Source organism: Sorangiineae bacterium MSr11954 (genome assembly GCA_037157815.1).
Taxonomy (GTDB): Bacteria; Myxococcota_A; Polyangia; order Polyangiales; family Polyangiaceae; genus Pendulispora; species Pendulispora albinea.
Genome location: CP089984.1, coordinates 11,868,694 through 11,926,364 on the forward strand (window position 1 = coordinate 11,868,694; position 57,671 = coordinate 11,926,364).

At 64.3% G+C, this 57,671-nt stretch carries 52 protein-coding genes (2 of these 52 only partly in view); 37 read left to right on the plus strand and 15 right to left on the minus strand.

The genetic code is table 11. The annotated features are described in order from the left end of the window. Window positions 1-390, minus strand: partial view of a DUF899 domain-containing protein gene (locus LZC94_46805; GenBank protein WXB15320.1) — the 5' portion only. Its footprint begins 387 nt before the window's first position; 390 of the gene's 777 nt are visible here — the first part of the coding sequence; the start codon lies at window positions 388-390; its stop codon lies beyond the left edge, outside the window. A gap of 750 nt (window positions 391-1,140) precedes the next feature. Between LZC94_46805 and LZC94_46810 the strand changes: the two genes are divergently transcribed. The 16 genes from LZC94_46810 (at window position 1,141) to LZC94_46885 (ending at window position 14,770) form a co-directional block, all read left to right on the plus strand. After that, window positions 1,141-1,443, plus strand: a complete 303-nt coding sequence (locus LZC94_46810) for a TcmI family type II polyketide cyclase (protein WXB20329.1) — start codon at window positions 1,141-1,143, stop codon at window positions 1,441-1,443. Further along, window positions 1,443-2,711 carry a beta-ketoacyl-[acyl-carrier-protein] synthase family protein gene (locus LZC94_46815; protein ID WXB15321.1) on the plus strand — a complete coding sequence of 423 codons (1,269 nt, stop codon included), beginning with the start codon at window positions 1,443-1,445 and terminating at the stop codon, window positions 2,709-2,711. Before LZC94_46810 ends, LZC94_46815 begins: the two co-directional genes overlap by 1 nt. Beyond that, the gene (locus LZC94_46820) at window positions 2,708-3,922 is read left to right on the plus strand and encodes a ketosynthase chain-length factor (GenBank protein ID WXB15322.1); all 1,215 of its coding nucleotides are present in this window, start codon (window positions 2,708-2,710) and stop codon (window positions 3,920-3,922) included. The genes LZC94_46815 and LZC94_46820 overlap by 4 nt, the downstream gene beginning before the upstream one ends. 34 nt (window positions 3,923-3,956) lie before the next feature. Further along, window positions 3,957-4,268 (plus strand): phosphopantetheine-binding protein, encoded by a 312-nt coding sequence (locus LZC94_46825; GenBank protein WXB15323.1) that lies wholly within the window; start codon window positions 3,957-3,959, stop codon window positions 4,266-4,268. Further along, entirely contained in the window at window positions 4,265-5,050 is a 786-nt protein-coding gene (gene fabG, locus LZC94_46830) for a 3-oxoacyl-ACP reductase FabG (protein ID WXB15324.1), read from the plus strand. Before LZC94_46825 ends, fabG begins: the two co-directional genes overlap by 4 nt. Before the next feature lie 13 nt (window positions 5,051-5,063). Next, window positions 5,064-6,008, plus strand: a complete 945-nt coding sequence (locus LZC94_46835) for an aromatase/cyclase (GenBank protein WXB15325.1) — start codon at window positions 5,064-5,066, stop codon at window positions 6,006-6,008. Next, window positions 6,008-7,561 carry an FAD-dependent monooxygenase gene (locus tag LZC94_46840; protein WXB15326.1) on the plus strand — a complete coding sequence of 518 codons (1,554 nt, stop codon included), beginning with the start codon at window positions 6,008-6,010 and terminating at the stop codon, window positions 7,559-7,561. Before LZC94_46835 ends, LZC94_46840 begins: the two co-directional genes overlap by 1 nt. Beyond that, window positions 7,558-7,758, plus strand: coding sequence for a hypothetical protein (locus tag LZC94_46845; protein WXB15327.1), 201 nt, complete (start codon window positions 7,558-7,560; stop codon window positions 7,756-7,758). Before LZC94_46840 ends, LZC94_46845 begins: the two co-directional genes overlap by 4 nt. After that, window positions 7,755-8,573 (plus strand): NAD(P)H-binding protein, encoded by an 819-nt coding sequence (locus tag LZC94_46850; protein WXB15328.1) that lies wholly within the window; start codon window positions 7,755-7,757, stop codon window positions 8,571-8,573. The genes LZC94_46845 and LZC94_46850 overlap by 4 nt, the downstream gene beginning before the upstream one ends. A gap of 25 nt (window positions 8,574-8,598) precedes the next feature. Further along, on the plus strand, window positions 8,599-8,982 hold the full coding sequence (locus LZC94_46855; GenBank protein ID WXB15329.1) for an antibiotic biosynthesis monooxygenase: 384 nt from the start codon (window positions 8,599-8,601) through the stop codon (window positions 8,980-8,982). Between the two features lie 8 nt (window positions 8,983-8,990). After that, on the plus strand, window positions 8,991-9,788 hold the full coding sequence (locus LZC94_46860; GenBank protein ID WXB15330.1) for an SDR family oxidoreductase: 798 nt from the start codon (window positions 8,991-8,993) through the stop codon (window positions 9,786-9,788). 63 nt (window positions 9,789-9,851) lie between these two features. Beyond that, window positions 9,852-10,853 (plus strand): squalene/phytoene synthase family protein, encoded by a 1,002-nt coding sequence (locus tag LZC94_46865; GenBank protein WXB15331.1) that lies wholly within the window; start codon window positions 9,852-9,854, stop codon window positions 10,851-10,853. A 5-nt stretch (window positions 10,854-10,858) separates the two neighbouring features. Further along, window positions 10,859-12,364, plus strand: a complete 1,506-nt coding sequence (locus LZC94_46870; protein ID WXB15332.1) for an FAD-dependent monooxygenase — start codon at window positions 10,859-10,861, stop codon at window positions 12,362-12,364. Window positions 12,365-12,570: 206 nt separating this feature from the next. Next, window positions 12,571-13,353 carry an ankyrin repeat domain-containing protein gene (locus LZC94_46875; GenBank protein ID WXB15333.1) on the plus strand — a complete coding sequence of 261 codons (783 nt, stop codon included), beginning with the start codon at window positions 12,571-12,573 and terminating at the stop codon, window positions 13,351-13,353. Window positions 13,354-13,523: 170 nt separating this feature from the next. Continuing rightward, window positions 13,524-14,066 carry a DUF3558 family protein gene (locus tag LZC94_46880; GenBank protein ID WXB15334.1) on the plus strand — a complete coding sequence of 181 codons (543 nt, stop codon included), beginning with the start codon at window positions 13,524-13,526 and terminating at the stop codon, window positions 14,064-14,066. A 251-nt stretch (window positions 14,067-14,317) separates the two neighbouring features. Further along, complete coding sequence (locus LZC94_46885) at window positions 14,318-14,770, plus strand: hypothetical protein (GenBank protein WXB15335.1); 453 nt, start codon at window positions 14,318-14,320, stop codon at window positions 14,768-14,770. A gap of 34 nt (window positions 14,771-14,804) precedes the next feature. Here the strand turns inward: LZC94_46885 and LZC94_46890 are convergent, their stop codons facing one another. Both LZC94_46890 and LZC94_46895 read right to left on the minus strand, forming a co-directional pair. After that, a complete protein-coding gene (locus tag LZC94_46890) occupies window positions 14,805-16,802 on the minus strand; it encodes a dipeptidyl peptidase 3 (protein WXB15336.1) in 1,998 nt (665 codons plus the stop codon). Between the two features lie 234 nt (window positions 16,803-17,036). Continuing rightward, complete coding sequence (locus tag LZC94_46895; protein WXB15337.1) at window positions 17,037-18,194, minus strand: lipase family protein; 1,158 nt, start codon at window positions 18,192-18,194, stop codon at window positions 17,037-17,039. A gap of 557 nt (window positions 18,195-18,751) precedes the next feature. Between LZC94_46895 and LZC94_46900 the strand changes: the two genes are divergently transcribed. Next, window positions 18,752-19,090 carry a hypothetical protein gene (locus LZC94_46900; protein ID WXB15338.1) on the plus strand — a complete coding sequence of 113 codons (339 nt, stop codon included), beginning with the start codon at window positions 18,752-18,754 and terminating at the stop codon, window positions 19,088-19,090. A 56-nt stretch (window positions 19,091-19,146) separates the two neighbouring features. Here the strand turns inward: LZC94_46900 and LZC94_46905 are convergent, their stop codons facing one another. Beyond that, on the minus strand, window positions 19,147-20,589 hold the full coding sequence (locus tag LZC94_46905) for a GuaB1 family IMP dehydrogenase-related protein (protein WXB15339.1): 1,443 nt from the start codon (window positions 20,587-20,589) through the stop codon (window positions 19,147-19,149). A 272-nt stretch (window positions 20,590-20,861) separates the two neighbouring features. Between LZC94_46905 and LZC94_46910 the strand changes: the two genes are divergently transcribed. Then, window positions 20,862-21,890, plus strand: coding sequence for an AraC family transcriptional regulator (locus LZC94_46910; protein WXB15340.1), 1,029 nt, complete (start codon window positions 20,862-20,864; stop codon window positions 21,888-21,890). Between the two features lie 107 nt (window positions 21,891-21,997). Continuing rightward, window positions 21,998-24,847 carry a hypothetical protein gene (locus tag LZC94_46915; GenBank protein ID WXB15341.1) on the plus strand — a complete coding sequence of 950 codons (2,850 nt, stop codon included), beginning with the start codon at window positions 21,998-22,000 and terminating at the stop codon, window positions 24,845-24,847. Here LZC94_46915 and LZC94_46920 read toward each other — a convergent pair. Next, window positions 24,798-25,814 carry an RNA polymerase subunit sigma-70 gene (locus LZC94_46920; protein WXB15342.1) on the minus strand — a complete coding sequence of 339 codons (1,017 nt, stop codon included), beginning with the start codon at window positions 25,812-25,814 and terminating at the stop codon, window positions 24,798-24,800. The two genes, LZC94_46915 and LZC94_46920, sit on opposite strands and share 50 nt — an antisense overlap. Window positions 25,815-25,918: 104 nt before the next feature. On the opposite strand from LZC94_46920, the gene LZC94_46925 reads away from it, so the two are divergent. Further along, window positions 25,919-26,245: an antibiotic biosynthesis monooxygenase gene (locus LZC94_46925; GenBank protein WXB15343.1), complete on the plus strand. Its 327-nt coding sequence runs from the start codon at window positions 25,919-25,921 to the stop codon at window positions 26,243-26,245. Between the two features lie 82 nt (window positions 26,246-26,327). On the opposite strand, the gene LZC94_46930 is transcribed toward LZC94_46925, so the two are convergent. Beyond that, entirely contained in the window at window positions 26,328-28,565 is a 2,238-nt protein-coding gene (locus LZC94_46930; GenBank protein ID WXB15344.1) for a hypothetical protein, read from the minus strand. A gap of 2,975 nt (window positions 28,566-31,540) precedes the next feature. Then, a complete protein-coding gene (locus LZC94_46935) occupies window positions 31,541-32,500 on the minus strand; it encodes a M48 family metalloprotease (protein ID WXB15345.1) in 960 nt (319 codons plus the stop codon). A gap of 622 nt (window positions 32,501-33,122) precedes the next feature. Here LZC94_46935 and LZC94_46940 point away from each other — a divergent pair. From LZC94_46940 to LZC94_46955, 4 genes are all read left to right on the plus strand, one after another. Further along, window positions 33,123-33,446, plus strand: a complete 324-nt coding sequence (locus LZC94_46940) for a hypothetical protein (GenBank protein WXB15346.1) — start codon at window positions 33,123-33,125, stop codon at window positions 33,444-33,446. 126 nt (window positions 33,447-33,572) lie between these two features. Further along, entirely contained in the window at window positions 33,573-34,916 is a 1,344-nt protein-coding gene (locus LZC94_46945) for a DDE-type integrase/transposase/recombinase (GenBank protein WXB15347.1), read from the plus strand. Next, the gene (locus tag LZC94_46950) at window positions 34,913-35,725 is read left to right on the plus strand and encodes an AAA family ATPase (GenBank protein WXB15348.1); all 813 of its coding nucleotides are present in this window, start codon (window positions 34,913-34,915) and stop codon (window positions 35,723-35,725) included. The genes LZC94_46945 and LZC94_46950 overlap by 4 nt, the downstream gene beginning before the upstream one ends. Next, the gene (locus LZC94_46955; protein WXB15349.1) at window positions 35,722-35,937 is read left to right on the plus strand and encodes a hypothetical protein; all 216 of its coding nucleotides are present in this window, start codon (window positions 35,722-35,724) and stop codon (window positions 35,935-35,937) included. The genes LZC94_46950 and LZC94_46955 overlap by 4 nt, the downstream gene beginning before the upstream one ends. A gap of 356 nt (window positions 35,938-36,293) precedes the next feature. Here the strand turns inward: LZC94_46955 and LZC94_46960 are convergent, their stop codons facing one another. Further along, a complete protein-coding gene (locus LZC94_46960; protein WXB15350.1) occupies window positions 36,294-36,833 on the minus strand; it encodes a hemerythrin domain-containing protein in 540 nt (179 codons plus the stop codon). A gap of 891 nt (window positions 36,834-37,724) precedes the next feature. Further along, window positions 37,725-37,940: a hypothetical protein gene (locus LZC94_46965; protein ID WXB15351.1), complete on the minus strand. Its 216-nt coding sequence runs from the start codon at window positions 37,938-37,940 to the stop codon at window positions 37,725-37,727. Window positions 37,941-38,194: 254 nt separating this feature from the next. On the opposite strand from LZC94_46965, the gene LZC94_46970 reads away from it, so the two are divergent. After that, entirely contained in the window at window positions 38,195-38,458 is a 264-nt protein-coding gene (locus LZC94_46970; GenBank protein WXB15352.1) for a hypothetical protein, read from the plus strand. 583 nt (window positions 38,459-39,041) lie between these two features. Continuing rightward, window positions 39,042-39,461 (plus strand): hypothetical protein, encoded by a 420-nt coding sequence (locus tag LZC94_46975; protein ID WXB15353.1) that lies wholly within the window; start codon window positions 39,042-39,044, stop codon window positions 39,459-39,461. A 15-nt stretch (window positions 39,462-39,476) separates the two neighbouring features. On the opposite strand, the gene LZC94_46980 is transcribed toward LZC94_46975, so the two are convergent. Both LZC94_46980 and LZC94_46985 read right to left on the minus strand, forming a co-directional pair. Then, complete coding sequence (locus LZC94_46980; protein ID WXB15354.1) at window positions 39,477-40,877, minus strand: serine/threonine protein kinase; 1,401 nt, start codon at window positions 40,875-40,877, stop codon at window positions 39,477-39,479. Between the two features lie 167 nt (window positions 40,878-41,044). Then, the gene (locus tag LZC94_46985) at window positions 41,045-41,188 is read right to left on the minus strand and encodes a hypothetical protein (protein WXB15355.1); all 144 of its coding nucleotides are present in this window, start codon (window positions 41,186-41,188) and stop codon (window positions 41,045-41,047) included. A 368-nt stretch (window positions 41,189-41,556) separates the two neighbouring features. Between LZC94_46985 and LZC94_46990 the strand changes: the two genes are divergently transcribed. Together LZC94_46990 and LZC94_46995 are read left to right on the plus strand one after the other, a co-directional pair. Further along, window positions 41,557-42,612, plus strand: coding sequence for a hypothetical protein (locus LZC94_46990; protein WXB15356.1), 1,056 nt, complete (start codon window positions 41,557-41,559; stop codon window positions 42,610-42,612). A gap of 1,143 nt (window positions 42,613-43,755) precedes the next feature. Further along, window positions 43,756-43,953 (plus strand): hypothetical protein, encoded by a 198-nt coding sequence (locus tag LZC94_46995; protein WXB15357.1) that lies wholly within the window; start codon window positions 43,756-43,758, stop codon window positions 43,951-43,953. Between the two features lie 289 nt (window positions 43,954-44,242). On the opposite strand, the gene LZC94_47000 is transcribed toward LZC94_46995, so the two are convergent. Then, entirely contained in the window at window positions 44,243-45,544 is a 1,302-nt protein-coding gene (locus LZC94_47000) for a sigma 54-interacting transcriptional regulator (GenBank protein WXB15358.1), read from the minus strand. 87 nt (window positions 45,545-45,631) lie between these two features. On the opposite strand from LZC94_47000, the gene LZC94_47005 reads away from it, so the two are divergent. The 3 genes from LZC94_47005 to LZC94_47015 all read left to right on the plus strand — a co-directional run bounded on the left by LZC94_47005 (window position 45,632) and on the right by LZC94_47015 (window position 49,923). Continuing rightward, the gene (locus LZC94_47005; GenBank protein WXB15359.1) at window positions 45,632-46,417 is read left to right on the plus strand and encodes a hypothetical protein; all 786 of its coding nucleotides are present in this window, start codon (window positions 45,632-45,634) and stop codon (window positions 46,415-46,417) included. Between the two features lie 1,726 nt (window positions 46,418-48,143). After that, on the plus strand, window positions 48,144-49,052 hold the full coding sequence (locus tag LZC94_47010) for an AraC family transcriptional regulator (protein WXB15360.1): 909 nt from the start codon (window positions 48,144-48,146) through the stop codon (window positions 49,050-49,052). 109 nt (window positions 49,053-49,161) lie between these two features. Beyond that, a complete protein-coding gene (locus LZC94_47015) occupies window positions 49,162-49,923 on the plus strand; it encodes a carboxypeptidase-like regulatory domain-containing protein (protein WXB15361.1) in 762 nt (253 codons plus the stop codon). A 71-nt stretch (window positions 49,924-49,994) separates the two neighbouring features. On the opposite strand, the gene LZC94_47020 is transcribed toward LZC94_47015, so the two are convergent. Continuing rightward, window positions 49,995-51,023 carry a helix-turn-helix domain-containing protein gene (locus LZC94_47020; GenBank protein WXB15362.1) on the minus strand — a complete coding sequence of 343 codons (1,029 nt, stop codon included), beginning with the start codon at window positions 51,021-51,023 and terminating at the stop codon, window positions 49,995-49,997. A gap of 72 nt (window positions 51,024-51,095) precedes the next feature. Here LZC94_47020 and LZC94_47025 point away from each other — a divergent pair, with 72 nt between their 5' ends. Then, entirely contained in the window at window positions 51,096-51,491 is a 396-nt protein-coding gene (locus LZC94_47025; GenBank protein ID WXB15363.1) for a cupin domain-containing protein, read from the plus strand. A 102-nt stretch (window positions 51,492-51,593) separates the two neighbouring features. Here LZC94_47025 and LZC94_47030 read toward each other — a convergent pair whose 3' ends face one another. After that, window positions 51,594-52,445 (minus strand): NAD(P)H-binding protein, encoded by an 852-nt coding sequence (locus LZC94_47030; protein ID WXB15364.1) that lies wholly within the window; start codon window positions 52,443-52,445, stop codon window positions 51,594-51,596. Between the two features lie 114 nt (window positions 52,446-52,559). Between LZC94_47030 and LZC94_47035 the strand changes: the two genes are divergently transcribed. Continuing rightward, the gene (locus LZC94_47035; GenBank protein ID WXB15365.1) at window positions 52,560-53,438 is read left to right on the plus strand and encodes an AraC family transcriptional regulator; all 879 of its coding nucleotides are present in this window, start codon (window positions 52,560-52,562) and stop codon (window positions 53,436-53,438) included. 72 nt (window positions 53,439-53,510) lie between these two features. Here the strand turns inward: LZC94_47035 and LZC94_47040 are convergent, their stop codons facing one another. Continuing rightward, window positions 53,511-53,921, minus strand: a complete 411-nt coding sequence (locus tag LZC94_47040) for a 4-oxalocrotonate tautomerase family protein (protein ID WXB15366.1) — start codon at window positions 53,919-53,921, stop codon at window positions 53,511-53,513. Between the two features lie 137 nt (window positions 53,922-54,058). On the opposite strand from LZC94_47040, the gene LZC94_47045 reads away from it, so the two are divergent. From LZC94_47045 to argH, 4 genes are all read left to right on the plus strand, one after another. Beyond that, a complete protein-coding gene (locus LZC94_47045) occupies window positions 54,059-54,709 on the plus strand; it encodes a winged helix-turn-helix transcriptional regulator (GenBank protein WXB15367.1) in 651 nt (216 codons plus the stop codon). Window positions 54,710-55,063: 354 nt separating this feature from the next. Further along, a complete protein-coding gene (locus tag LZC94_47050) occupies window positions 55,064-55,390 on the plus strand; it encodes a hypothetical protein (protein ID WXB15368.1) in 327 nt (108 codons plus the stop codon). Window positions 55,391-55,600: 210 nt separating this feature from the next. Continuing rightward, on the plus strand, window positions 55,601-56,056 hold the full coding sequence (locus LZC94_47055) for a hypothetical protein (protein WXB15369.1): 456 nt from the start codon (window positions 55,601-55,603) through the stop codon (window positions 56,054-56,056). Window positions 56,057-56,260: 204 nt separating this feature from the next. Continuing rightward, window positions 56,261-57,671, plus strand: partial view of an argininosuccinate lyase gene (gene argH, locus LZC94_47060; protein ID WXB15370.1) — the 5' portion only. It continues 152 nt past the right edge of the window; 1,411 of the gene's 1,563 nt are visible here — the first part of the coding sequence; it begins with the start codon at window positions 56,261-56,263; its stop codon lies off the right edge, out of view.

Here is a 57,671-nt window from a genome sequence, read left to right on the forward strand (position 1 = left end):
TGTCCAACCCATTCGTCGCTTGTACGCCTGCAACTTCGGGAGCGGCGCCAGCGAGACCGCCCAGAGCATCACGTCATGGTTGGCCAGGTGAACGGCGAACCCGTTGAATCCGTCCGCGATCATCGAGCAGGACGGGCAGCCCGCCTCCCAGTCGGGGCCGAACATGAAATGATAGACGAGGAGCTGCGAGCGCCCTCGGAAGAGATCCCCCAGCGAAGCGGTCCCATCGTCGGTCTCGAACCGATACGCCTCGTCGACGCGCACCCATGGCAATTGCCTGCGCTGGCGCGCCAGCTCGTCGCTGCGCCGTGTTGCCTCCTTTTCGGCTTCGAGCAGCTCCAACCGAGCCGCCAGCCACTGTTCCCGAGTTCCGATCGTGTGCGTCGTCATCGTTCTTTCCTCCGTTCGCGGATCCTCGATCCGTTGCGGACGCTCTCGCGTCGCCCCTCCGTGTACTAGCGGCAGGATATTGAAACGGTGGAGTAACAAGGGAGGCGGGATTCGAGGGGGACTCGTGATTACGGGCGCGGCCGTGGCGGGGAGGGTGGGTGCGCGCGAAGCTCCCGTGCTCCTCGCGCGCGACGAGTCGTCTCATAGCTATTTATGGGTTTCGTATAAAATAAAAATTTGGAATCGTCTAGCCGTCTCGCTCCGACTTCATGAATGAATAGCGAGCGTTGTGCGGGGGACGACGCTCGCTCCGACCCAGGTCGACACGTGTATCCATTGCGCAATGGACTAATCGCGACAAGAGCCGGCGCGACGAATCCATGGTTCGAATTCAGTCCACCTATTTAGTAAATTAATAAGATTGATGCGCCCAAGTAGACATTTGATTCGTTTGCGTTGGCCGGGAGATATGTCGATTCGCAACGAAATCGAGACGGCCAAATAAATTGCCACGAGAAAAATCGCCTTTGATCCATTTTGCTTTAAAGTCGCGTGCTTGGAAGTGGAACGCTTGTCTCCATTAAATGGATGGGCTATGTATCGTGAACGATATCGCCTCGACGAAGCGCTCGACGGATCCATCGAGCCGCCCATTTTCGATCGAGAGACCAGCAGCGAGGAGCCGGTTGCCCGCGCGACCTTCGGGTCGCGCAAGGAGAATCCATGCCCAGTATTTTGATTGTGGCCCGTATGGAGCCACGTTCGAGCAACAATGTCGTCCAACTTTTTCGCAATTTCGACGAAACCGACCTTCCTCATCGCATGGGAACGCGACGGCGGCAGCTATTCTCGTATCGAGACTTGTATTTTCACCTTCAGGATTTCGATGTAGACGACGGCCCCGAGCGCATCGAAAGAGCCAAATCGGATCCTCGCTTCGTTCGGATCAGCGAGGATTTGAAGCCCTTCATTCAGCCTTACGATCCGGCCACCTGGCGCTCGCCGGCGGACGCCATGGCTACGCGCTTTTATCATTGGGACGCCTCGACGTGATGCGGCGTCGCGTCGTCATCACCGGCATGGGGGTGATGGCCCCGGGCGGTATCGGCGTGAATCGCTTTTGGGCGCTGCTCCGCGAGGGCCGAACCTCCACTCGGAGGATTACGCTGTTCGACGCCTCGCCGTTCCGCTCTCGGGTGGCGGCGGAGATTGATTTCGACCCCGAAGCGCACGGCCTCGAGCCGCAAGAGAGCCGGCGCATGGACCGCGCCGCCCAGCTGGCCCTGGTGGCCGCCCGCGAGGCGGTCGCCGACAGCGGTATCGAGCTTCGCGAGCGGGACGCCCACCGCACGGGCGTGTGCATCGGCAGCGCCGTCGGCGCGACCATGGGGCTCGACCTCGAATATCGGGTGGTGAGCAATGGCGGACGGCTCGATTTGGTCGACCCCGCTTACGCGATTCCCCACCTTTATGACTATATGGTGCCCAGCTCCTTCGCGGCCGAGATCGCATGGGCGACCTTCGCCGAGGGCCCGTGCACGGTGGTGTCCACCGGCTGCACCTCCGGCATCGACTCGGTCGGGCACGCCGTCGAGCTGATTCGAGAGGGCTCCGCCGACGTGATGATCGCCGGCGCCACCGACGCGCCGATATCGCCCATCACCCTGGCCTGCTTCGACGCCATCAAGGCGACCACCCCGCGCAACGACGATCCCGAGCACGCCTCGCGGCCGTTCGACGAGACCCGAAACGGGTTCGTCTTGGGCGAGGGCTCGGCCATCTTCGTGCTGGAGGAGCTGGAGAGCGCCAAGCGGCGCGGGGCGACGATCCACGCGGAGATCACCGGTTACGCCTCCCGTTGCAACGCCTTCCACATGACCGGCCTGCGCCCGGACGGGCTCGAGATGGCCGAGGCCATTCGGGCCGCCCTCGGCGAGTCGCGGACGGGTGTGGAGCGCGTCGACTACATCAATGCGCACGGCTCGGGTACGAAGCAAAACGATCGCCACGAGACGTCCGCCTTCAAACGGAGCCTGGGCGAGCACGCGTACCGCACGCCCGTGAGCTCCATCAAATCGATGGTCGGCCACTCCTTGGGCGCCATTGGCTCGATCGAGATCGCCGCCTCGGTGCTGGCCATGAAATACAACGTCGTCCCGCCCACCGCCAATTTGCATTACCCCGATCCGGAGTGCGATTTGGATTACGTCCCGCTCGCCGCGCGCGACCACCGCACGGACGTGGTCTTGACGGTCGGCAGCGGATTCGGTGGTTTTCAAAGCGCCATGGTGCTGGCCCGCCCCGATCGGAGCCCGACGTGACCGCGCCGGCCGTCATCACGGGACTCGGTGTCGCCTCCCCGAACGGCCTCGGCAAAGGCGCCTATTGGGCCGCGACCCTCGGCTGCCAAAGCGGCATCGGCCGCATCACCCGCTTCGATCCGGCGCGCTACCCCGCGCGCTTGGCCGGCGAAATCGACGATTTCCAGGCCGAGGAGCACTTGCCGCCGCGGCTTTTGCCTCAGACCGATCGCATGACCCGCCTCGCGCTGGTCGCCACGGATTGGGCATTGGAGGACGCGGGGATCACGCCCGGATCGCTCCCCGAGTTCGATATGGGGGTGATCACCGCGAGCTCCTCCGGCGGCTTCGAGTTTGGCCAGCGCGAGCTCCAGAAGCTTTGGAGCCAGGGGGGCCAGCACGTCAGCGCGTATCAGTCCTTTGCCTGGTTTTATGCGGTGAACAGCGGGCAAATATCCATTCGAAACGGTATGAAAGGACCGAGCAGCGTCCTCGTCAGCGATCAAGCCGGCGGCTTGGATGCGCTGGCGCAGGCGCGCCGGCAAATCCGTAAAGGCACCCCGCTCATCGTATCCGGGAGCATCGACGCGTCCATTTGCACCTGGGGCTGGGTGGCGCAGATCACGAGCGGCCGATTGAGCACGCACCTCGATCCTGCGCGCGCGTATCTTCCCTTCGACCGAGGCGCCGCCGGACACGTTCCGGGCGAGGGCGGCGCCATTCTCGTCGTGGAGGACGAGGCGGCCGCGCGCCGTCGCAACGCCACCGTTTATGGCTCCATCGCAGGATATGGCGCCACGTTCGATCCCAAGCCGGGCCGGGCGCGCGCCCCCGGTTTGCGCAAAGCCATGGAGCTTTCGCTGGCCGACGCCCGCCTCGATCCGGGCGCCATCGACGTGGTGTTCGCCGATGCGGCGGCCATTCCGGAGCTCGATCGCATCGAGGCGGAGGCCATCGGCCAGGTCTTCGGCCCGCGCGGCGTTCCGGTCACCGCGCCCAAGACCATGACGGGCCGGCTGTACTCCGGGGCGGCCCCGCTGGACGTGGCGGCCGCGCTGCTCTCCATGCGCGACGGCGTCATCCCGCCCACCGCGAACGTGGTGGCGCTCGCCGACTATGGCCTGGATTTGGTCACGGCGCAGCCGCGAAGAGCCCCTGTGCGCGCGGCGATGATTTTGGCCCGCGGCTACGGCGGATTCAACTCCGCCTTGGTCGTACGGGCCCCGAATTGATCCTGTCGAGAGAGATGCATCCAAAGGAGGAGCGGTGACGAACGAGGATTTTACCTTCGACGATCTCAAACGGATTTTGCTGGTCAGCGCGGGTTTCGACGACAGCATTCCCCTCGACGGCAGCATGCTCGACGCCGACTTCGCGGAGCTGGGCTACGACTCGGTGGCGCTGCTCGAGACCTGGAGGCGCATCGAGCTCGAGCGCCGCATCGCCATCGATGATTCGACGGCCGCCGGCGCGCGGACCCCGCGCGCGCTGCTCGCTATCGTCAATGCCCACCTCCCCACCGTCGAGGGCAGCGCGAGCCGCGGGGCGGGCTCGACGATCGCGGGGGCGACGTCATGACCGCGCACGATCGACGGGTCGCGCTCGTATCGGGGGCGACCAGCGGGATCGGCTTGGCGGTCGCTCGCTCGCTCGCCGCCCAGGGGCACGCCGTGTTCATCGGCGCGCGCACCGCCGAAAACGTCACGGCCACCGTCGCGCGGCTGCGCGAGGAAGGGCTCGAGGTCGACGGCATCGCCCTCGACGTTCGATCCAACGAGTCCGTTCGCGCGTTCGTTCACGCCGCGCTCGCGCGCTATGGGGCGATTGACGTCTTGGTTAACAACGCCGGGCGCAGCGGCGGCGGGGTGACGGCCGATATCACCGACGAGCTTTGGTTCGATGTCATCGACACCAACCTCCATAGCGTTTTTCGAATGACGCGGGAGGTGCTCACCACCGGCGGAATGCGGCAAAAGAGCCGCGGCCGCATCATCAACATTGCCTCCACGGCCGGCAAACAGGGGGTCGTCCTCGGAGCACCGTACTCGGCCTCCAAACACGGTGTGGTCGGCTTCACCAAGGCGCTGGGCAACGAGCTCGCCCCCACGGGCATCACCGTCAACGCCGTCTGCCCGGGCTATGTCGAGACCCCCATGGCCCAGCGGGTCCGCGCGGGCTACGCCGCCGCCTACGAGACGTCCGAGGACGCCATCCTGGCCAAGTTCCAGGCGAAGATCCCGCTCGGCCGTTATGCGACCCCGGAGGAAGTGGCCGGGCTGGTGGGCTACCTCGCGTCCGATCTGGCGGCCTCGATCACCTCTCAGGCGCTCAACGTGTGCGGCGGCCTTGGCAACTTCTAAGGAGGATTACGCGATGTCGAAGAAGGGTATCCACGAGGTGGAGCACGCGATCGACGTGCTCGCCCCCGCGGCGGCGGTCTATGCGCTGATCGCCGACGTGCAGAGCTGGCCGCGCATTTTCCCGCCCACCGTCTATGTCGACCGAATCGAGCACGACGATCGCGTGGAGCGCATCCGCATCTGGGCGCTCGCCAATGGCGTGACCAAGAGCTGGACCTCGCGCCGCATCCTCGACCGAGCGAACCTGCGGATCGACTTCCGCCAGGAGATCTCCGCCCACCCCGTCGCGCAGATGGGCGGCGCTTGGATCATCGAGCCCACTTCGAGCGCAGCGTGCCGCATTCGGCTTTTGCACGACTACCGCGCCGTCGACGACGATCCGGCGAGCCTGAAATGGATCGACGAGGCGGTCGACAAAAATTCCCGCTCCGAGCTCGCCGCGCTCAAGGCCAATGTCGAGCGGGCGACGGCCGAGGGTGAGCTGACGATGTCGTTCGAAGACGCCATCCCCATTCGAGGCTCGGCCAGGGACGTCTACGACTTCATCTACGAGGCCAATTCATGGCCGGCGCGGCTGCCCCACGTGGCCAAGGTCGGCCTGGAGCAAGACGGCGAAGGTGTGCAGACCCTGCAGATGGACACCCGCGCCAAGGATGGCTCCACGCACACCACCAAATCGATTCGCGTCTGCTTTCCTCATTTCAAAATTGCTTACAAGCAAATCACATTGCCCGCCTTGATGGATTTGCACACCGGCTATTGGACCTTCCGGGAGCACGATGGCGTCGTCACCGCGACTTCGCAGCACACCGTGGTGATCAAGCGCGCGAACATCGCAAACGTCCTGGGTCCGGACGCCACGGTCGCAGGGGCGCGGGACTACGTTCGGACGGCCTTGAGCACGAACAGCTGCGCGACCCTCGGCTACGCGAAGCACCATGCGGAGGCGAGGCGCTGATGGCGGGGGAGCCGGTGGTGGTCGTCGGCGCGGGGCCGGTCGGGCTGATGCTCGCGGGCGAGCTTCGCCTCGGGGGCGCGGAGGTGATCGTGCTGGAGAAGCTCCGCGCGCCGATGACGGAGTCCCGGGCCTCCACCCTTCACGCGCGGACGATGGAGCTCCTGGATAGCCGAGGGCTCTTGGAGGAGGTCGGCGCGCCGCCCAACGAGATCATGGGTCACTTTGGCGGCATTCCGCTGGACTTGACCCTCCCGAGCCCGTATCCGGGCCAATGGAAGGTCGCCCAAACGCGTTTGGAGTCGATCCTCCAAGGTTGGGCGCTCGGCTTGGGCGCCGACCTTCGCCGCGGTCATGAGCTGACGGGGCTCGTCGCCGGCTTGGAGAACGTGACGTGGGAGGCCGTCGGGCCCCATGGCCCCGTGCGCGGTACGGCGCCGTACGTGGTGGGCTGCGACGGCGAGAGCAGCCGCGTGCGAAGCCTCGTCGGGGCCGATTTTCCCAGTAAGGCGGGCTCGCGCGGCCCCGAGAGCCCGCGCCTGCTCTTGCGCGCCGACGTCGCGGGCATCGACATTCCCAATCGGCGCTTTCAACGCTTGGAGAATGGGCTCGCCATCGCCGCGCGAAGGGGCGACGGGATCACCCGCGTGATGGTGCACGAGTTCGGCCGAACGACCGAGCCCGTCGATGGCCACGCGGGGTTCGCGGACGTCGCCGGCGCCTGGATGCGGGTCACCGGCGAGGACCTTCGCAGCGGAACCCCGCTTTGGGTGAACGCGTTCAGCGACGCCTCTCGCCAAGTGGCGCGCTACCGCGAGGGCCGCGTCTTCTTTGCCGGCGACGCCGCGCACCAGCAAATGCCCATCGGCGGTCAGGCGCTCAATTTGGGTCTGCACGACGCCGTCAACCTCGGCTGGAAGCTGGCCCTCGCGGCGCGCGGCCGTGCCTCGCCCGAGCTGCTCGATACGTACCATCGCGAGCGATATGCGGTGGGCGACAGCGTTCTATCCAATATTCGCGCGCAGGCCATGCTTCTCCTGGGCGGCCCCGAGGTCGAGCCGCTCCGGAGCATCCTCGCCAAGCTCATGGAGCACGAGCCGGTGCGTACCGAGCTGGCCTCGCGGATCAGCGGCTTGGACATCCGCTACGAGGTGGGCCCCGGCCCGTACCCGCTGCGCGGCGCGCGCATGCCGCATCGGTTGCTCCGCACCGCCGCGGGGACGACCACCAGCACCGCGTTGCTGCGCGCGGGCCGAGGCGCGTTGCTCGTCTTCACCGACGATTCGAGCGCCCGCGAGCTCGAGGCGGCGGCTGCTCCCTGGGCCGCCAGGATCGACGTGGTCCGGGCACGGATCGAGACGGAACATCCTCCGCTCGGGACCGACGCGGTCCTCGTTCGCCCGGATGGATATGTCCTTTGGGCGCGCTCCGAGGCCTCCGACCCCATCGATCTCATCGCCGCCTTGCGCCGCTGGTTCGGCGCGCCGGAGGCCGCATCGCGTGCGGGCAAACCGTCGCCCGCGGGGCTCGAGCGAACGAGGGATCATCGACCATGACGATCGTATTGCCTGCCTTGGCCCTCATCTCCGGCATTTGCTGGATGGTCGTTTACGTCGCGCTCGCAAAACGCGGCTTCGCCGACGAAACCTGCGGGATGCCCTCGCCGGTGCTCGCCTTGAACGTCTCCTGGGAGCTCATCTTCGCGTTCGTGCCCGGTGAGTCTTTTGCGCAGATAAAAGGAGTCCAGCTATGATTCTCGTAACCGGGGCAACCGGAAATATGGGCCGGCACCTCGTGCGGCACCTTCGCGAGGCCGGCGCGGCCGTGCGGGCCGTGACGAGGGACGCGCGCAAGGCCGAGGGGATGGCGTCGGAGCGGGTGGAGATCGCGGCCGGCGATCTCACCGATCCGGAGTTCTTGGAGCGCGCCTTCATCGGCGTTCGATCGCTCTTCACCCTGCTCGAGGTGGGCGACGCGACGGCGGTGCTCGAGGCCGCGGGCCGGGCCGGTGTCGCGCGGGTCGTCTTGGTCACGTCGCTCCTCGCTCAGACATTGCCCGAGGGGTTCGTCGGCCAGCTCTCGCTCGGGTGTGAGAAGGTGATGCGCGATCGCGGCTTGGCCGGCACCGTCTTGCGGCCGTGGGAGTTCACCACCAACACCCTGGCCTGGGCCGATGAAATCCGAGCCGGCGGTGTCGTGCGCAAGCCCAGCGCCGGCCTGCCTTCACCGGCCATCGATCCTGCCGATGTCGCCGCCATCGCGGCCAAGGCGCTGCTGGAGGACGGGCACATCGGCCGGACGTACGCGTTGACCGGGCCGGCGGAGCTCGTCCCGCAGGATAAAATCCGCGCGCTGAGCGCCGTTCTCGGCCGAGAGCTCCGCTTCGAGGAGAACGGCGACGCGGAGAAGCTGGAACAAATCCGGCGGACCCCCGACCAGGTCTCCGAGGGCTTTGGCGTCTGCTTCATGGCCAGCCCCGGTGTGCTCCCCACGGCCTTGGAGGTCCTCGGCCGACCGCCGCGCACGTATCAGGAATGGGCGGCCGACAACGCCGGCCGCTTTCGTTGAGACCCCATTGAACGAGGAGAGACCCATGAGCGACACCATCAGCTTCGAGAATGTTCGATTGGTACCCGCCAATGTGCCCGACGCGGTGACCTTGATTAATGCGTTTACCGTTCCGGTGGAGGAGTCGGAGCAGTTCCTCTTTCGTTGGAAGGACAATGCGCGCATCATGGCCGCCCAGCCGGGGTTCATCCGCGCCGTGATGTACCAATCGCTGGACGACCAGGCGGAGCTGCGCTTCATCCAGCTCACCGCCTGGGAGAGCGGCACCGCGCTGGACAAAGCGCGAACGAACCCCGAGTGGCGCGCGTCGGTGCAGCGCATGTTGGCCGACGAGAAGCTCCACCTCAAGGCCCGCCCCGTGGTGTACACCGTGGCGCTCGACATTCACCCTGGCGATACGCTCGAATGATACCCGACGTGCGGCCCGTCGCGCTGGTCAGTGGCTCCAGCCGTGGAATTGGTGCGGCCACGGCCCGGGCGTTCGGTGAACGTGGCTACCACGTCATCGTCAATTATCTCCAAAACGAAGCTGCCGCCCTCGAGGTGGTCTCGAGCATCACGTCGGCCGGCGGCTCCGCGCAGGCGATCCAGGCCGACGTTCGAGACGAGGAGCACGTCGGGCGGCTCGTGGACCAAATCGCCGGCGAGCATCGCCGGATCGATGTGCTCGTCTGCAACGCCAACACGGCGCGCCCCACGTTCGAGCCCTTCGAGGACGTGACCTGGGGCGCATTTCTCGCCAAGCTCGATAACGAGCTCGCGGGGGTGTTTCATCTCACCCAGCGGGTGCTCTCCGTCATGCGTGCGCACCCGCAGCACCGCGGGCGGATCGTCTATGTGTCCAGCATCAGCGGCGACTCCAGCGCGGGCCTGGTGGCCCACGCGACGGCCAAATCGTCGCTCAATCGATTCAGCCGGCATGTCGCGGCGTTCGCCGGACAATTCGGTATTTCGGTCAACACGGTGGCCCCGGGCTCGGTGGAGACCGACGCCAGCGCCACCGTCAACTCCGCCGAGATCATCGCCTATTTGGCCGAGCGCTCGGTGTTTGGCCGGCAGATGGTGCCGAACGACGTCGCCCAGGTGATCGCTTCGGTGGCCGATCCTTCGTTCGCCGCCGTGACGGGGCAGATCATCACCGTCGACGCGGGAATGGACGTGCTGGCGCAACAGCTCTCCTTCGTTGGAAAGCGCAAGCCGCTCACCGCCGATTAGCGATTCGCTCCTTCCTCGTTCTCTTCGTCTCGAATCGTATCGAAGTATCGAAAGGACACCACGTTGACCACGCGAGAACTCGACCTGCTCGGCATCACCGATCCGGCGGTGCGCCAGTCGTACCTCTTCACGAGCCGCCTGCTGCGGGAGAAGGCCAAGGCCCGGCAGATGCCGTCGATGGTCCGGTACATGGCCCCCATCGAAAAGCGGCTCTACCTCGAGACGCTCTTCACCTTCATCACCCACGTGGACGACATCGTCGATCACCGGGTGCACAGCATCCCCGTGCGCGAGCACCGGATGGATGAATGGGAGGCGATGTTCGCGCGCGCCGCCCGCGACCAGCTCCCGGCGGCGGGCACCCTGTCCTCGGACGACGAGGAGACGCACGCCCACGTCGCCCGAGCGTTCGTGCACACCATGCGCACCTTCGGGCAGCCGCTGGATGAAGTGCCGCCCTATGTGGCGGCGCAGCGCAAGACGCTGACCACCACGGAGTACGCGACGGAGAAAGAGCTCGCGGACTTCATCGACACGGTCACCTTGCTGCCGTCGTCGTGGGTCAATGCCATCTTGGAGCCCATCACCCCCGAGTCCAATGTGCTTTGCCGCCGCGCCGCCACGGCGTTTCAGCTCATCGACTTCATCCTGGACGTCCGTGAGGATCTCGCGCAAGGGCGCCTCTATATCCCGCTGGACCGGCTGGCCAAATATGGATTGGACCGTGCGTCGCTCGAGCACCAGCTCGGGGCGGGGCCCATCGGCGAAGGGCTGCGCGCGCTGATGGCGGCCGAAATCGAGCTGGCCAAAGAGACGTACGAGGCCGGACGCGATTGGCCGAAATCGGTCCAGCCGGTGTCGCGCGCGTTTGCCGAGTGGGATTACCACACCAACGGCTTGAAGCTGGACGCGCTGATCAAGGCCAACGGGGAGCATCTGCGCCCCGGCTTTCGGATGAACCCGGCCGTCACGATCAAGGTGATGGTGCGGATGTACGCCGATATCGCGAAGGGCGTCCGGAGCGATCTGCGCGTCCGGCGCGGCAAGCGCGCGGTGGGGAGGTGAGCACCATGAGCAACGTGACCAAATTGGAGCGCACGTCCGTCCTGATTGCCGGCGCCGGTCCGGTGGGATTGATGCTCGCCGGCGAGCTTCGATTGGGGGGAGTCGACGTGGTGGTGGTCGAAACGCGCAGCGAGCCAAGCGGTGAATCGCGCGGTCTCGGCTTCACCGCGCGGGCCACCGAGATCTTCCACCAGCGCGGGCTCTTGGCGCGATTCGGCGAGGTGGAGACGAGCCGGCAGGGGCACTTTGGCGGCATCCCCATGGACTTCGGGGTGCTCCCCGGCTCGCACTTCGGCGCGCGCGGTATTCCGCAATACAAGATCGAGGAAATGCTCGAGGGGTGGGCGCGGGAGCTGGGCGCGTCCGTGCGGCGGCGGCACCGGCTCGTCACCTTGAACCACGATGAACGCGGGGTGGTCGCCGTCATCGACGGGCCCGACGGCCCCTTCGAGCTCGCCGCCGATTACCTCGTCGGCTGCGACGGCGGCCGCAGCGCCGTGCGCCAGCTCGCGGGGTTCGATTTCGCCGGCACCGACGCCACGCGCGAGATGTATTTGGCCGACGTGCTCGATCGCGCGATCCGGCCGAGGTACATCGGCGAGCGGGTGTCCGAGGGCATGGTCATGTCCATGCCGTTTGCGCCGGGGGTGGATCGCATCATCGTGTGCCCGCGCGGTGCCCCACGGCGTGAGCGCACGGTGCCCATTGCGTTCGACGAAATCGCCGACGCGTGGCAGCGGCTCACCGGCGAGAGCTTGCACGGCGCAAAGACGCGTTGGGTGAGCGTCTTCACCGACGCCACCCGCCAAGTCACCGAATACCGGCGCGGCCGGGTGCTGCTCGCGGGCGACGCCGCGCATATTCATTTGCCTGCGGGCGGACAGGGCCTGAGCCTCGGCGTGATGGACGCGACGAACCTCGGCTGGAAGCTGGCCGCGACCCTTCGCGGTTGGGCGCCGGCAACATTGCTGGACAGCTACCACACCGAGCAGCACGCGGTGGGGGCGCGGGTGCTGCGCAATACGCAGGCGCAAGGTCTGCTCTACCTCAGTGGCAACGAGGTCGAGCCGCTTCGCGCGGTGATGGCCGAGCTGGTAGCGCTCCCCGAGGTGGGCCGCCTCCTCTCCGGCATGGTCAGCGGCTTGGCCGTCCGTCACGACGTCGGCTCGAGCGAGCATCCGCTGCTCGGCAAGCGCCTGCCGCACATACCCCTCGCCGGCGGCGGCTCCACGGCGGATCTCTTGCACCGCGCGCGCGGCGTCTTGCTGGGGAGCAACCGCGCGCTGGAGGGCATCGTCCATGGTTGGACGGATCGGGTGGACTTCGTTCACGCGGCGCCGGCCGAGCGAAGCAATGCGGGTTGGCCCTCGGAGGTGGACTCCCTGCTGGTCCGCCCCGACGGCCATGTGGCGTGGATCGCGCCGAGCACGCCGAGCACGCCGAGCAGGGTAGGTGTGACGAACGCGCTGCGCCGGTGGTTTGGCGAGCCGCATCGGGCGCCCTTGGATTGACCCTATGTTGACGTGGACCCTCCAGCGCTCCTGCGCGACCCTCGATATATTCTGCTATGGGCGCGAGATTGGCGACGCACTCCAGGAGGTTGCATTGTACACTCTTCTGGATACGCCGGTGCAGAAGCAACTACGAACGGGCGAAAGAAGGAGCGTGGCCATCCGAGGGCATGCCGCTCCCTCGGCGGCATGCTATCCCGAGCCCGATGAGCCACCCCACCTCCATCCTCGCTCCGGATGAACCGCGCGCCGCCGCCGTCGTGCAAGCCATTCGCGCGGGCGACGTCCCGACCCTGAAAGAGCTACTGCGCGCGAACCCCGATCTCGCCACCGCTCGGGTTGGCACCGTCGGAGGGTCCTGCACGGCGGCGCGCTCGCTGTTGCATATCGCAACCGATTGGCCGGGCCATCTCCCGAACGGCGCGGCGACCGTTCGCGCCTTGGTCGAAGCAGGGGCCGACGTGAACGCGCGGTTCGTGGGCGACCACACCGAAACTCCATTGCATTGGGCGGCGAGCAACGATGACGTCGAGGTGCTCGATGCGTTGATCGATCTCGGCGCCGATATCGAAGCACGCGGCGCCATCATCGCCGGCGGCACACCCATTTCGGACGCCACCGCTTTTGGGCAATGGAAGGCCGCCCGACGCTTGATCGAACGGGGCGCCCGAACGACGTTTTGGGAGGCATCGGCCTTGGGGCTCGAAGAACGCGTCGAGGCGTTCTTCCGCGGCTCCACCCCGCCCACCGCGCAAGAAGTCACCGAAGCCTTATGGGGCGCCTGTCACGGCGGCCAGCCAAAGGTTGCCGAATATCTGCTCGCGCGCGGGGCCGAGTTGAACTGGGTCGGATGGGACGGGCTGACCGCCCTCGAGGCCGCGCAGCGCGAGGGGCACGCCGATCTCGCGGCATGGTTGCGCGACCAAGGCGCCAAAACGGCGGCCGAGATCGAGGTGGCGCCAGCAGGGCAAACGAATCATCGCGCGTGAGCCTGGAGCCCGAACGCTTCGAAGCCGCGCAGGCCCTTTGCGCGGATCACCATGGCGCGCGCGCCGATGGGCAGCTCGAGCCGAGCCCACGAAGCGGTCGCCTGCGCTGCACGGGCGCGAGCTCGGACCTCCGTACATCCCGCGCCGCGGTTCGTGGTACCGTCTCGGCCATGAATCGTCATTCCCTTCGGCTCGGGCGGCTCGCGGTGGTGGGTGTCGTGGCGCTCGTCGCGCTCGGGACCCTGGGCGGTTGCGGTGGATGCGGGAAGAAGTCCGATTCATCCGAGGGCGCATCGCCTGCCGGAACGGCCTCCGCGAGCTCGGCGGTCAGCGCGGGGCCGCCGGGCCTCCCGGATGTTTGCAAGATGTTCACCCATGAGCAGATGACGGCGCTCACCGGGGAGGAGATCAAGAGCTCGCGCGCGGGGGAGAAGTCGACGGCCACCGAGCCGGAGTGCGACTGGATCGATCGAAACGAGGGCATCGCCGTGAGCATCAGCCTCGCCCCCGCGCCCGCGGATCCGTCGTTCAAAGGGTACGAGCCCGTGCCCGGCATCGGCGAGTCCGCGATCGAAAACCACGGCATCTTGAGCGTCTTGTACCGCGGGACCGAAATTACCGTCATCCACGGCGGCAGCGGCCACGTGGAAACGCAAAAGAAGATCGCCGCCAAGGTGATCGAAGCCCTCGACAAGCGCCGCCAAGGCCGCTGACCCGCGTCGCATCGCGGCATATTCAACTGGAGCGTATTTGCGGGAATGTTCGGATCCGCCCGCGGAAAGCGTCGTTCCGGCCGGCGCGACCTTGGGGAGCTCCGTTGAAGCCGAAATAGCGCAGAACGGGGCCACAAAACTCCAGAGTGTGCGCTGGACGGCACCGGCATGACCAATGCTCCTCGAAGAGGTCACCCACCCGGTTCGGAGACCGCCGGACCGAAACATGGAATGACCCCGCGGAGGACACGATGAAGAGGCTGAGCGCAACGGCAATTCTTGCCTTCTTTCCACTGCTCGCCGGTGCCTGCACCGGCTCGTCGGGCGTCGCGGGCTCGAACGCCGATCGCGCGGAGATCCATGCTTCGGAGGCCGCCCGCGCCAATGTCGAGGTCCTGTCCGCGCGCGTCGATACCGGCGAAGACGATGCGACGAGGCATGGCGACGATCGATCGCTGGCTCGAAAGCTCGACCTCGAACCCCGAACGAGCCGCGGTGCGCGCGCGCCCCTCGGGGCCAAGCTCCGGGGGGACGTGCGCCGCGCGGCCTCGAAGCTCGTCGGCGCCCCTCGGCCGGGAGCGTCTTCGCCTCACGCACGGCGCCCGACGGGCGAAGACGTATCGTCGGCCATCGCGTCGCCGAAGTCCCATGACGCTCCGGCGTGCGTTTGCGCGCAAGGCGACCCTTTGTGCTTCTGCATCTAACAACACCGGATCGCGCGCGCCGCGATTCTGCTGTTTAGTAATGACCATCCTCGGCGCGCTCGATCACATCGAGATAAGCATCGAGCGATCCGACCTGCTCGGCTTTTGCGTCGACGACCGTCCCTTTGGCATCGCGGATGGGGGTGAGCACCGGGGGCACGGTGATGATCGCGCGCGGTAGGTTCAGGGATTCGTAGCGCGAGACCACTTGGTCACGCCAGGCGGCGTTCACGTGGGTCGCGTATTTTTCGACCAGCCGCGTGAGGGCGGCTTTGTCGCCGGTCGCGCGGATGCGTTGATGCTCGACGAGCAGCTCGCCCGCGGCGCGTCGCCACGCCTCGGGATCCTTGGTGACGAGAAACAGCTTGCCGTCGCGCTCCTCGGGGACGATGACCCCTTTTTCGAGGAAGACGCCGAGGCGGACGAAGTCGCCCTGCATATGCGACTCCTCGATGCGGTCGCCTTTTGGAATGGACCGCAAGGACGCGAGGACCGCCGCGTCGTACCATGCGGGAGCGACCTTCGCGCAGCCTGCGTCGGGCAAAAGGCCGAGCTCCACCGTCTTGGGATCGCCTGAAAGATAGTGGACGACGAGGTTCGCACGCCCTTCTTCCATGGCCGAGAAGTACGGCGCGAGGAGCGCCTCGGGCGTCCCCGCGAGGTCCGCTTTTACCTTGCCGGAGCCATGCCCCGTCACCTCGTGCAACGCGACCCCGACGAAGCGCAACGCCGCGAAGCACCGTTTGACCTCGGCGCGCGACTCCGCGGGGACGAACTCGTCGACGAGCTTCGCGGCCACGAGCACGCGCGCGTCCTCGGTGCTCGCCATCATGAAGCTCTTCGTCCCGTAGGTGGCTCGAAAATCGGCATCGTTGGGGAGGTTCAAGCCCCGCAACGTAAAGAAGCCCGCTTCGCCCGCGGCACCGAGCACGGTGACCACCTCGGCCACCGGTGTGCGGAACACGTTGCGTTTGAGCTCGTCGGGCCACGGGAGCTTCTCTTCGAAGTAAGCCGCGCTCTGCGCGAGCGCCCGAAGCTTCGCGCCACGCTCGGGATCCGAGATGGCCACGAAGCCCTCGAAGCTCCCTTTGCGCTCGCGCACGTCGAGCGTCACCTCGATGAACCCCAACGTGTAATCGACCGGAAATTCGTGAGCGACCCACGCGATATCGTGCTTTCGAAACTCCTCCGGCTCGCCCGTCGCAAAATAGTTCACCAGGTGCCGCAGCGCCTCCTTTTGCGCCGGCGGCGCGAGGCGCATCGCCGCCTCGAGGTGCTCGATGACCCGGCGAAGCTCGGCGGCGCCCAGCCCCGAGGGCGTCTCTCCGTCCCCCGCGCGGTACACTTGCTCGACGATCGCTCCGTTTTGCTTCATCAACCGCCCATTGAGCGGGTGTGCCTCGCGGTACTGGTGCAAATCCGCGCTCGTGAGCCCTTCGTAATGGTCCGCGGCGCTCTCCGCGATGGGATCTTTGCCGGGGCCCGGGGTCTTGTTGATCGTCACGGGCTGCACATGCGGATCGAACATGGCCGCGAGGAGATCGTCCGGTGCGGCCACCTTCGCATCGCGCGCCGCCTTTTCGAACTCCGCGCGCGTCATGGGCGGCGCGTATTTCTCGCCCGTGGCCCGATCGTGCAACCCCGCGTGCACCCGCAAAAGGCGCCGGTACTCGAGCAACTCCTTGCGCGTCGCGGGGTCGAGCTTCGTCGGCGTCGCGGCGAGGATCTGCCGGACGGCGAGCTGCGCGGGCCGCCCGAAACGCGATCGCTGCCCCGTGTAGAGCGCATTGCCCGCCAGCCCTGCGGCCGTCAAATGGTACGCGAGCGCCCGCTGTTCGGCCGTGAGCCGATCGAATCCCTTCGGGTAGGTGGCCGTGACGGCGATCCCTTGGAGCTCCGCGAGGAGCTTTGGCGGTGGCGGCGCGGGTGGGCCGTTGGGCGGTGCCGAGGCGGGGGAAGGGGAGCATGCTGCACCTGCCACCAGCGCGGCAAGGCACACGCTCGCGAAACGAGGACGAAGAAGGGTAAGCATGGCACCCAGAAGAGCACCATTTGCCTCGCGCACCCAAGGTCTTCGCATTCGCGACATTCCGACGCACCGCTTCAATCCAGCGCCTTCCCGCGCGATTGGTGTGCTCGCGTGGGAGCTCGGAGAGCCGGGCGACGTCCGCGCGCGGACCGGACGCCCTCTCGTGGACGCGGGCCGGACGTCATGTGCTCTCCGAGCTTCGTGGACGAGGGCGGGAGGGAGATCTCCCGACCCGGATCAAATGGCCGCTGCGGCCGCCTGGGGGGTCGACACGATGGTCTTCATCTTCTTCTCGTTGCTCGGGACCCCGAAGAACGAATCATAAGCCTGGAGGTGCTCCTGGGCCATGGCGTTGTTGAAGCTGTTGAGATCCGTCACCGGCGGCGGCGGTTGGCTCGGAATGAACATCTGCGCGGGCAGCCGCACGTAGGGATTGGGGGTCGGGATCAAATTGTACTTCGATTGGACGAACAAATAGATCGCGGTGGCCGCGAAGGCGTCGTCGATCTCGCCGTAGAGCGTCTGGAACGAGCCGTCGTCACCCTTCCAGATGACATCGTTCTCGGCGTTGTAAGGTAGGACTTTCTCCAGATTGGTCCAGCTATGGGGCACCACGTCGAATTTGTTCCAGATGACCTGATTGAAAAATCCGTAGTTGGCAATGCCGGAGAGCGCCTTTGGCGGGAAAATAGCCTTGAACCCGTTGACGAACCCTTGATCGCCGGTCGCCGGCGCGGCCGTCGGCAGCACGAAGACCTGGTGCCCCCAGCGCGCCGTATCGAAGGCGGTCGGATAGAGCCAGTAGGCCAGGGTCGGGCTGAGCGAGCCTCCGAGGCTGTGCCCGGTGAAGATCAAGGTGGCATTGGAGGACGCCTTCGCGTTCAAAAAGGATTGAACGGATCCGGTCGTGTCCTGCAGGTTCAGCAGGTTCGTCGTTCCCAATGCGGCGCCTTGCGAGACATTGCCCCTGCTGATGGCGCCGGGTGGCATGGTGCTGTTGGTCGGGGTGATACCAAAGGGGAACGCGATCAACGTCGAGACGTTGTCGTCCAAGGTCTTTGCGTCGTAGTTGGAATTTCCATTGGTGCCGGCGATCGCCACCACATAGCAATTGGCCTGCGTGTTGTAGGCAACGTACAGGACGTTGTCCGCTACGTTGGAATTGCTCGCGGCGTCTTGATAGACGCAAGGGCCCCATACGCGCGTCCACGTCCCGAGTTGCTGGCTGTTCGCCGACAATTTGCCGTCGATGAGCTTTGCAAGCTGCGTTTGGATGTCCGACGCCGAGCCCGTGAGCCCGTCGCCCAAATTGGAGAACCTCGATAATTGGTATACGGTCTGGATGATGTTGTAGCTTCCACCCGGATTGATGGCCTGGATGTCGTTCGTGGGCATGGTGCGTCCTCCCCGCGATTGCAGGTGAATCGGTGCGGTGACTCTACGCTTCACGTATTGCGAACGCAATATCCCTATTGAATGGATTCAAATCGAGGCATTGATTGTCGCGCTGCGACGCTCACCTTTCACCCTATCGTTTCCCGTAGCAAAATCCCTCTGCTGATGCCATTGACATGGATATATGCATTTAGGACATCCCATGCGCGGCGCGCATCCTTGTCGATGCATAAATCACAACCCTATCAGGATACCCACGGGAGGAGCCCGCGTTCGCGAAGGCGCAGGAGGTCATGGCCGCGTCACGCGCGACGGAGCAAGGCGTCATTCTCGCGCGCAAGCCGTAGGGATAGGCGACGCGGCGCTATTCCCGCGCTCGGCTGAAACCTGCACGAAAGAAACGAAGGCCCGTCGCGCAGCCTTCGATCGGGCCTACCTCGCCGCCGCGTGCCCGGGCGCGATCGCGCTCGAAGAAATACCGACGAACGTAAGCGCTCATGGCGACTCTGCGCATCAGATGACCAAGGAGGGAGTCGTTTGCGTGCAGCGAGGAGCCCATGTCCAACCGATACCGCATCAAATACACGGTCGAGCGCGGCAATTTTACGCAGGAGGAGCTGCGCGCGATGCGCGCGGGCGGCTGCGACGCCCTCGTCCTCGCTTCGATCCTACGGGGCGGCGCCGTGCCGCAGCAGGAATCGTCGTCGGTCGCCCTCCTATCCTTGGACGGGAGCTCGGGAGAGAACGTGATCGCGACCGACCTTTTCCTGATTTTCTCGCACCTCGCGAGCATGCTCGCCAAACACGAAGAGCTGCCGAGCTGGCAACGTGCCGTCGCGCACGACACCTTCGCGCAAGTGCGTGAAAATGTCCTGCGCCGCAAGGCCACGTCCTAGGCTCACGACCTGCTTGGCGCGCACGGCACGAGGGCGTCGGGGTTCGCGGGGCGCGTTCACCAGCTCGTGTGCAGGGGCATGCCCTCCGCGTAGCCGGCCATACTTTGAATACCCACGATGACATTTCGATAAAAGGCGTCGAGGTTGCGGGCGCCCGCGTACGTGCACGCGCTACGCAGCCCGGCGACGATTTCGTCGATGAGGTCTTCGACGCTGGGGCGCCGCGGATCCAAATACATGCGCGACGTCGAAATACCCTCTTCGAACAGGGCTTTTCGCGCCCGGTCGAACGGTGAATCCTTCGAGGTGCGGAGCTGCACCGCACGCCCCGAGGCCATGCCGAAGTTCTCCTTGTAGAGGCGCCCATCGGTATCGCGCATCACGTCCCCCGGGGACTCGTAGGTGCCGGCGAACCACGAGCCCACCATCACATTGGACGCGCCCGCCGCGAGGGCCAGCGCCACGTCGCGCGGGTGGCGCACGCCGCCGTCGGCCCATACGTTCTTGCCCAGCCGCCGGGCTTCGGTCGCGCACTCGAGCACCGCGGAGAATTGCGGCCTTCCGACGCCGGTCATCATGCGCGTGGTGCACATCGCCCCGGGCCCTACGCCCACCTTGACGATGTCGGCGCCCGCCTCGATCAAGGCGGCCACGCCGCGCGCGGTCACCACATTTCCGGCGACCAGCGGCACGTCGCGCGAGGCGCCGAGGGAGCGAACGGCGCGGATGGCGCTCAGCATTTTTTCCTGGTGCCCGTGGGCGGTGTCGATCACCAGCAAGTCCGCGCCGGCCGCCAACAAAGCTTGGGCCTTGTTGACCACGTCTCCATTGATGCCGATGGCGGCGCCGACCCGCAACTTCCCTCGCGCGTCCGTCGCCGGCGTGTACAGCGCCGCGCGCAGCGCCCCTTTGCGGGTGAGGATCCCTTTGAGCTTACCGGCCGCGTCGACGACGGGGGCGAGCCGGTGCCGCGCGCCCTCGAGCTTGTCGAACGCTTGCCGCGGCGTGACGCCCTCGGGCAATGTCAAGAGCTCCCGCGACATGATTTGCCCCAGCTGCGTATAGCGATCGATGCCCTGAAAATCGGCCTCCGTCACGATCCCCACCGGGCACTCGTCGGCGACCACGACCGCCGCCTGGTGCGCCCGCTTCGTCAGGAGCCCGATGGCCTTGTCCACGGTATCGGTGGGCTTGAGCGAAATCGGTGTATCATACAAGCAATGGCGGGCCTTCACCCACGCCACCACGTCCGCCACGACGTTCTCCGGGATGTCCTGCGGGATCACCACGATCCCACCCCGCCGCGCCACCGTCTCGGCCATCCGCCGTCCCGCCACCGCGGTCATGTTGGCGACGACCAGCGGAATGGTGGTGCCGGTGCCATCGCTGCTCGCGAGGTCCACGTCGAGGCGCGACGCTACTGTGGAGTGATTGGGAACGATGAAAACATCGTTGTAGGTCAAATCGTGTGTCGGGGATTGATCGTTCAGGAAGTTCACATCTCGTGAGGCTACCAGAAGGGTACTCCCTCGCTTCAAGCCTCCATGCGTTTTCGCGATCGTTCAAGCGCGCCACGATATGGCACTCTTCCTGCAGACACCCCGCATGCGCCCTGCCGAGCATGCCGCCGTTCGAGCATCGACGTCGGCTTCGGCTGCAAGGGTGCCGCGGGAGCGCAGCTGCGGATCGTGTAGCCCGCGCCGCTGCGCTCGCGTACCATTCGAAGAGCGAAGCCATGGGGGACTCGCTCGCACCGTGTCGCGCGCGGACCATGCGTGCCACTTGCTCGGTCCAAGTGCTCAGGCCATTTGCGCGCTACCTCGCGCGCCTTGGTCGCGACCGCGATAGCTGGCTCGCACGGTTTGGGCTCACCGCGGCGGCGCTCGACGAGCGGGACCGCCGGCTCCCGCACGCGCACGCCATGGCGCTGCTGCGCGACGCGGTCGTGCTCAGCGGCGATCGCGCCATCGGCTTGCGGGCGGCGCGCTGCGAGGAGCCCGGCGACTTCGACGTCATGCAGTACGCCACCGCGAACTGCGCGTCCGTCGGCGAAGCGCTGCAGCTCGCGGCGCGCTTGCTCGCGCTCGCACACGATGGCATCGCGCTCGAGCTCTCGGTCGCACCGCCGCTCGCCGTCTTGCAGCTCCGCGTGCGCTCCGATCTCGCCCCGCCCGAGCCGGTCGCGATCGAGTTCCTCTTCGCGGTGCTGCTCGCCTATGGCTCGCGCTCCGTGGGCCACCCCACGCGTCCGTTGCGCGTCGAGCTCGCACATCCTGCTCCTCTGGATCGGGGCCCCTACGAGGAGGCGTTCCGCGAAGCTCGATTCGGCGCCGCGGCGAACGCCATGTGGGTCAGCGCCGCCGCGCTCGAACGTCCGTATCGTGCATCGGATCGCTCCCTGCTGCAGATCCTGACCCGCCACGCCGATGGATTGTTGCAGCAGCTCGCCTTACCGGTCGCCAGCTTCGCGGACCGCACGCGCGCCGCGATCACCGAGACCCTCTCCGCGGGCGCCGGCGCCGAACGGGTCGCGCGCCGCCTCGCTGTCTCGCTCCGCACCTTGCACCGCCGGCTCGCCGAGGAGGGCACGTCCCACGGCCACCTCGTGGACGAAGTGCGCCGCACCCAAGCGATGCTCCATTTGGGCAACAGCCAGCTCTCGATCGCGGAGATCGCGGCGATGCTCGGCTTCGCGCACCCCAATGGCTTCCACAAGGCGTTCAAGCGCTGGACGCACATGACCCCCGCACAATACCGCGAGTGCGCTGCCACGGCGCAGCGTGGCAGTCTGGGATTGTAATCTGGCGCGCCGGGATACCCGGTTTACGTTGGCGGCCTCACCGCGTCGCGATATCCAAAAATCCCTCACGATCCTCGGTATTCGACTCGCCACTCGCGGAGGTCGCCATGCATGATCGAGCGCGGTTCATCGCCGGATTGCTTTCGGTGGTTGCACTGGGAGCGCCGGCCTGTTCGGTATTTGATCCATCGACACCATCGTCGTCATCCCACGCCGCCGTCACGTCGCCGCCGTTCATCGAGTTCGAGTCCGGGCAAGTCCGGCCCGTCGCGATCTCGCCCGATGGCACCAAGCTGTTCGCGGTCGACACTCCGAACGACACGCTCGAGATCTTCGCGATCACCGCCAGCGGGCTCACGTTCGCCGGACGCGTACCGGTGGGCCTCGAGCCGGTGACGGTGGCGGCGCGCACCAACGACGAGGTGTGGGTGGTCAACCACCTCTCGGACAGCGTGAGCATCGTCACCCTGACCGGCACACCTCACGTCACCCGCACGTTGCTGGTCGGCGACGAGCCCCGCGATCTGGTGTTCGCGGGCACCTTGCAGCGCGCGTTCATCACCACCGCGCACCGCGGCCAACAGCGCAGCGACCCCTCGCTCGCCAACGTACCTGGCGCGGGGGATCCGAAGCTCACCACGCCGTCCGTCCCGCGCGCCGATGTTTGGGTGTTCGATCCCGCGCAGCTCGGCAACACCCTCGGCGGCACGCCGGTGAAGATCCTGAGCTTCTTCACCGACACACCGCGCGCGCTGGCGGTGAGCCCGGATCGCCATACCGTCTTCGTCGCCGGCTTCAAGACGGGCAATCAAACGACGTCGCTCCTGGAAGCGATGGTGTGCGCCGGATTTCGACCCAACACCCCGTGCACCAACACCGACGGCTCCACCTCGCCGGGCGGCAACCCCGGTCCCGCCACCAACTTCCAGGGCAAGCAAGCGCCCGAAGTCTCGCTGATCGTCAAATTCAACGACCTGACCGGGCACTGGGAGGACGAGCTGCACCGCGTATGGGATCACGCCGTGCGGTTCACGCTGCCCGACACCGATGTCTTCTCGTTCGACGCCAACGCGCTCACCCCCATGGCGTCGTTTGCGCATGTCGGCACCACGCTGTTCAACATGGTCACGAACCCGGTCACCGGTGAGCTCTATGTGTCGAACACCGAGGCGCAGAACCACGTGCGATTCGAGGGGCCCGGTCAATTCGGCGGCAGCACCGTGCAGGGGCATCTGGCCGAGACGCGGGTCACCATCCTCTCGGGTGGAAGCGTGGCACCGCGCCACCTCAACAAACATATCGACTACGAGAAGCTCGCCGGCCGGCCCGGCTTCGATCCGACCGCGAAGAACCACAGCCTCTCGACCCCCGTCGACATGGCGGTCAGCGGCGATGGCAAGACGCTCTTCGTCGCCTCCTTCGGCTCGAGCAAAATTGGCGTATTCGACACCGCCGCGCTGCGCACCAACACCTTCGACCCGCGCGCGATCAGCGAGAACTACATTCCGGTCAGCGGCGGCGGTCCGAGCGGCCTCGTGCTCGACGAGGCGCGCGGCCGCCTCTACGTGCTGACCCGGTTCGACAACGCGGTGAAGGTGATCGATCTCGCATCGCGCCGCGAGCTCTCCTCGGCGGTGCTGCCCAACCCCGAGCCCGCATCGGTGGTCGCCGGCCGCCCGTTCCTCTACGACGCGCGCCTATCGGGCAACGGTGAGGCCTCGTGCGCGAGCTGCCACATCTTCGGCGACGTGGACGATCTCGCCTGGGACCTGGGCGATCCCGACTCGCCCGTGACCAAGAACCCCATCACGCGCAACCTCGGTGATGCGTTCACCATCGCCGCGGGCCAGATCTTGTTCGGCTTCCGCGGCAAGATGAATGGCACCGGCAACCCCGATGATTTCCACCCCATGAAGGGCCCGATGACCACGCAAACCTTACGCGGCTTGCGCGAGTCGGGCGCGATGCACTGGCGCGGCGATCGCTCGAATGGCCCATTCGGCGTGAACGCCACCGATGCGACCGTGTCGTTCAACAACTTCATCGTGGCGTTCCCCGGCCTGCTCGGCGCCGAGGCGCAGCCCACGAACACCCAGATGCAGGCGTTCACCAGCTTCCAGCTCCAAGTCACCTTGCCGCCCAACCCGGTGCGCAACCTCGACAACTCGCTCACCGCCGCGCAGCAACGCGGTCGCAATTTCTATTTCGGCCCGCGCGAGTCCGACGGCGTCTCCATCCCGGGCACCCCATTCCGAGGCTTCACCTGCAACGGCTGCCACGAGCTCGATCCGGCCGAGGGCGAGTTCGGCACCAGCAAGAACGCGTCATTCGAGGGCATCATCGCCCAGATCTTCAAGATCCCCCACCTGCGCAACATGTACACCAAGGTCGGCATGTTCGGCGATCCCCGGGTCAAGGTGTTCGACGCGCCCGACAGCGGCTTCACCGGCCCTCAGATCCGCGGCTTCGGCTTCACCAACGACGGCGCGCTCGACACCATGTTCCGCTTCTTCACCGGCGCCATCTTCCACCCGCAGATCAACGCCGGCTTCCCCCTCCTCAACCCCGACGCAACCCGCCGAGACGTCGAGCAGTTCATGCTCGCCTTCGACAGCGATCTCGCTCCGATCGTCGGGCAGCAGGTCACCTTGAGCGCGAACAACGGCGCCGCGGTGGGGCCGCGCATCGATCTCCTCGAGCAGCGCGCGCGTGCCGCCTTCACGTCGAAGCTGCTCGGCGGCGACGTCAAAGAGTGTGAGCTCGTGGCGCAAGTCGCGCGGGGCGGTGCGATCCAGGGGTACCTGTTCAATCCTGCGGCCGGCACATTTACGCGGGCCGGCGATGGCGCAGTGCTCACGGACGGCGCGCTGCGCGGGCTCGCGGCCACGGCGGGCCAAGAGGTGACGTTTACGTGCGTGCCGCCTGGCTCGGGCGCGCGGATCGCGGCGACTCACTGAGATCGAAGTACGAAAAGAGGTTTGGCGATGCAAAACGAATCATTCTCGCGATGCGTCCGCGGCGCATCGCGAGGACGGTCATGGCGGCGGCCTCGTAGGGATCGCCGGCCGTCTTCTGGCGAAAAACAGCCACGGCATGCGCGTGGTTTGCTCGTAGAGGGATGAGCCGGTATCGACTCGGTTCGGTCGCCAGGACATGGGTGAGGAATCGATGAATCGCTTCTTTTCCAGAGTACCACTCTGCGAGGGGCGGCATCGAGAGAATGGCGTCTTCGGCGAGCAGCGCAGTGAATGCATCGAGATCGCCACATTCCCACGCGCCAATGTAGCGTTGGAGCAACGCTTCCTCGTCGGCGGTCGTCATTTCCGACGCTATGTCGTGGGGCGCGTGCGATTCGATTCCTTTGCGCGCTCGCTGAAGGAGCGAATACACGGAGACAATGGTCGTCTCGAGGAGCTCCGCGATTTCTAGCGGCCGCCATCCGAGCACGTCGCTCAGGATGAGCGTGGCCCGCTGTTTCGGAGGCAGCCACTGAAGCGCCGCGATGAACGCGAGACCGATGTTCTCACGAACCAACGTTCGCCTCTCCGGCCCCGGCTCTCTCTCGTCCTCCGCGTCCTCCGCTTCGAACCACGCGTCGGGCGCCGGATCGATCCACCTCTCTTCGTGAGGAGGCGCTCCGTCCCCCATCGTTCGAGCCCGCCGGACCAAATGAGGGAGGCTGCGACGCCGGCGCACCCGGAGTGCATCGAGGCAGGCATTCGTGGCAATCTTGTACAGCCAGGCACGAATCGACTCGCTCGCTCGCACCTCGCCGATCCGCTGCCAAGCGCGCAGCATGGTCTCCTGAGCAACCTCTTCGGCGTCCTGAAGCGAGCCGAGCATACGATAGCAATGCAGGGCAAGAGGGCGCCAATATGGCGCGAGTTGCGCTTCGAAGTGAGCCTTCCGCGATTCTAGGCCCATGTTCCGAGGGGGCTCCGACGCCGTCCGTATTTTTTGGTCGATGAATTTTCGTTCCATCCGTCGTCGTATCGATAGGGCCTACCAAAGCGAGACATGAGGTTCACGTGGACACTTCGATTCTTTTGCGCAGCGACATCGCCACCCTGGTCGTGGTCTTCACAGTCGAGCCGGAGAACCAGGAAAAGCTGATTCAGATCCTCGAAGGCGGCATCGAGACCGTGATGAGCAAGCAGGCGGGCTGCATCTCCGCGACGTTCCTCAAGAGCAAGGACGGCCGTCGCGTCATCAGCTACGCGCAGTGGCGAAGCGGGAAGGACCTCGAAGCGGGGGCCGATCGAAGCCAGCCGCAGGTGGCCGCATACTTCGAGAGCGTGAAGGCCTTGGCAAAGCTCGAGCCGATCCTGTGCGACGTCGTGTCCGTGCATCTTTGAATATCGGCGCTCTATCTGGAATTCGCACCACGGCTGTCAACCAAAGAGCCAGCGATCTGCGCGGACGATGCGCTGCGCGAGCTTACCCGTCGCACCCGCTCGCGGACGGCTGTGGGGCCGGTTCGGGGGCAGCGTTCTCCGTCGATCTCGTCCTCGGCGGTGAAAATGCGCAAGGGCCTACGGTGCCGGTCGGCGAAACCGAGTAGCAGAGGGCGCCGCCTGGGGTCGTCGTCGCCGAGCCACCTGGCTTCACGTCGACGGTGATTTCGTTCCCCTTGGCGGTCGTGGTCACCGAATATCCGTTGGTGGAAGGTGCAACGTCGATGAGCACGTGATCGGCGTCGCCCGTTTGGGTCACCGTATACCGCGCGACGTCCGTCGTGGCGGTGGTCGCATGGTCCGCCGCGAAGAGCAGCACCTGGTTTCGCTGGTTTCGCGGGCCATGCACGTGGACACCGATCACATTGCCGGCGCTCACGTTGCCATCGCTCGCCGATAGCCTCACTTGCTCCGGAACGTCCCTCGAGGCCGAAATGACGGTGAGCCACTCCTGATCGCCTGCAAGGCTCGAATGCTCCTCCAGCCGCGTGACGCCGCCCGGCAAGCTCACCGACTGCACGCTCGCATTTCGAGGGAGCAGCATGCGGATGCTCCCGGTGATGCTGCCGTCCTTGGAAATGTCGAAGCGGCTGGCCGTGGTCGTCCCGGAGGACGGCACCGCCGCGGGCGCGCTCGGGGTGTGAAAGGCCATCCACTGATCGGGGCTACCGGTCACGCTGGTCCGGTCGAAGACGACGAACGTGGAGGGACGGAAGAAGACGAGATCGCGCGTGAACGCGCGGAGGAGCGTCGAGCGGTACATCTGCTCGATGCGAGCTCCGCGCGCCCGTACGAAGCCACCCCAGTCCTCGTAGCGCTCGACGTGGGTTTGCGCCTTGTCTGGCGGCGCGCTCGACTGTCCCGGGTTGAACGGGTTGCTCGGGTCGGACACGAAGAATGTATTGTAGAGTGCACGCGATTTTTTGCCCCAACTGTCGTCGTAGACGAATTTTTCGCCGGCGGGCCCGGCGACGCGAGGGATCCATCCCGTGGCATTCACGAGGACCGGTGCGCGGCCGTTGACGACGCTGAGGCTCCCTTGATTGAACATCTGCTCTCCGGAGTCCGGAGCATTGATGTAGGTGCCGCTCGAGAACGCTGCCCACGCGGCATCGGCCTTCCACGACGAACGCATGGCGACGTGCCCGGGGCCCGGCGCCAGGTACGACAATTCCTTGTCCTGATAGGGCTTCGCGACGAGCGCAGGGTCCCAATAGAGGAACTTCTCCCAAGGCGCTCGATTGTCGGAGGCCGCGATGACGTCCGCCGCGAACGCGCGCGCGGTGGCCGCCGACGGATGACCGAGCTCGCCGAGCGCGGTCGCGAGCGCGCCCGCAAGCGACGCCGACGGCGCGAGGTTCGTCCCCGCCCGTACCGTGCCCTGGTCATCCATCTGCTCGAGCGACGGCCAGGTAAAATACGTCCCGTAGTTGGCTTGATCGCGCGCGAGCGGCACGTCGAGCATCCAATCGAGATTCTTCGCCGTCTTCGCTGCCCACAGGGCGTCGACCATCCCGCGCACCGCGCGCGGGCCGTAGATCCAACCTTCGGGCCAGCCTCCTCCGGCCATCGAACGCACGAACGCGGGCTTGACCAGATTTTCCCACATTTGACTCACGCCCGCGAAGTAGGCTTCGGCCTTGGGATTGTCGCCCTCGGTGCCCAGCGCGGTGGCCAGCTTGGTGAGAAAATAGCCGGCGAAGTAGTTTCCAATCGGCTGATTGCGAATGAACCCCGCGCGGTCGTACCAGTCGATCCATAGGTTCAGCGACGTAATGACGCGCGAACGCGTCGCCGCCGAGAGCGCCGGATGGAGCCAATCGAAGCCGATCGCCATTCCGACGCCATAATTGCGTATCCCATAGCCCGAGTCGGTCGATGGTAATTGTCCCCCGGAGTCGACGGGGGTCGACATCGCATCGAGCAGCCGTCCGCCCGCACTCCCATAAGCCTGTTCGGCGGCGGCGTCGCTGCCGGCGACGACCCGATAGCAGAGCCCGAGCGACATGATCGGCGGGAGGTACTCTTCGCCCTGATACCCTGGTCCGATATTCGGAAATTTGGAATACGCGGCCGCGCTCGGCGGATTGATGGCTCCTGCAGCGTATCCGTCGCATTTCAGTTTGAGCTGGGTCCATGCCGGATCGCTCTCGGCCGCGCGGGCCTTCAAGCGAGCCACCAACGTAGGGGTGAGAAAGAGCCTCGCAGCGGGCCGTGCCACGAGTGCCGCACCGACGTTGCATGCGCGCTCGGTGCTCGCGGATGGGCCGTCGGACGAGCACCCCGATGCGAACGTTGCGATTGCGATGCACGCGGACGCAATGAACGAATCCGTCCGTCGGATGTCCAGCATTCGAGTCGAGCTCCTTGCGCGAGATGGCTGCGTGATGGCTGCGAGCCTGCGGCACGGCGCAATTCCGCCGTCCGCCCCCGGTCCTCGTGCTCGCAGTCGTTGTTCGAGAAGGACCGCACCGACGCGAAGCCGCATCACCCCTTTGCGTCGAGCAAGCCTCGAGCGGGCATCTGCGTTGGCGCAAGGAGAAGGCGAAGACGTGTAATTATCTTCTTATGTGCGATATGATGTGATAAATTCTTACAGCGTTGCGGCCAAATTCTCCGATGGAGACCTCATGCGCCGCAAACCTTCTGCAGCTCAAAAAGGCTGGTGTGAAGCTCATCAAGGTGTCGACGGGATGCCCTTGCGGATGGCGAGCATGCTTGCGCTTGGCCCATGCGGGCCATGCTTCCCGGTGGCACATTCGAAGAAAAGGCCCGAAGAGGCCCCGCCGCAAAGTCCTCCGCGTTTCTCGACGGGTCCAGCTCTTCCGGCTCGCCTTTCAACTCCCGAATGCGCTCCCCACTTCGCCTCCGTTGCCGCCGTCATGGCAGGAGCATGCGTCATAAGCCTGGGTCGGAAAGAACGGGCTCGTGCAAGGATACCGATTGGTTACGAGCGTCCCGCCGCGAAGGCCCGAGGAATTTTCGATTCTTGTTTCGGTTTGCGGTGAGCAGACGAATGCGCGCGCTTGGAACTCGGCGGTAGCCACGTCCACGGGCATTCGAATCTTTGGCGGGAGTGCAGAGGCGTGCCCAGCACGCTGCGCAATCTTTTGGCGTACGATTGGGGCTGTGCGTGCCGTTCGTTCGGTCGCATGCGCTCATTGCGCATCGCTGCAGCTCTCGTACGTCCAAGCCGTGGAGCAGAGCGAGCGTACGATCGCGCGGCGGCGGAAGTCTGTTGGCCGGTTGCGATGGGGGCATCCGTGCTCGTCCTCCTGTTGGGCGCGGGACCCGCGCTCCGCGATTAAGAGTATTCGACCGCGCTCGCGTGGGCTCATCGCTCTTTGCATGTCTAGCGTCCTCGTACGAAGGACCGCAGGGGGTGAGGCCCCCGCGCCAATGCCGCCGCCGCGCGTATCGCCGAACCAAGCTTCGTTGCTTGGACCAACACGTACATGAACTTTTGCGTGGTGACGTCGGGCGCCGCCGGCGCGAAGTACACTCTATGCGTCAATGGCCAATCAATTCACCAATTCGTAACGACGACACCGGCCGACATGGACGTGGACAACAGGTCCTACCGCGTGCGAAGGGACTGCGAGTACAAATTCGAGATCGTGGATGATCATGGTGTTCGACATGCCTACTCCGTTCGAAACGCCGAGCGGGACGATCTTGTTGTCCAAATGCGCGCGCCAACGACCTTTGTTCGTCGAACACAACGCCATCTATGAACAGGGCGGTCCATCTACCACGCACGGACTCGATGTCGGAGCCGCGAGCGACGGCTTCGAGCTACCGCTGAAGTACGACGACATCGTCAAGGCCGGGCCGGAGAGCGTAAAGCGGACGAGGTTGTCGTGTCGCGTTGGGTGTTGCGCGCAGTCTCGTGTGAGACTATCGGGGACGACGAGTTCGTGCTCTTCAAATCGCGATTTGCTCCTCCTGAGGATCTGCCGTCCGCTTCGAGCGATGTGAGCCAGGGTGCATGGCGGGCTTGTCGATCATTTTGAAGGCCGAGTTCCGGCGTCCTTCGAGCTTTTGAAACGGGCGCTCGTTGAGCCGCTCGCGGACTGCGGTATTGAGCTGACCGGCTCGCGAGCCCGCCCACGGATCGAAAGGGGCTCATACGCTGTCGCACGCACAACCGATGTTCGAATCGACGAGGCCGTGCTGGTCCGTTCATGCGATGTCGCGGGCAAATCGTAGAGACGAGAAACGCTCGCTCGTTGCTGACGGTCGGTCGCCGTGAGAGGCTCGCAGAATGTCATTGGGCGCAGTGGTGTTGGGAATTGTGACTCTGGCCGCGTTGCTCGGCATTGGCCGGTACGGTTGGGTGCTCAGGAAGGAAAAGGTGAGAGCTGCGCTGGTCAGCGCCAACGAGCAACGGATGATTCAGGAGGAAGGGGCGAGAGCTGTGCTGGTCCGCGCCGATGAGCGTCGAAGTCGTCTGGTCTCCCGTTTTGGGGCTGATGGGGCGCGGATGATTGAAGCCCGCAGGCTCTGGCGAGGGGCCCACACGATGCTGTCATCGAGGCTTTCGGCGAGCCCGAGGGCATCGACGAGAAGGTGTTGAAGACCAAAACGCGCCTTGTACTCAAGTACGAGCAAGACGGGTTGAGCAATCGCTATGCTCTTCGCATTACGGTCGAGAATGGAGTCGTCGTAAGCTGGGACGATAAGCGCTACTAGAATGACGGCGGACTGACCGATCCCGCACCGTCGGTTCGACGAAGGGCCGTCGAGGTGTCCAGTGTTGCTGATCGCGACGGCTTCGTTGTCTCGTCGACGCTTTCCAGGTCGGATTCCGGCCCTCGCGATGGGGGCGGGTAGAACACGCTCCGATCAGCGTGTCGACCCCGGGGTCGGCATCTTCGTGCGCGCGAAGCTCGAAGCGCACATCGCGTGGGGGGCGGAATTGGCTCGAGTGCACGTTCGCTCCAAGGAGGGAAGCCGGTAATGCGTTTGGGGGCCGCCTTGGCGTACGGCATTCAATCCAACAGGGCCGGTTGTTTCGATATTTCCTCCCGGGGCTCTGGGCGTGCTTTGGCCTTGTCGTACTCACGGTGAGCGTATGCGTGCTGCTCCGCCGCGCCGAGCCCGGAAACGGACGAAGGTGCACCGTGAGCACGATCCGGGGTCGTTGATGACGTCGTCGGGCTCGGAGAGGGGACGCGCGCCGCGAAGGAGTAGGCGTTATCTCGACTCGGAGTTGTTCGAGCTTCGTTCGAGCTCTGCGAATCGACGTTCGAGATCGTCGCTCGTCTCCCGTTCCAACTCGCGCTCGAGCTCCTCGGACGCCTCTTTCAGCAGGTCTCGATCGGGGTCTGCGCGATCGACGTTGTCTCTCCGAGCGCGCGGCACCGTGATGCGGGTAGGTACGTTCCGAATTGTCTTGGTGAATGCTTCACGCAAGCGCTCCGCGGCGCCCGTCAGGACGTCGCTTGCGCGATCGATGAGGGGTGGTTCGCCCTCGGGAGGGAGTCCCCTGTCTTCGGCGGCGGCATAAGGTCCGATGAGCGCGTGGAGACGCGAGTCGATCTCTTCGAGCGAGCACGTTGCCGGACCGAGGCCCGTAAGCGCGCGATAGACATCGCTCTCGGAGAAGAGCCAGGTGGCGTAGATTCGGATGATCACCTCGGGGTGTGAGTCTCCGATCGCGTGACGATGACGGTTGCTCACGGCCTCGGCGTACATCCGGCTCTTGCGAATGCTCTCGACCCATTCCGCGGGCCACACGTTCTCGATGCCGCCGAGGATGGTCGCCATGCGCACGACCGCTTCGGGATTGCGACAGGCAATGAGACCTATCCGGTCTGCCGTTATCTCGGCCGCCCTGCAGTATGCGGCGGCGAGCTCCCGATGGCCGATCCGCCGAGAGCCAGCGAGAATGTGGTACAAGAAGAATGGATCGACGCCGCTCATGCCGCGCGGACCGTGCGCGAGGTGATGGCCGATCTCGTGACCGAGCACCGCGAGCACGCCGTCGTCGTCGAGCCGCTCGAGAAGATCTCCTTGCAGCTGGATGAGCAGCGGGCCGTCGCTCGTGCGATGCGTTGCGGCGTTCAAATGCGCGGCAGGTCCCGCCTTTTGAAGAATCTCGATCTCGCGCGAGACACCAAGACGCGCTCGCGCGACGTTCGCGAGATGGTGCACGCGCGCTCGTTGGGCGTCGGGCAGGAGCTCGGATTCCCAAAACCATTCACGCTTCACGTCCTCCGAGCGAGGATACGTTGGCAATAGATGCCCTAGCTGTTAACGCACCTATCTGTTGACGCTCGATGGCGCGAGATCGCGCCGGAAGTATGAGGGAGAGCGGCCATAGGCGACCTATTCCCCATCACATACATGGATTGGTCCCTTTCCCTCCAAGGGAGGTAGAGCGGGGCACGGAGGTGGAGCGTCGACGTGGTGTCGTCTGAAGACAAAAAGGAGACGGGAGGACCCGATTGGAAGCGGAAACGTCCTCCCGTCGCGCTCCGATCGCATGCTACCGAGACGGAGCGTTTACGTCGTCGTTCATCTGGCCATAGATGTCAAGAATTGGGCGAAGTCGCCGCCGAGCGTGGAGGCCGGCCGCCCCTCCTGCTGCCCCCGGTGCGGCGCGGCGTCGCGCCCGGTGGGGGGATTGCTCGGTCTCTGGGGGCATGGGCTTCGGGCTCGGCAAGTCCGCGGGCCGACAGAGCCCGAGGCAGCTCCGACGATGAGCGTCGTGCGGGTACGGCGTTACCAGTGTCGGCGCTGCAAAGCGACGATCACCGTGTTGCCTCGAGGAGCCGTGGCGCGTCGGCATTACAGCGCGGGGGCCATCGCCCTGGCGTGCGCGCTCTACGGCATGCTCGGCGCGACGCTTTCGGACACGCGCAGGCGGACGAGCCCCTGGCGTAGCGCCGAAGCAGGGTGGCCGACGCTCCGACGATGGCTCCAGGCCGTCGAGCGGCGCGTCCTGTTTCGCGTCGTACGGCCGTGGCCACGCGAAGCGCTGTTGCGGGCGCGAGCCGAGCGCGTCGCGGCCACGCTCGTCGCGTTCGCGCCCTTACCCCACCTCGTCTCGATCGAGGCGAGGGCGTTCGAGGGGGCCGCCTTCGCGGGGCGCGATTGACCCTCTGCCTCCAAGTGCAAGCCCGCGCCCCACCGCGTTGGATCGTCGCGCGCTGCGATCGAGTGCGCTCCATTCCCGTAGGCGCTCGGGCGTAGGGTCGTCCGGCGCAGAAATGGTGTATACTGCATGCAATCGCTCACTCCCAAAGATCACGCCGAGGCGGTCGCGCTTTATCGAAGTGAGATCGTAGGCTCCCTCACGCGCCGCGAGCTCGATCGCGGCCAGTTGGCCGAGGCGCTCACCGAGCTTTCTCAGCAGCGCTTTCGTCCACCACGAGGCCACTCGTCGCGCACCTACTCGGTCGCGACACTCGAGCGTTGGTACTACGCGTACAAGGAAGGAGGCCTCGAAGCGCTGCGTCCGCAGGCCCGTTGCGACCGTGGTCGGGGGCGCGAGATGCCCGTCGCCCTGCGCGAGCTTTTGGTCGACATTCGCCACGAGCATCCGTCGGCATCGGTGCCGCTCATCCTGCAGACGCTCGGAGCCGACGGGCGCCTCGAGCCGGGCACCGTCAGCGCGTCGACGGTGCGCCGTTTCTTCGCCGAGCGCGGGCTCGACAAGGCATCGCTGCGCGCCGGCGGTACGCGCGGCAAGATGCGGTTGCGTTGGCAGGCCGAGCATCCGGGCGCCCTCTGGCAGGGGGATGTCTGCCATGGCGCGCCGCTCGTCCATTCGTCCGGCTCGACGACTGTGCGCATCCACGCGCTCATGGATGATGCGTCTCGCTACGTCATTGCACTTGAAGCCATGACCTACGAGCGCGAGATCGACATGCTGTCGGTCTTCGTACGCGCCGTGCGCAAGCATGGTCCCCCCGACGCCATGTACCTCGACAACGGCGCCACCTACCGCGGCGAGACGCTCTCTCTCTCGTGCGCCCGTATGGGCACCACGCTGGTGCATTCCAAGCCGTACGATGCCCCGGCTCGCGGCAAGATCGAGCGCTTCTGGCGTACGTTGCGCGAAGGGTGCCTCGATCACATAGGCTCGCTCACCTCGCTCCACGCCCTCAACGTCCGGCTCTGGGCGTGGCTCGATGAGCACTACCACAAGACCCCTCACGGCGCGCTGATGGGCAAAACGCCGCTCGAAGTCTTCACCGCCGCTGCAAGCGAGCCCGATCCCTTCGACGAAAGAAAGCTACGCGCTGCACTCACCGTCCACGCCCGTCGTCGCGTCCGTCGCGACAACACCATCGCAATGGATGGCGTGGACTGGGAGACCGATCTGCACTTTCTTGCCGGCCAACTCGTCTCCGTCTCGCGCTGCCTGGTCGATCCGAGCGAGCCGCCATTCATCGACCACGAAGGCAAGCGCTTCGTCCTGCACCCGGTCGACCCCGTGCGAAACGCAACGCGTCCGCGCTCGGCACAAAACCTCGACGAGCCTCACGTTGCACGTGTCGCATTCGACCCATCGCGCGCGCTGCTCGACAAGGCGCTCGGCAGAAAGCCGGAGGGATCGCGATGAGCCCCGAGACGCTCTCCCACTTCGGTTTGAATCAAGAGCCATTTTCCAAGGAGATCGACGACGCGGATCTATGGCTGCCCCCCAGCAAGCACGCCGTCCTCGACGAGCTCACCGACGCGGTGCACGCTCGAAAAAGCGCCGTCCTCACCGGCGAGCCGGGCGCCGGAAAAACCTGCCTCTTGCGCGCGTTGCGGCACGCGCTCAAGGCCGACACCTTCCGTCTGACCTATTGCCACAACGTTACGCTCGGCCGGCGCGATTTCTATCGCCAGCTATGTCTCGCCCTCGGCGTTCCCCGTGGTGCCACTGCTGGTGATGTCTTCTTGTCCGTGAGTACCCACGTCGAGGAGCTCGCCAAAGAGCGCGTCTTCCCCGTCTTCCTCGTCGACGAGGCGCACCTGCTTCATCAGGACACGCTCGACCATCTCCACATCTTGCTCAATTACGCATGGGACAGTCGCGCACTGTTGTCGCTGCTGCTGGTCGGGTTACCCGATCTCGACGACCGACTGCGCCTACGGCGCAATCGGTCGCTCTATTCGCGATTACACCACCGCGTTTCCATCGGGTCGCTCACCGCCGACGATACGGCCGATTACGTCCGCATGCGAGTCACCCGCGCCGGCGGACCGAAAGATCTCTTCGCCCCCGACGCCGTCGCCATGCTCCACGAGGCGGCCGCCGGCAGCCTGCGCGACACCGATCGCATCGCCACCGCCGCTCTGCGCTTGGCAGTCCGGCGCAAACGCAAGACCATCGAACGCGAGCTCCTCGCCCGCGTCCTTCACGCCGAAGGAATTGCCACATGAATCGCGTGACCCTCGAAGCGGCCGCCCTGCGCGTCGCCATCACCCTCGTCCGGCGTACGCTCCGCGACGTCTACCTTCCAGGCGACGACGCCTTCGAGCCTCACCAACGTGACGTAGGCCGGGTACTCGAGTTGCTCGACCAACTCGAGATCGCGCTGCTCCGCCTCGACATCGCCCTGGACCGCGACCGCATCGGCTCGCAGCCCTTCTGACGCAGACCGCCCGCCACCGCGCCGTCTGCGTGATGCCCATCATTTAGCCGGCGCGGAACGACATCAAATTAAAGGCGTGGCAACACTAGCTCGCGCGTCAGGCGCCGAATCAACGTGTCCTCGAGCCCCACACGAACGAGGTTCGGATCGAGCTCGACTTCGGACGGTGACGTGGCCACCCAAGGAGTGTACGCGGGCGGAACACGGGTGCCAGACCGCCCGCGCCTTTTGGCGCGAGATTCCGAGTCCGGCTACCCGTCCGTCGGGTGGCACGATCAACTGCGATGGCGATTCTTGCGACGTGCGCGCCAAGCTACGCGCGCGCACCGAACCTTGACCCGTCGCGCTGACTCAGCTCAGTGATTGCGGTTGCGACCGCGACCGCCGCCGCCTCCTCCGCGCCCGGCGCGGCGCGCCCCCATTTCATCGATGATGCTTTGGCGCGCCGAATCATCGAGTGCCTCCAGGTGCGGGAATACGTCACGCTCTTCCTCGGCGAGATGGCTCCGCATGGCTGGCTCCAGCGCGCTCGCGGCATCGCGGATGGCATAACGGAGCACACTCCATCGCTCGGGCGCCGCCGCGAGCGCTTGGCATGGCGCGATCAACGCATGCGAAAGCGGCTCATGTTCATGGTGCTCCTCGCGCATGCGATCGAGCGCGGCTCGCACTCCGGGATCCACGAGACGCGGGAGGATCGACTCTTCTTCGTCCTGCGTGTGCATCGGGAGAGCCCGCGTGAAGTACCGCGCGATACGCTCGGCTACGTCGCGAACGTCATCTTCCGTCTCCGGGGGTGCGTTGGCGAGGTCCGAGGCGAGCGCCATCATTTCGCGGATTCGAGCGTGGCAGTCGAGCAGACGCTCGAGGAGTGAACGATCGTCGTCGTGCGGCATGGGGCCGGAAGCTTAGCGTAGCCCTCTCGTGTGCCAAGGCCGACGACGAGCTACTCCGACAGCCGTGGCGTGCAAATGCACGATGCCCCGAACCTTGCCGGCATGCCGCTCGAGCGAGCGCTCCACCGAAAAATCCCTACCCGGCGCCGGTGGCTGCGGATGACAATCACCGGATCACCTCGTCCGTGGAGCGTGGTCACGAAGCCGAGCGCTGCCCTGAGCGACCCCAGCCGCGCAACGGCCGGAGGGCGTCGCGGCTCATGGCCGTGCTCCTCGGGCGCACACGTGGAGACCCTCTCCGAAGGCGTCGAGCAAGGTGCGGCCGGCATTTCGTCGTCCCTCGCGGTCCGGGAGAGCGGGAGGTGGGGCCATTGCTGGTGGCCGTTGACAGCGCACTCGGCCGATAACCGCGGGCAATCGAGGGGGCATTTGGACGGCGCCTTCGATGCGCGATCCCACGATACCGCGAAGGCTCTTGGAATAGGCGCTGCGCGTGTGGCGGCGATGATTGAATGACAATCGAGTGAGCCAGATCCCACTTTCTATCTGCGTCCCGCTGTATCACGGCGACGAGCGATGCGTGCGCGGCCCGAGATCGCCAAGGCGGGCTCTACCCGCGGCGCTTTCCGGTGGCGGAGTAAGACCGGACGCAAGGCTCGGTACGATTTCGTGACGAGTTTCGAAGCTTCGCCTCAAGTCTAGATGCCCTCCCCATCGAGGGCACTTCGATTCCTTTTGATCCGATCCGAAGCACGCCGTGTCTTCATGCGATATGGGCAGTACACAAATCTATTTGGTATTTGCTCGCGAAATCCATGGTTCTCAGCTTGTCGCTTTTTATGTTTTATAGCCTTACCATTCGTTCTGATAATTGATTTCGTCTTGCATCGCCTATCGCTCGCGCATGCCGTAGGCGCCGGCAAGATGGCCTTGGGTGTCGGTGACGTCGCCAGGGCCAGCGGGCTGCTCGGTGAGGTGGAGCATTCGGAGCTCGAACGGACCTGCCACGGCCGCGGGGCGGGGGCCGAGCGTCAGCAACATGAAGTGTCCGCCGCGCGTCAGCTCGAATACGTGGACGAAGTCGGCCGGTGGATGTCTCGACATCATAGAAGTCGACGCGCGGGTATCGGCCAAAATCTGTATTTGTTGCGACCTTTCGCAACGAAGAGTACAGCCTGCGAGGGATGAGGATGAGATATGAATTTCGATGGTAATCGACGTGTCCGGCCATACACTCCGCAGAGTTAAAGGTAGCTCCTTGGTGGCAGCCCATTGAGTCCCGTGTACGCTTGCTCAAGAAGCAAGCGAGGGGCGCGCTACCGGCGAAGTACGGATTTCCTTGGCCCGCGGAGGTCTCATCGATGAACAATTGGCAGGGGCAAGGCGGACAAGGACAGGGCGGACAAGGACAGGGCGGACATGGGCCGGGAAACCCGTACGGGCCACCACCGCCCCAGTACCCGCCGCCGCAGTACAGCCCACAGTACCAGCAGCCGCCGGTCGTCTACGTCCAAGCTCCGCAAGTGATCAAGGCGCCCTTCAATCACACGCCGCATATCGTGCTCACGTTTTTGAGCTGTGGCGCATGGCTTCCTATCTGGCTTATTTGCTGGGCGTTGCATTGATTCAATCGTTCGCCTTCCGCTTGCGCATCACGCTGGCCGGCAGGGCCGAACGGCTTTAGGCACCGACCTGCCAGAGGTACGACGGGACCACCCTGCTCCCGAATTCATGTGAAACGAGCATGGTATCGTCGCAGCCACCCCTTATCTTCCACCTCGGCCACGACAGGAACCTCGTCAGTTCCAAGTATCGCCTGGTGCGACGCGCGCATCATCGCCGCGCGCGTGGAGCAACGATAGGGAAACATGGACAACGATCGCGCTCGTCGATTCCATGGTGCCACGTGACCGCGTCGAGCCACGGAACAGGCACAGAGTGGGTGAGCGCGCCCGTGATTGTTGCTCGGAGCTCCGCTGGCGTGCCGCCGCAGCCCTACAAGGATCGATCGACGTGACTTGGAGAAAGAAAATGTGGAAATCGCTTATCGTAGCCTCGCTTACCTTCACGGCCTGCGCGACCTCGTCGTCGGATCCCTCGTCGAGCGGACGCGACGTAGGCCCCAAGGTGTGGCCCTTCGAGGTCCCCGTTGAGGGGAGCACACGGCCAGTCAAGGGGCATGTCGAGGAGGGCTATGCGAGGGCATACATGGGGATCCTCGTGGATTTCTATCCCACGTCGATCGCCGCGACGCTCAAGCCGTTCCCGTCGGACGATTACGGAGGATTCTCGGAGGGTTTTTGTGCGGACATTCGCGAGAAGGCGATGAATGTACGTGACAAGGGGAAAGAGGCCGCGAAGAACGACTATTATGCAGTTCGCGGCTCGGTGGTGGACAGCTACATATCCTTGACCGTCCCCGTGTCACCGCTGGTGGGCACGGCGTTCCGCGACGCCGTCGAAAAGGCGGCGCGGCGCACGGGGGCTCCCGGGTCGAGTTTTATTTTGCACAATGAGCTTTCCTTGGACTCCGTCCAGCTTCGTGTCGAGTTCGATCCGGACGCGATTTCGCAGATAACGCGGGCGGCAATGCGAGCGCGGCTTATAAGCGACAGCAAGCGCTCGTAAGGTCCGCGCAACGTCCTAACGTGCGTGGACGTCGGGATCGCGTTGGGCGTTGACCTTTGGCTGCGCCTCGGCAGCGGGCGGCCCGAATCGGACCCGCGCTTTTAGAAAAGCGAGGGACGCGCCGGCAATGAGTAGCGCGACCGCTGCGACGGCGACCATTGACCGGTACCGTCTAAACTTGTCAGCGAACACGAACCGACCCCCAGCGGAAGGCACTTTGTCATCGTCAAACAGGGGCGTGGGCGATGGTTCCGTAGCTCTGGTCAGTTCTTCGATGAGCCGCGCCGCTTTCTTTTGCTCACGGAGCGGGTCGTCCTCCAACTCGGTGCGTGCCCTGCGGGGCTTGAGGTCGACCGTCACAATTTCGCGGCGATTGCGTCCCTCGGGGGTGTTGTCCAGCGGTGTCGGAGAAATGGATAGCGATACGAGATCTTCCTCGGTAATGGGGACCGAAAACGCATCTGATGCTTCTTGTGTGCGATCTTTGCTATTGCTCGAAGTTGCACCATTTCGCGCGCTGGAGTAGTGTTCCATATAGAGCGCACGCAGAGCTCGTGCCAATGTGTGTGCATCACTGGCTCTACGCCGCCTATCTGGGCGGATCATCGAATATAGTAAACGTTCAAGGCCACGGGGGAAATTACCAAACTCGGTGAGTCGGCGCGGGGCGCCGCTCTTAATGGCATCGATTATCTCCTTCGCGGAAGCGTTCTGATGAGGTGAGTACCCGTGCGTGCCAGTGAGGACCTCGAAGATCACGAGTCCTGCCGCGAAGATGTCGGTTTTCTCGTCCACGTCTCCGGCGTCTGCCAGTTGTTCGGGAGAGGCATACAGCGGAGTGCCAATGAATCCTTTCCCGGTCAGGTGGGTAGCAATTTTGCATAATTTCATTGCGCCGAAGTCAAGTATCTTGGCGATCTGATTGGATTCATCCAAGAAAATGTTTTCCGGTTTGATGTCGCGATGAATGACCTCAGCCTCGTGCGCGTCGTGCAATCCAGACAGGATATCGATTCCGATATTTATCGCCCACTTTGGGTTTGGAAGCCGGCCTTTTGCGAGTCGTCGGTCGAGGGTGTCTCTCAGGGACTCGCCATGTATGTGATCCATAATAAAGTACGGCATTCCATCTAGCGTCCAGCCGACTCGTTGGACCTTAATAAAGTAGACCGACCTCTCAAGCTTTACCATGATGCGAGCCTCATGGAGAAAGCGTCGTTTCAGGTCTTCACGGTCCCAATAGGCCCTCCGAATCACCTTTAGGACGAAGACCTTTCGCAGCGATGTGTCTTCGACCAGGTATACATCCGCAAAGCCACCGCTTCCCAGGTGTTTTCGGACGACAAACCGCCCTTTGTCGGTGACGATGAGGTTCTTGAACACATAATCGGGCGAGTCCGAGGCCACGAGGATCATCCTACCGCAAACGGGCATAGTGACGTAGTCCTGTCAGTTGGTGTTTAAGTCACACCCAACAGTCGGTGCGTCGTAGTGAAGGTAAAGGTGCTATCGTGCGTAACGTGAGCGAGATGAAGCGGAGCAATCTAGGTCAATACAAGCACCCGCTGTCTCACGCGACGGGATCAGCGGCGCTTAATACCGAAGAACTGGACGAAGCGTTCGGCGGTGATGCGCACCAACTGCGCGTAGCCAGAGGTGGCGCTCACGAACGGATCGAGCTTTCCGAGTTCAAGGCGACGAAGAGACCGCGAAGCCGCGTGGCGCACACGGCGCTCCTCGCGTCCGTTGTGTCCCTCGCCCTAGCAGCCGCGTCTTTCATCACCGTCACCCAGCGATCGAACGTGACGAAGACGTCGCCGTCCGTCACTTTGCCGTCCAGCGAGCCCGCTTCATCCTCGTCCGTCGCTCTGCCGTCCAGCGAGCCCGCTTCGTCTCCGCCCGATACCTCGGAGCACGAGGTAGTTGGCCGGACGGGGCTCGGTGCCTCTGCCCCGGTGCCGTCAAGCGGACCTTCCCGAACGCCAGAAGTCGCGATCCCGCGCGCCTCCGCGGTGCGCCCACGAAAGCGTGTCGACAGCCTTGAGAAGATGGATCTTGTTGACCGCGATGAAAAACTTTTGGACCCTCAGCTAGAATGATCGTGCGCTCGCGGCCCTTCTTCTTTGTTGCCCTGTGCCTCTTCCTCATGTCGCCGACCGCCCACGCGGATGACGACCGGGCCGCAACTTTGGCCCGGCGACTTTTGAAAGCAGGGGTGGAGCAGTACAAGGCGGGCGACTTCGAGGCTGCGAGAATGTCGTTCACGCAGTCGTTCGCCTTACGCGCGACGGGCGACGCGCTCCGTCGCTTGGCCCAAGCCGAGCTGCGGACGAACCATCCGCTCGAAGCCTTGGAGCACTTCCGTTTGTACGGGCGAGATCGAAATGCCGATCGCGATTTTGTGAGGGACGATTTGCCGAACTACATCGAGGCGTGCCATGGCCAACTTGGCCATCTTCGGATCACCGCCTCTCCCGGGGACTCCATACTGGTGGACGGGCGCCGGGCGATGGTGGACGATCGGAGCACACCGCGCTTCGTCGGTGAGGTGAACCTCGTGGTTGTGCCAGGAGAGCGTCTTGTCACAGCGCGCGGCAAGGAGGACCAGGCGCAGCGTGTCATGGTTTTGGCCGGAGAAGTCGTTGACGTGGTATTCCACAAAGAGAACAGTGCGTCGTCGGCGCTGCCCGCTGTGCAAAGCCCCGTATCTGGACCCATTCCTGCACCAGTGCAGCCGCAGAAAGAGCCGACCTTGCCCCCCATGACGTCCTCGAAAACGTTCTGGCCTCCTCCGCCGGCATCGTTGATCGCGGCGGGAGTATCAGGCGCCGGTGTCATCGTCGGTATCGTATTCACCGCTATCAGGCACGGGAACGCGGACGACCGTAGGGCATTCCGCACGCAGCATCCTGGCGTGATCTGCGGTCCCGGAGGCTCGGCCGCGTCGGAAACGTGCACGCGGTGGAACGACCTTCTCGATGCAGAATCGCAAAGCAAAACTATCGCCAATGTCGCGTTTGGCGTCGGCATTGGCGCCGCAGTTGTGGCCGTCGGAACATGGTTCCTCTTTCCGCGCGTAACAACCCAGGCGCAAGTGAAGCCTGTCTTTGCTCCCGGACAGGCAGGTGTAGAACTTGGCGGACGCTTCTAGAGTTGTAGGAAAGGTTTCAGGAAATGAAACTCTCCCCGGTCGTTTTTGCCTCCGGCGCTGCAGTCGCGATCGTCGCAGGGTGCCTGTCATCCCCATCAGTGTGTGATGATGGAGAGTGCGGTGTGCTGGACGCTGGCGGAGATGTGCGGGCGTGCGATCCATCGCTGGACGCCACGTGCATCAGCGATCAGCTCGGCGTTTTCGTCTCCACGGCCGGCGACGACGTCGGCGGTGACGGTACGAAGGGCAAACCGGTGCGATCGGTCTCGCGCGCCCTTGCTCTCGTAGACACGATCAAGCGGCAGATCTACCTATGCGAAGGAGACTACCCGGGTCCCGTGACCATCGAGAAGCCGGTGGCCATCTTCAGCGGCTTGTCGTGCGCTTGGTCGTACACGGGGGCGAAAGCAAGAATCCGCTCAACGGATCCAGGCATCACGGTCCATGTGCATGTTCCGACTGGAGATGTGATGCTCTCGGACATCGACATAGCGGCGAAGCCTGCGGAGAGCCTCGGAACGTCCAGTGTTGCGGTGCGCGTCCTCGAAAGTGGCTCCGTCGCGTTTCGACGCGTGCTCATCACCGCCGGTGCTGGGAAATCGGGGGCACCCGGGCAGACACCAACAACGTCTTTGCCGGCATCGGTGCGGGGCCTTGACGCGCCCGAGACCGGAACGGCCGGGGCTTCTCCGCCGCAATGTGCCGTATGCCCCGCGGGTGAAATCTCCAGCGGGGGGCAGGGCGGCGCGTGCGGCACGGTCCCCTCACATGGCGGAAGTGGAGGCCCCGGCAGCGTGCCAAACAACGGCACCACTACCGGCACCGCGTGCACAGAAGGCAAGAAAGGAGCAGACGCGCCGACCGCCGCAGATGGCAGCGGAGCGACCGAGCTAGGGACAATGCTCGAGGGTGTGTGGAAGCCGGCCGCGGGCTTGAGAGGACTTCCAGGGGCGACCGCCCAGGGTGGTGGCGGCGGCGGTGGCACCAATGGCATGGGCAACGGAGGTGGTAGCGGCGGCTGCGGGGGCTGTGGGGGCGAGGGAGGTGGCGGGGGGATGGGCGGCGGCGGCAGCATCCCCCTCCTCGTGCTCAACTCGACGATCATCATCGAGCACTCGGATTTGCAAGCCGGACGAGCGGGTGATGGTGGCTCTGGAGCGGAAGGCCAATCGGGCCTATCGGGAGGCGGCCGGGGAGTACGCAGCCGCGTTGGAAGCGGATGCGATGCCGCACCTGGTGGACAGGGCGGCCACGGGGGAGCGGGCGGCGGCGGCTCCGGTGGCGTTGCGGTGGGAATCCTCTGGCAAGGAAAACAACCGACTGTCGATGCGGCAACGATGAGCGCAATCCGCCTTGGCAGCGCGGGAGCGAAGGGGCTCGGCCCGAACGGAAACCACGGGATTGTCGGAGTATCGGCACCTCTTCTCCAAGTGCCGTAAAGCCTTTTCACTCCGATCACCATCGCCCGTTTGTCCGAAGGACAGCGCTTCAGGTGACGGGAGTGACGACGAAACTGTTCAAAATCCGTCAGGTAATCACTCAAAGCCAGCGAGAAACCTACGACATCGAAACGGCACGTGGATTGCGTAGGAGTTCCAGTACCTCGATGCGAACCCATAAATGGTCCGAATCATTCAGCCAAGCCGTACTTTCTGAGCCGGTCGCGCAAAGTGCCGCGCGCCAGGGCACTAATCCGCGACATTTCGCTTTGATTACCGGCGCAGTTGCGCTCGAGATCTTCAAGGTACTGCCGCTCCATCTCCACAAATGTCTTCATTGCCCGCCGCGGTTTCCCCGGCATCTCGCGTATGTGAGGTGTGAAGTCCACCACGTCCCCATCGGTCGTAAATGCAATTGCGACGGTAACCACGTTCTTCAACTCTCGAATATTTCCCGGCCAGTCGTAGCGTTCCAAAAGCTGCAATCCATCCTCCGTAATGCGCACATTCCGACCAAGCTCCGTCGCAAAGTGGTCTACGAGGATTCGGATGTCAGAGGTGCGATGTCGCAGAGGAGGCATCTCCAACCGAACCTGGGCGATCCGGAAGAAGAGGTCAGATCTAAGGATCTGCTCTCTGTCATCGTCATCGCCGTCAAAACCCACGCGCAGATCAAGGTCTCGCCTGGTGGCAGCAAGGACGCGAACATCGAAGGGACGCGCCTCGTTGGAGCCAACCGCCTGCACCACTCGTTCTTCCAGCACGCGAAGCAACTTTACTTGCACCGGACGCGGCAGCTCGCCAATTTCGTCGAGAAGGAGCGTCCCGCCGTCTGCCACCAAGAAAGGGGAGATGGTGTTGTCTACCGCTCCCGTGAACGCGCCTCGCTTATGCCCAAAGAGAATGCTTTCCGCCAACGCTTCCGGAATTGCTCCGCAGTTGAGAGCATAAAAAGTTCGCTTCGCACGCGGACTCGCCAGGTGGATCGCGCGCGCGGCGAGCTCCTTGCCCGTGCCGGTTTCGCCCGTGATCAGCGTCGTAAGCTCGAGTGGCGCGATCTTCCGAATCCGTGCAAAGACGTCTCGCATCCCCTTAGCCTCGCCGACGAGCGGGTACGTTGGCTCGCTGGACTCTCTTATCACCCGGGTCGTGGTCTCGGCAGCGTAAAACTCAACCTTGGCAGCTCCACACCGGATCGTGCATCTTCCACGAAGATACTTTTCACCTCGAAATTCACTTATATCGGTGCCATTGTAGGCAACACCGTTGCGCGATCGATCGCGAACGCGGACACCGCGACCCGTAGGCGTGAGTTCGAGATGTACTCCGCTCACCCGCCGGTCATCCAGCACGACATGGCACACCGGATCTCTCCCGATAAGGACAGGTGTTGCGACATCGTTAATCTCGGCTACAACGCGAGAGTTTGCGACCAGAACGCCGCCCAGTACCTCGTCGTAATCTGAATCCGGATCCGCAACCGTAGAGTTCATCGTACCCAAAATTGTAGTCGAGTAAACCATGCGTGACCAGATCGCCTTGCGGCATTTTGTGTGGCGACCGCGCAAGGGAGGCTCTTTGTGGACAAAAAAACATCACCGAAGCCGCTGATTGATCGCGCAAAACGGGATATGGGAGACGCAATAAAAAGCAGATACCGCGAAGCCCGAAGCCTGCTGCGAACCGCAACGACGGGTGAAAGTCTCGCCCGCTATCGCGTCGGCCGGCTGGTTCGTGAAATTCGTGAGCACACCGACCGTTACGGAAATCTGTCGGTTGGGCTCTTGGCGGCCGCTCTTGGCTACGACGAGGCGACCCTTCACAGCTATGCGCGAGTGGTGGAGTCCTGGCCGGATCAGAGTGAGTTCAACGAACTGCTCCGCCGGTACATGCCAAATGGCTCGCCCCTCTCGTGGGCGCATCTTCTCGAGCTCTCGATCGTGTCGACGCGAGATGAGCGCGAGCGCTTGATTACCGATGTGCTGACGCATGGGCTATCGGTACGTGACTTGGTCGCGCTTGTTCGTGATCAAGACCCAATTCCAGCATCGACGCCGCCAAGCTCGATGCCGAATCGAGTTCGCTGGTTCATCGAGGTTTGCGACGCGCTGGAGCGAGGAGTTCATGCGACGAAAAAGTCGCTTGCGCGCTTGGAGACCTCTCCGGACGCATTGCAGGTTTTGAATGACGCGCAGCTTGCACTAGCACGAGCTCGCGTCATACTGGATAAATATGGATCCGCGCTCGACGCGGCAGATGATCGGATAATCGGTCCGGCGGGCGAGGAGGGAGAAGTACGAAAGAGCGTAAGAGGTCCTTTCCTCCTTGCGGGGATAGCTCCCGTCAAGTCAAGGGTCAAACCTTGAAATGTGCATTTGCAAGGTGAAGATTGCGCCGAACCAGACCAGCGGTGCACCTCCTGTTTCAGGTGCTCGCCCGCGCTTGCGCGTTTGCGTCCCCAAGTCATCTAGCAGCTCCAGCATGTGTGCCTTGCCGCATGCGCCGCCGGAATGGTTCGACTCGCTGATGGACCGTATTGTTGTTTGCCGGGGCCGGCCGTATCTGCCAAGCGGCGTTCCCGTGTCTCGCGTACTTGACCTTATGGGAGACGGCGCGTCAATTGAACAGATCACTCGGCAGCTCGGATTAGCCGAGCACGATATCCGAGCATGTTGCAGCTTCGCGGGACGTATGCTCCGAGCCGGAACACTGGCGCTGGAGCCGATATAGCGTTTTCGAAGCGCAGGAGACGCAATGTGGTCATGGAGGAATATTCATGGTCTGTGCGAATGTGTTGCAAATTACTCGACCGGGACATTGGTATAATGTAAGAGTCAAGACCTCGTCGGAGCGCGAAATGAGGCGAGGAGAGAGAGAAACACCACCCGTTTCCCCCTTCCTTTTCTCTCTGCTCCTCTCCTCTTTTGGCGCTCCGACGCGGCCCGAATCTCCAGCACTCCCCCCTGCCCGTTTTGCTTTTGTTGCCGATCGATGGGAGCTTGCCGGCCCTTTTCGGGGTATGGACGCGCACTCAGTGAAAGCCAGCGCGGCACATGCGAAGATTCGCGCTACGCGGGAGCGGCCGTCCGATATGATTATCTTCACTGGCAATATTAGGTTTCTTGAGCCGAACCCTTTCTCGGGTGCTCGGTTTCCGAGAAGAAAGTATCGGTTCATCGCCGACGAGTTGCCCGAGAAGGCGCCGCCGGTGCCCCATCGCCACCGGTGCCACTCCCCGTCCCAGCGCCGGCGCACGAACCGCCGTCGACGCCGACTTGGCGGCCGCCCGCCGGGCGCTTGGGGACCGCCGCACCCGGTCACCTGGGGGGAGAGCGCATCGAGGTGAATGGAGATCGCAATGAACGATAATGACGAGAGCGGTGATGACGTAACTAGGTTCGTCCGAGACGCGACGGACGCAACCAAGGCAGCAAGGAGGACTTTCCGTGCGATCGAAGCGGCAGCTTGGGCGGTAAGTCACGCAGCGGCGGCAGTGGCAGCGGTAGCGGCGGAGGTGGACACTCAGAACGCTCGAGTAATCCGAGTAAATGGAATAAAGGTCCTGATCGTCGACTTCGATACGGACGAACGTCGCCGCGGGTGACTGCGAAAAAGTAACGGGACGAGCGAAGCTCGAATGACTTTGAGGGCTTTGCTCGTCCTCATGAGGCAAACACGCTACCGCCGTATACCCTCGACGAATTCGCTCGGCGCAACCTCCGCACCGAGCGACACGAAGTCGTAGATGGTTGAGTAGTAGGGTGGCGCAACGCTGCACGAACCGGCGCTCCCCATGTACACGGTACCGGTGTACGCGTCGCCGAGGCCCACGATCTTCGGGGCGGCCACGCAACTGGCGCTATCACCGAGCCTTGCGTAGGCGGTCGTTGGTCGGCACCCCTTCGAAACGGAGCCCGGCGCCAAGAGGTGACGTTCACGTGCGCGCCGCCCGGATCGTGCGCACGGGTCGCGGTGACCACTCGGCTCGCTCGCGTGGGAACACGATCGATCGCACGTGGCCTCTGAATCTTCCGGGCGGTCGAGTCAAGATCGCCCAAGTCGGCGCGGCGGAAGTGGGATAGCGTCGAGTGCGTGAAGGGGATCGACGTCGCGGGCCGCGCTGCCGCTGCCAGTGAAAATTTCGAAGCGCTCGCGAGGGCGGCGCGTGAGAGTGCGCCAGGGGAGACGCGGGCGAATGGAATGCGCGTCTTCGTCTGGCAGCCCGAAGGCATCACCGGTGTGAACGTGATGCGAATCGAGAACAACGCCACATTGGCGGCGACCTATACGGATCGTCACACGATTGGCGTGATCTACGATGGCGCTTTGGATTGGTGGTACCGCCGCGAAACGACGACCCTTCGTGGGGGAGCTCTCAAGCTCAAAGAACCGGGCGAGGTGCACCGCGATCGACGCATTCATGCGCCGTTCACCATGCAGGAGGCGACGTTCAGCCGCGAGGCGATCGAGGAGGCCTCCGCCGCCCTCGGGCATTCCGCCGTCGTTTCGTTCCAACGCGTCGCCCCGGGGACCTGCGCCCGAGCCACCCGCCTCGCCTTTGCCATGCACGACGCGCTCGCCGGTACCGCTTCGGTGCTGGAAGTGCAGGTGCGCGTGGCGGAGACTTTGGCCGAGGTTCTTGCCACGTGCACCGAAAAGCGGCTGGCGCCGGAGGCTCCGCGCGCGATCGTCCGCGTGCGCGAATATTTGCACGACGCCTTCACCGACAAGATCGGGCTCGACGAACTGGCGGTGCACGTGGGGTTGAACAAATATTGTCTGGTGCGAGCGTTTCGAGCCGAATTTGGGATTCCACCGTATGAATATTTGACGCAAATACGAGTTGCGCGGGCGCGCGAGCTTTTGGCCCTCGGTTGCAGCGCCGCGCAGGTCGCGCAGGCCGTCGGCCTCTATGACGAAAGCCAGCTGCATCGTCATTTTCGCCGCATCGTCGGGATTTCTCCTGGACGGTATGCGCGGGCGCTATCGGCCAAAGGGTGATTTCGTCAACATCGCCCAAGGCTCGCGCGGTGGGGCGAGCTATCTCTTCGTCGTGAGGTCGACGCGGGCTTCACGATGAACATCGTATTTCAAGAAAGAAGGTATATCGATGCGACTTTGGCCTATCATCGCATGGCTCGGCATGGCTCCCATGATGGCGTGCGCCTCGGAGGCGTCCCCCGGTGCGCCGGCGGAGCAAGACGAGTCCGAGCTCGGGAAAATCGGTCGTTTCGCGACCATGTCGGGGGTCATTACCAATCTCGACACCAAAGTCGCCGTTCCCGGGGTCACCGTGGACGCGGGCTTGGGAAACCACAGGGCCGTCACCGATGCCCGGGGAGCATGGACGATCGCGCGTTTGCCCAAGCTCGTACCGTTTACGCCCACGCTCTCGGCCGATGATTTCGTGACGATCACCTTGCAGGAGTACATTCTTTTGGGTGATTTCGATCGCGGTGGTTTCGAGCTGGCGCCGGCCGCGCGTGCGACAGCCAGCCGCGGTCGCCTTCCGGATTACGATCCGGCCAAGGGCGTCCAGCACTTTACACTCATCAACACTGGGAATTGCTCCGATCCGAGCGGCGCCACCATCGTCCTCCCTCCCGGCAGCTCGGCGCGCGTCAAATACTTCAAAGAAGGACGCCTCAGCGACGCGCCCTCGATTTCGGCCAACGAGGATCCGCAAGTTTATTTTTACAACGTCGACCTCGACAAGGCGTTCGACTACGAGCTCGTCCACCCCACCTGCAAGCTCGTTCCGTTCCCCGTAAAAATGGGCAATGTCATTTACACGGGCGCGATGAAGGTCGAAGCCGGCGGACGGCTCGACGGCGCACTCCATGGATCCTTCTCGCGCATCTTCGTGAGGTAGGGAGAGCTCGAGCCAAGGGCGGCGTAACGCGATCCGTTCATCATCTCCTGCGGTTGGCGCGCGGACACCGTTCAGCGCGCTCGTGGTGCCGCTCTTGGCAGCTCGGAGCTCGGGAGCTCGTTCGTGAGCCTGAACTGCTTGCGATAAGCCGCGGGGGAGACCGAAAACGCAGACGTGAAATGCTGGCGCAGCGACACGGTGGAGCCGAAACCGACGATCTCGGCGATGCGGTCGATGGCCTTGTCGCTGGTCTCCAGCAATCGCTGCGCGGAAGCCAGCCGGTGGTTCAACAGCCATCGCGAGACCGTGGTTCCGGTCTTCGACTTGAAGCGCCGGGTGAAGTTGCGCCGGCTCATCGCGGCTTTGTTCGCCAGCACGTCCAGGGAAAGCGGCTGCTCGAGGTGTTCGATGGCCCAGTCGAGGGTGACGGCAAGCCGATCGCTGCCGCCGGTTTCGGGCAAGGGTTGCTCGATGTATTGCGCCTGGCCGCCGTGGCGATGCGGCGCCACGACCATGCGGCGCGCGACGCGGTTTGCCACTTCGGCGCCATGGTCACGGCGGAGCAAATGGATGCAGCAGTCGATGGCCGCCGCGGTGCCGGCCGAAGTCAGGATATCGCCGTCGTCCACGTAAAGTACTTTTTGATCCAACGCCACCCGCGGGTACTTGCGAGCAAAGTCCTCCGCCCACACCCAATGGGTCGACGCCGTGCGGCCATCCAGCAAGCCGGCTTCGGCCAAAACGAAAGCCCCCAGGCACAAGCCGGCGATCCTGGCGCCGCGCGCGTGCGCCTTGCGCAACGCCTTCAGCAGTGCTTCGGGTGGGCGTTCGTCCGGATCTCGCCAGGCCGGCACGATCACGGTATCGGCTTCTACCAGCGCCGACAGATCGTCCTGCACGTGGATATCGAATCCGGACAGGGTCGCCATGCGGCCCGCCCTCTCGCCACATATCCGCAGGCGATAACGCGGCACACCCAGCCTGGCCAGATCGTCGCCGAACACCATGCAAGGCACGGAGAGGTGGAAAGGACTGATGCCCTCGAAGGCGACCACCGCCACCGTGTGCGCCGTCGCGGAAAATCGGGCTGACTTCGGCATGGCCCAATCCTATCACATTTTGGCTATCGGGCCACTTCCGTCGAGCGCCCCGAAACCCAATACTCGGTCACCATGAAAACCGCATCTGCCATCCTGCTTTCCCTCAATCTCATCTCGTTTCCCGCGGCCGACTTGAAGTGGGTCGAGCTCCCCGGCACGGGCGGAATCAAATACGCCAATGTCCGCGGCAACCTTACCGGCAAAGGTCCGTACGAAGCATTCGTTCTATTTCCAGCGGGCAAAGACAATCCGTTTCACGTTCATTCGCACAACCTGCCGACGGTGGTGCTGAAAGGGACGTTCTACGCCGTCATCGACGGTAAGCGCGTGGAGTATCCCGCCGGCTCGTTCTACGATCTGCCGGCCAAGCTCCCTCATTTCAGCGGCTGCAACAAAGGCGAAGATTGCCTGCTGTTCCAATATCAGGCCGATCACTTCGATCTCGTTCCGGTGGGTCAAAAGAAATGAATACGGGTGCTTGGCCCGGAGGCATTCGACGCAGGCGGCCTGAGCTCTTCAGCTGCCGGACACCGCGCACCTTGGGCGGCGCTATTTGATCGAAGCCGAAACTCAGCGAAGCAGCGGCAGGTGATCGCGGACCCATACCTCGAACGATCGCGGGGCGCGACCAAGTATGCGTTCGACGGCGTCACTCTGGCTCGCTGCGTTTCCCGCGCGCACGTACGCATAGCCTTCGCGTACAGCGTCGGCGAAGGCTGCGGGGGTGCCGGCTTCGCGCATGCGATCGGCGGCCATCTCCGGTGTCACATCGCGCGTCGCAATGGATCGTCCCAGCGCGCGCCCGAGCGTCGCGATCTGCTCGGCGGCGGTGAGCGGTTCAGGCCCCGTGAGCTCGTAGATCGATCCATCGTGGGTATCTGTTGCGAGGGCGCGCGCCGCGACGGCGGCCACATCGCGTGGATCGACCACGGCGTGTCGTCCATCGCCCGTGGCGAGCTCGATGGCGTCCCCCGCTCGAATGGCTGGAACCCACGCCTGCGCATTGGACGCAAACCCCGCCGGGCGCAGAACCGTCCACGCGAGCCCCGATTCCATCACGCCTCGTTCGCCTGGCTCGTGCCATCGTGAGGAAGCCAGCGGCGCCGTGCCCGCACCGAACGCGGACATCTTCACGATTTTTTGGACGCTCGTACCCTTCACGGCGCGCAGCATGGCCGCGTCGTGATCGGCGACCCAGGGGCCTGCCGCCGTGAGTAGAAACAACGCGCGAACATTCGGCAGCGCGGACGCGAGCGACCTCGAATCGGTGAAATCACCGCGAACGAGCTCGAGCTCCTCACCGAGCGCGGCGCGCGCTTTTGCGGGATTCCGCGTCATCGCGCGCACGGGAATACGAGCCGCGCGAAGCTCCTTGACGAGCTCGCGACCGATGGTGCCGGCGGCACCCGTGATCAAGATCATGTGCTTCTCCTTTCTTCGACTCCCTCGACGGTGGGCACGCCCGGGTATCGAATCTTGGAAATTTCGGCACGAGGTTCCGCGTGCACGGAGGTGCCACGTCCGTAGAATGACTCGATGCATGCCACGGGCACCCCGAGTGCCATCACCGCCGCCCGCTCCCGAGTCACCACCGGAGAGTCCGTCGAGCGAAGCCTCGTGCCCGCCGTAGCGCTCGAGCCATGGATCGCGGACGTCCGCGTCATGTCCGTGGCTGCTTCACCCGAGCGCGTGATGACCCGCTTGCCGAGTGGGACCACGTCGCTCGTGCTCTGCGCGCGCCCCGGTCGCGTTGCCGAGCTCGTGGTCGCCGGTCCCAATTTGCATGCATCTTACAAACGAGCATCGTCGGTGCCGCTCTATGCTCGCTTCACATTTCGGCCTGGGGCCGCGCGCTCGTTCTTCGATCTGGCGGTGCACGAGCTCGCAGGACGCATCGTTCCCATCGGTGATCTCTGGCGGGACGGCGTCGATGCCTTGCACGGCGGGCTCGCGCGCTCGGACGGCACGTTCGACGATGTCGTTCGCATTCTGGAAGCAGCGTTGGTCGCGCGGCTCCACGCGTACCGCGTCGATGTCTCGCGCAGCCTGCTCGCGGGCCGCGCGGTGCGCGCCATCGATGCCGGCGCTCTGGACCGGGGGTCGATGCGCGCGTTGGCCGCCCAGCTTGGCGTGAGCGAACGTCATCTTCGGCAGGTGTTCCTCGAAGCGATGGGCATCCCGCCGAAGCGATACGCCCGGATCGCACGCATTCGCCGCGTGGTTGCCAGGGCGGGCACGGCGAGCTGGGCCCAGCTCGCGATCGAGATGGGATTTTACGATCAGGCGCATCTCCACGCCGAGTTCTCGGAGCTGCTCGGGATCACGCCGCGCGCGTTTCTCACGACCCTCGCTGCAAAGGCGCAGCTCCTGAAAGGATCGCGCACCGTCGGCAGCGACGGAGAGGAGTCCAGGTGACGTCGAGCTCAGGAGGCCGTGTCTCGGTCACGGCGCGACATCGCGTCAGGGGGATGCGGTGAGCAAGTAGCCTTACTCGCCAGCGGCGGGGTAAGCGTTTCGTTGATCTTCGACCCGCCGTTGGTCGTCCGCGAGCAGGTTTCCCTCGACCGCCACGACGTCGAGCGAATGCTCGTGCATGAAGGTGATGAAGGCCGGAAGTTGGTAGGCGTTGGTGACCGCCTCGCTGACCTTCTTGAGCATCTTGCGCTTGGCATCGGGATCGCCTCCCCGGGGGACGTGCATGATGAACACGGGCCGGGCCGGTTCCGAGCCGAGGTTGCCATTTTGGCTCATGCTGCCGAGCGGCCACTCGCGCAGGAAGATCCGCGTGTCGTCGGGGAAGGGGTACACCTCGTGAAGAGCTGCGTAGAGGTCTTTTACGAGGTCCCTTTTCGTATCGAGATCCGCACCGGCAGGAACGTCGAGGTATGCGACTGGCATTTTCATTTTCCCTTTGAGTTGGTCCACGATGAACGGATGGTCGTTCCATCGTTGCCCCTCTTCACGGAAGTGTGTGGTCCGATGTTGTTTAAGTAAAGCGATTTGACTTTAAATTTTAAAGCGGTAGATTTTGGCGCATGAAGTCGTATGGCCAGTACTGTGGGGTGGCCCGAGGGCTCGACGTCATCGGCGACCGTTGGGTCCTCTTGATCGTGCGAGAGCTCCTCGACGGCCCTCGCCGCTACAGCGAGCTGGCCTATGGGCTCCCGGGAATCGCCACCAACCTGCTCGCCGAAAGGCTGCGCACGATGCAGGAGAACGGGCTGGTGATTGGCACCGACGACGACCGCTACCAGCTCACCGAGTGGGGGGAGAGCCTGCGGGGGGTGCTCTCCGCCATCGGCGGGTGGGCGAGGCCCATGATGGACCGGATGGCGGAAGGAGACGTATTTCGCAGCCACTGGATTGCGCACCCCATCCGGGACATGTTTCCGGGCACCGATCCGGCGCGTCCGGAGCTGACCATCGAGTTGCGTTGCGGCGAAGAACCCATGACGCTCCGTTCCACCAAAGGCCGAGTGAGCGTGCACCCCGGCTCCGCCACCGCCCCCGATCTCGTCCTGACCGGACCGCCCGATGCAGCCTTCGGGCTGCTCGCGCGCCGCATCAAGCCTGCCGAGGCCAAAGCCCGCGGGTTGGCCATCACCGGTGACGTGCGGCTTTTAGGCCGGCTCACCACGGGGCTCGCCTTACCGGTGAGGGTGGAGTCACGTGCAAAACGCACGTGACTCCGAAGTACCAATCACGCCGGGTGGCGTGATTGGTACTGCTTTGCACGTGAAGGCTCGATGGTGTGGTCGCCGCCCTATGAGGCTGCGATCCGGAATTGTGATATGTCGGTTTCATTGGGGGCGACGGCTACTTCGGGAGAGTCCATGCACGTGTGCCACCTCACGACGAAAATCGTCTTCGCTTTCGCCCTGGCGGTTTCGTGCGTGATGGCCTCGGGTTGCGCGCCGGCTCGTCCGGCACGAACGTCCGAGGGCGCCATTTGTGGCGTGGGAAGAACAGGTCCGCTGTCGACGGCGCGATTTCGCGCGCTCATGGAGACCATTGCCCAGGGCTGGAATGAAGGTGACTCGATGAAATCCGCGCGATGCTTCGCGGAAGGCGCCATCTACATGGAGCCACCGGATCTTCAGGTCTACGAGGGCCGAGCGGCCCTCTACGCGTTCTTCGGCGGAAAGGAGCAGCCTCCAATCCCTGGACGAATGACCTGGCATCACCTGCTGTTCGATGAAGCGCAGCAAGTCGGCGCGGGCGAGTACACGTACCAGGGGACTCGCCGGCTTCACGGGATCGTCATCGTCCGCGTGGACCAGGCATCCGGGGTCATCAGCCGTTGGCGCGAGTACCAACGTGCGTCGCCGCTGACGTGGGATGATTTCGTCGGCAAGAGCAAGTTCTGAAATGACGAGAACCGATCCGCGTCTCCAGGATATCGCCGGTGTCACCATCGCGACGGCCGAGAGCATCGAGTAGCTCGGGATGCGCCGCGATCGCGAGGCAGGGCGCGCGAAAGCACGGATTTCGAAATCCGTGGGCCACCCATTGCGTGAAGTGCTCCGGCGGAGGAGCTCAATACGTGCTAAGCTCGATCCTCCGAGGTGAGGGCTGCCATGGGATCAATCTTCCGAAAACGAGGAGCGGAGGCGCAGAGAGGCCGCCGAGGAGACAACGGCGATTCGAATACACAACCTCCCATTCCCAAAGACTGGGGCTGGGCCAAGATGCGGTATCGCGACGGCAAGGCCCTTGGTTATTACTATCGCGACGCGGCCGCCGGACCGTCGTTCAAGATCCTGCTCGATCTCGCGCCTGCCCGCAGCGTGAGCGAAATACGCGATGAATTGGCTTCACTCGGGTACCGCGGGTCCGTCACCTACCGGTGCGGTGCACACGAGACGATGAACGTCGAGGGCTTGCCGAGCGATGTCGTGGCGTTCCTATTGGACAAATTCGAACATGGCACGGGTCGTGGTGACGCGATCGTGATGAAATTGACCCGCGCCGAGTGCGAGGCGTATGGGTTGCCCGATAGGCCGCCCTGGATCGGTCACTATCTACGAGGTTGAGCGATCCCGCTGACCCATCCCTGGGCGCCGACCCGAATCGTCTCGGCGCCGATGATCGACGGCGCCCCTCGGAGGGCGACGATTCTACGATTCATCGAATGCGAATACGCGTCATCGTCGCATCGCGGCTTGCTTCGAGCGCTCGAATGCGCGATGGAATGCGCAATGCCTAGGCTTTCGCATGGGTCGAGAATCATTTGGAGCGTGATCGCGCTGACGGCTTCGTCGCTCGCGGCCTGCGGCGGCCGGGCGAGCCCGGTGGCACGGCCTCCGCGCGCCCTCCACGTGGCGAAGGATGACGGTGCTCGCTTCGGCCGTACGAGCACGCCGATCGACCCTGCGTTTCGAGCCATGTACGATTTTCGCAGCCACGCGCCCCCCCTGAACGACGCGATCTTCTACGCGCAAACGGCGATTCACCGAGCGCATGCGTCGATGCTGGCGGAGCAGCACATTCTCTCTCCCCGCGAGGCGAGCTCCATCCTGTCCGGGCTTGCCCGAGTCGACGCCATGGCTGCGCACGATCCTGCGTTGCGCGCGTACATGCCTTACGAGAGGGCTCTCATCCGGAGCGTCGGTCCGATCGCGGGCAAACTCAATACGGGGCGCAGTCGCAACGACATGGGAAACGCGGAGAGGCGCATTTATTACCGCGATCGGGTGAATGTGCTGGTCTCCGAGCTCATCGCCTTTCGAACCGTGCTGGTCGACAAAGCGGCCGAGAATCTCGATACCGTCATGGTCGCCCATACGCATCGTAAACAGGCCCAGCCCATCACCCTCGGCCATTACTTGATGGCGCACGCGGAATCGGTGGGCAAGAGCATTCAGCGCTACGAGGACCTGTACAAGCGACTGAATCTGAGCCCGCTCGGGTCGGCCGCCACGGCGGGCACCGGCTTTCCGCTGAACCGCTCGCGGACCGCGGAGCTTTTGGGCTTCGATGGCCTGGTGACCAACTCGATCGAAGGGGTGGCAGGATGGGACCACGTGGCGGAGCTCGCCGCCGCCAATAGCATCTACATGTCGAGTCTCGCGCGGCTCGCCTCGGAAATTCAAAATTGGCAGACCGACGAATTCAACGATGTCGAGCTCGATGACGGGTTTGCGGGCACCAGCAGCATCATGCCGCAGAAAAAGAATCCCGACTCGCTCGAATACATTAAACTTGCAAGCGCGGAGACGATGGGGGTCGAGGTCTCGATTCTGGCCTCGCTCAATGCCATTGAATATCAGCACAGCGACGACAGAGCCCCGATCGAGCCACGGGCCCTCGAAGCGGTTTTGGCTTCGACGCGGTGTATGGCGGGCATCATCCGGACGCTCCACGCCAACAAGGAGATCATGCGCAAGGCGGCGACCGAGGGGTTCGCGACGATGACGGAGCTCGCGGACACCATGGTTCGTAAGACCGGCATCCCCTTTCGCGAAGCGCACGAAATCGTCGCGCGTACCGTCACGAGGGCAGCAAAAGATGGAATCAAGGCGAACGAGATTACGCTCGCGAGGGTGCAATCGGCCGCCCATGAAGAGCTCGGGCACGACATCGCCTTGTCCGAAGCCGACGTCCGGGAAGCGCTCGACCCGATGGTCGTCGTCGAACGCCGCGCCACCG

Bases quoted from the DNA above. Each gene is read 5' to 3' on its own strand.
- LZC94_46810 (WXB20329.1), top strand. From the start codon at position 1,141: ATGGAGCCACGTTCGAGCAACAATGTCGTCCAACTTTTTCGCAATTTC.
- LZC94_46815 (WXB15321.1), top strand. From the start codon at position 1,443: ATGCGGCGTCGCGTCGTCATCACCGGCATGGGGGTGATGGCCCCGGGC.
- fabG (WXB15324.1), top strand. From the start codon at position 4,265: ATGACCGCGCACGATCGACGGGTCGCGCTCGTATCGGGGGCGACCAGC.
- LZC94_46835 (WXB15325.1), top strand. From the start codon at position 5,064: ATGTCGAAGAAGGGTATCCACGAGGTGGAGCACGCGATCGACGTGCTC.
- LZC94_46840 (WXB15326.1), top strand. From the start codon at position 6,008: ATGGCGGGGGAGCCGGTGGTGGTCGTCGGCGCGGGGCCGGTCGGGCTG.
- LZC94_46845 (WXB15327.1), top strand. From the start codon at position 7,558: ATGACGATCGTATTGCCTGCCTTGGCCCTCATCTCCGGCATTTGCTGG.
- LZC94_46850 (WXB15328.1), top strand. From the start codon at position 7,755: ATGATTCTCGTAACCGGGGCAACCGGAAATATGGGCCGGCACCTCGTG.
- LZC94_46855 (WXB15329.1), top strand. From the start codon at position 8,599: ATGAGCGACACCATCAGCTTCGAGAATGTTCGATTGGTACCCGCCAAT.
- LZC94_46870 (WXB15332.1), top strand. From the start codon at position 10,859: ATGAGCAACGTGACCAAATTGGAGCGCACGTCCGTCCTGATTGCCGGC.
- LZC94_46875 (WXB15333.1), top strand. From the start codon at position 12,571: ATGAGCCACCCCACCTCCATCCTCGCTCCGGATGAACCGCGCGCCGCC.
- LZC94_46880 (WXB15334.1), top strand. From the start codon at position 13,524: ATGAATCGTCATTCCCTTCGGCTCGGGCGGCTCGCGGTGGTGGGTGTC.
- LZC94_46885 (WXB15335.1), top strand. From the start codon at position 14,318: ATGAAGAGGCTGAGCGCAACGGCAATTCTTGCCTTCTTTCCACTGCTC.
- LZC94_46890 (WXB15336.1), bottom strand. From the start codon at position 16,802: ATGCTTACCCTTCTTCGTCCTCGTTTCGCGAGCGTGTGCCTTGCCGCG.
- LZC94_46895 (WXB15337.1), bottom strand. From the start codon at position 18,194: ATGCCCACGAACGACATCCAGGCCATCAATCCGGGTGGAAGCTACAAC.
- LZC94_46900 (WXB15338.1), top strand. From the start codon at position 18,752: ATGTCCAACCGATACCGCATCAAATACACGGTCGAGCGCGGCAATTTT.
- LZC94_46910 (WXB15340.1), top strand. From the start codon at position 20,862: ATGCGTGCCACTTGCTCGGTCCAAGTGCTCAGGCCATTTGCGCGCTAC.
- LZC94_46915 (WXB15341.1), top strand. From the start codon at position 21,998: ATGCATGATCGAGCGCGGTTCATCGCCGGATTGCTTTCGGTGGTTGCA.
- LZC94_46920 (WXB15342.1), bottom strand. From the start codon at position 25,814: ATGGGCCTAGAATCGCGGAAGGCTCACTTCGAAGCGCAACTCGCGCCA.
- LZC94_46945 (WXB15347.1), top strand. From the start codon at position 33,573: ATGCAATCGCTCACTCCCAAAGATCACGCCGAGGCGGTCGCGCTTTAT.
- LZC94_46950 (WXB15348.1), top strand. From the start codon at position 34,913: ATGAGCCCCGAGACGCTCTCCCACTTCGGTTTGAATCAAGAGCCATTT.
- LZC94_46955 (WXB15349.1), top strand. From the start codon at position 35,722: ATGAATCGCGTGACCCTCGAAGCGGCCGCCCTGCGCGTCGCCATCACC.
- LZC94_46960 (WXB15350.1), bottom strand. From the start codon at position 36,833: ATGCCGCACGACGACGATCGTTCACTCCTCGAGCGTCTGCTCGACTGC.
- LZC94_46965 (WXB15351.1), bottom strand. From the start codon at position 37,940: ATGATGTCGAGACATCCACCGGCCGACTTCGTCCACGTATTCGAGCTG.
- LZC94_46970 (WXB15352.1), top strand. From the start codon at position 38,195: ATGAACAATTGGCAGGGGCAAGGCGGACAAGGACAGGGCGGACAAGGA.
- LZC94_46975 (WXB15353.1), top strand. From the start codon at position 39,042: ATGGGGATCCTCGTGGATTTCTATCCCACGTCGATCGCCGCGACGCTC.
- LZC94_46980 (WXB15354.1), bottom strand. From the start codon at position 40,877: ATGATCCTCGTGGCCTCGGACTCGCCCGATTATGTGTTCAAGAACCTC.
- LZC94_46990 (WXB15356.1), top strand. From the start codon at position 41,557: ATGATCGTGCGCTCGCGGCCCTTCTTCTTTGTTGCCCTGTGCCTCTTC.
- LZC94_46995 (WXB15357.1), top strand. From the start codon at position 43,756: ATGGTGGCTCTGGAGCGGAAGGCCAATCGGGCCTATCGGGAGGCGGCC.
- LZC94_47000 (WXB15358.1), bottom strand. From the start codon at position 45,544: ATGAACTCTACGGTTGCGGATCCGGATTCAGATTACGACGAGGTACTG.
- LZC94_47015 (WXB15361.1), top strand. From the start codon at position 49,162: ATGCGACTTTGGCCTATCATCGCATGGCTCGGCATGGCTCCCATGATG.
- LZC94_47020 (WXB15362.1), bottom strand. From the start codon at position 51,023: ATGCCGAAGTCAGCCCGATTTTCCGCGACGGCGCACACGGTGGCGGTG.
- LZC94_47025 (WXB15363.1), top strand. From the start codon at position 51,096: ATGAAAACCGCATCTGCCATCCTGCTTTCCCTCAATCTCATCTCGTTT.
- LZC94_47030 (WXB15364.1), bottom strand. From the start codon at position 52,445: ATGATCTTGATCACGGGTGCCGCCGGCACCATCGGTCGCGAGCTCGTC.
- LZC94_47035 (WXB15365.1), top strand. From the start codon at position 52,560: ATGCATGCCACGGGCACCCCGAGTGCCATCACCGCCGCCCGCTCCCGA.
- LZC94_47040 (WXB15366.1), bottom strand. From the start codon at position 53,921: ATGCCAGTCGCATACCTCGACGTTCCTGCCGGTGCGGATCTCGATACG.
- LZC94_47045 (WXB15367.1), top strand. From the start codon at position 54,059: ATGAAGTCGTATGGCCAGTACTGTGGGGTGGCCCGAGGGCTCGACGTC.
- LZC94_47050 (WXB15368.1), top strand. From the start codon at position 55,064: ATGAAATCCGCGCGATGCTTCGCGGAAGGCGCCATCTACATGGAGCCA.
- LZC94_47055 (WXB15369.1), top strand. From the start codon at position 55,601: ATGGGATCAATCTTCCGAAAACGAGGAGCGGAGGCGCAGAGAGGCCGC.